Annotated in this window: 45 protein-coding genes; 29 read left to right on the top strand and 16 right to left on the bottom strand. The window is 44.0% G+C overall.

Translation table 11 applies throughout. The features are described from left to right. Positions 1 to 51: 51 nt before the first annotated feature. Positions 52 to 651, bottom strand: coding sequence for a BON domain-containing protein (locus V7R55_RS18025; protein WP_334060625.1), 600 nt, complete (start codon positions 649 to 651; stop codon positions 52 to 54). A 434-nt stretch (positions 652 to 1085) separates the two neighbouring features. On the opposite strand from V7R55_RS18025, the gene V7R55_RS18020 reads away from it, so the two are divergent. Next, positions 1086 to 2069 (top strand): endonuclease/exonuclease/phosphatase family protein, encoded by a 984-nt coding sequence (locus V7R55_RS18020; protein ID WP_334060624.1) that lies wholly within the window; start codon positions 1086 to 1088, stop codon positions 2067 to 2069. A gap of 16 nt (positions 2070 to 2085) precedes the next feature. Here V7R55_RS18020 and V7R55_RS18015 read toward each other — a convergent pair whose 3' ends face one another. Continuing rightward, positions 2086 to 2634 carry a hypothetical protein gene (locus tag V7R55_RS18015; RefSeq protein WP_334060623.1) on the bottom strand — a complete coding sequence of 183 codons (549 nt, stop codon included), beginning with the start codon at positions 2632 to 2634 and terminating at the stop codon, positions 2086 to 2088. A gap of 468 nt (positions 2635 to 3102) precedes the next feature. On the opposite strand from V7R55_RS18015, the gene V7R55_RS18010 reads away from it, so the two are divergent. The 3 genes from V7R55_RS18010 to V7R55_RS18000 are packed head-to-tail and all read left to right on the top strand — an operon-like array spanning position 3103 to position 5414. Then, positions 3103 to 4083: a glycosyltransferase family 2 protein gene (locus V7R55_RS18010; RefSeq protein WP_334060622.1), complete on the top strand. Its 981-nt coding sequence runs from the start codon at positions 3103 to 3105 to the stop codon at positions 4081 to 4083. Between the two features lie 47 nt (positions 4084 to 4130). Next, on the top strand, positions 4131 to 4796 hold the full coding sequence (gene gntA / locus V7R55_RS18005; RefSeq protein WP_334060621.1) for a guanitoxin biosynthesis heme-dependent pre-guanitoxin N-hydroxylase GntA: 666 nt from the start codon (positions 4131 to 4133) through the stop codon (positions 4794 to 4796). 24 nt (positions 4797 to 4820) lie between these two features. Then, on the top strand, positions 4821 to 5414 hold the full coding sequence (locus V7R55_RS18000) for an urea carboxylase-associated family protein (protein WP_334060620.1): 594 nt from the start codon (positions 4821 to 4823) through the stop codon (positions 5412 to 5414). A gap of 34 nt (positions 5415 to 5448) precedes the next feature. Here V7R55_RS18000 and V7R55_RS17995 read toward each other — a convergent pair whose 3' ends face one another. The 3 genes from V7R55_RS17995 to V7R55_RS17985 form a co-directional block, all read right to left on the bottom strand. Next, positions 5449 to 7191: a hypothetical protein gene (locus V7R55_RS17995; RefSeq protein WP_334060619.1), complete on the bottom strand. Its 1743-nt coding sequence runs from the start codon at positions 7189 to 7191 to the stop codon at positions 5449 to 5451. A gap of 65 nt (positions 7192 to 7256) precedes the next feature. Further along, positions 7257 to 9113: an alkaline phosphatase PhoX gene (locus V7R55_RS17990; RefSeq protein WP_334060618.1), complete on the bottom strand. Its 1857-nt coding sequence runs from the start codon at positions 9111 to 9113 to the stop codon at positions 7257 to 7259. Between the two features lie 452 nt (positions 9114 to 9565). Then, on the bottom strand, positions 9566 to 10798 hold the full coding sequence (locus V7R55_RS17985) for a DUF4861 family protein (RefSeq protein ID WP_334060617.1): 1233 nt from the start codon (positions 10796 to 10798) through the stop codon (positions 9566 to 9568). A 175-nt stretch (positions 10799 to 10973) separates the two neighbouring features. Between V7R55_RS17985 and V7R55_RS17980 the strand changes: the two genes are divergently transcribed. The 11 genes from V7R55_RS17980 to V7R55_RS17930 all read left to right on the top strand — a co-directional run bounded on the left by V7R55_RS17980 (position 10974) and on the right by V7R55_RS17930 (position 22837). Next, entirely contained in the window at positions 10974 to 11732 is a 759-nt protein-coding gene (locus tag V7R55_RS17980; RefSeq protein WP_334060616.1) for a glucose 1-dehydrogenase, read from the top strand. A gap of 22 nt (positions 11733 to 11754) precedes the next feature. Further along, positions 11755 to 12600 carry a 5-dehydro-4-deoxy-D-glucuronate isomerase gene (gene kduI, locus V7R55_RS17975; protein ID WP_334060615.1) on the top strand — a complete coding sequence of 282 codons (846 nt, stop codon included), beginning with the start codon at positions 11755 to 11757 and terminating at the stop codon, positions 12598 to 12600. A gap of 30 nt (positions 12601 to 12630) precedes the next feature. Then, positions 12631 to 13614, top strand: coding sequence for a TRAP transporter substrate-binding protein (locus V7R55_RS17970; RefSeq protein WP_334060614.1), 984 nt, complete (start codon positions 12631 to 12633; stop codon positions 13612 to 13614). 2 nt (positions 13615 to 13616) lie between these two features. Then, entirely contained in the window at positions 13617 to 14102 is a 486-nt protein-coding gene (locus V7R55_RS17965) for a TRAP transporter small permease (RefSeq protein ID WP_014998737.1), read from the top strand. Further along, entirely contained in the window at positions 14102 to 15397 is a 1296-nt protein-coding gene (locus V7R55_RS17960) for a TRAP transporter large permease (protein WP_014949873.1), read from the top strand. Before V7R55_RS17965 ends, V7R55_RS17960 begins: the two co-directional genes overlap by 1 nt. A gap of 146 nt (positions 15398 to 15543) precedes the next feature. Continuing rightward, positions 15544 to 16560: a LacI family DNA-binding transcriptional regulator gene (locus V7R55_RS17955; RefSeq protein ID WP_334060613.1), complete on the top strand. Its 1017-nt coding sequence runs from the start codon at positions 15544 to 15546 to the stop codon at positions 16558 to 16560. Between the two features lie 209 nt (positions 16561 to 16769). Beyond that, the gene (locus V7R55_RS17950; RefSeq protein WP_334060612.1) at positions 16770 to 18260 is read left to right on the top strand and encodes a UxaA family hydrolase; all 1491 of its coding nucleotides are present in this window, start codon (positions 16770 to 16772) and stop codon (positions 18258 to 18260) included. Positions 18261 to 18271: 11 nt separating this feature from the next. Further along, on the top strand, positions 18272 to 19687 hold the full coding sequence (gene uxaC / locus V7R55_RS17945) for a glucuronate isomerase (protein ID WP_334060611.1): 1416 nt from the start codon (positions 18272 to 18274) through the stop codon (positions 19685 to 19687). A gap of 2 nt (positions 19688 to 19689) precedes the next feature. Then, positions 19690 to 21231 (top strand): mannitol dehydrogenase family protein, encoded by a 1542-nt coding sequence (locus V7R55_RS17940; protein ID WP_334060610.1) that lies wholly within the window; start codon positions 19690 to 19692, stop codon positions 21229 to 21231. Further along, positions 21231 to 21869, top strand: a complete 639-nt coding sequence (eda, locus tag V7R55_RS17935) for a bifunctional 4-hydroxy-2-oxoglutarate aldolase/2-dehydro-3-deoxy-phosphogluconate aldolase (RefSeq protein ID WP_334060609.1) — start codon at positions 21231 to 21233, stop codon at positions 21867 to 21869. The genes V7R55_RS17940 and eda overlap by 1 nt, the downstream gene beginning before the upstream one ends. Continuing rightward, complete coding sequence (locus tag V7R55_RS17930; RefSeq protein WP_334060608.1) at positions 21866 to 22837, top strand: sugar kinase; 972 nt, start codon at positions 21866 to 21868, stop codon at positions 22835 to 22837. Before eda ends, V7R55_RS17930 begins: the two co-directional genes overlap by 4 nt. Before the next feature lie 139 nt (positions 22838 to 22976). Here the strand turns inward: V7R55_RS17930 and V7R55_RS17925 are convergent, their stop codons facing one another. Continuing rightward, positions 22977 to 23912 (bottom strand): rhamnogalacturonan acetylesterase, encoded by a 936-nt coding sequence (locus tag V7R55_RS17925; RefSeq protein WP_334060607.1) that lies wholly within the window; start codon positions 23910 to 23912, stop codon positions 22977 to 22979. 203 nt (positions 23913 to 24115) lie between these two features. Next, positions 24116 to 26815 (bottom strand): TonB-dependent receptor, encoded by a 2700-nt coding sequence (locus V7R55_RS17920; protein WP_334060606.1) that lies wholly within the window; start codon positions 26813 to 26815, stop codon positions 24116 to 24118. 681 nt (positions 26816 to 27496) lie between these two features. Between V7R55_RS17920 and V7R55_RS17915 the strand changes: the two genes are divergently transcribed. The 4 genes from V7R55_RS17915 to V7R55_RS17900 all read left to right on the top strand — a co-directional run bounded on the left by V7R55_RS17915 (position 27497) and on the right by V7R55_RS17900 (position 33630). Continuing rightward, on the top strand, positions 27497 to 28702 hold the full coding sequence (locus V7R55_RS17915; RefSeq protein WP_334060605.1) for a glycoside hydrolase family 88/105 protein: 1206 nt from the start codon (positions 27497 to 27499) through the stop codon (positions 28700 to 28702). Positions 28703 to 28735: 33 nt separating this feature from the next. After that, positions 28736 to 30202 carry a glycoside hydrolase family 28 protein gene (locus V7R55_RS17910; protein WP_334060604.1) on the top strand — a complete coding sequence of 489 codons (1467 nt, stop codon included), beginning with the start codon at positions 28736 to 28738 and terminating at the stop codon, positions 30200 to 30202. A 13-nt stretch (positions 30203 to 30215) separates the two neighbouring features. Next, complete coding sequence (locus V7R55_RS17905) at positions 30216 to 31418, top strand: pectinesterase family protein (RefSeq protein WP_334060603.1); 1203 nt, start codon at positions 30216 to 30218, stop codon at positions 31416 to 31418. A gap of 88 nt (positions 31419 to 31506) precedes the next feature. Continuing rightward, positions 31507 to 33630, top strand: a complete 2124-nt coding sequence (locus V7R55_RS17900; RefSeq protein ID WP_334060602.1) for a response regulator — start codon at positions 31507 to 31509, stop codon at positions 33628 to 33630. 64 nt (positions 33631 to 33694) lie between these two features. Here the strand turns inward: V7R55_RS17900 and V7R55_RS17895 are convergent, their stop codons facing one another. From V7R55_RS17895 to V7R55_RS17880, 4 genes are all read right to left on the bottom strand, one after another. Next, positions 33695 to 34582: a WYL domain-containing protein gene (locus V7R55_RS17895; RefSeq protein ID WP_334060601.1), complete on the bottom strand. Its 888-nt coding sequence runs from the start codon at positions 34580 to 34582 to the stop codon at positions 33695 to 33697. A 115-nt stretch (positions 34583 to 34697) separates the two neighbouring features. Continuing rightward, positions 34698 to 35291, bottom strand: coding sequence for a PEP-CTERM sorting domain-containing protein (locus V7R55_RS17890; RefSeq protein WP_334060600.1), 594 nt, complete (start codon positions 35289 to 35291; stop codon positions 34698 to 34700). Between the two features lie 16 nt (positions 35292 to 35307). Next, the gene (locus V7R55_RS17885) at positions 35308 to 39324 is read right to left on the bottom strand and encodes an ExeM/NucH family extracellular endonuclease (RefSeq protein ID WP_334060599.1); all 4017 of its coding nucleotides are present in this window, start codon (positions 39322 to 39324) and stop codon (positions 35308 to 35310) included. Between the two features lie 620 nt (positions 39325 to 39944). Then, positions 39945 to 40196 carry a hypothetical protein gene (locus V7R55_RS17880; RefSeq protein ID WP_334060598.1) on the bottom strand — a complete coding sequence of 84 codons (252 nt, stop codon included), beginning with the start codon at positions 40194 to 40196 and terminating at the stop codon, positions 39945 to 39947. A 172-nt stretch (positions 40197 to 40368) separates the two neighbouring features. Between V7R55_RS17880 and V7R55_RS17875 the strand changes: the two genes are divergently transcribed. Then, positions 40369 to 40773: a phosphate ABC transporter substrate-binding protein gene (locus tag V7R55_RS17875; protein ID WP_334060597.1), complete on the top strand. Its 405-nt coding sequence runs from the start codon at positions 40369 to 40371 to the stop codon at positions 40771 to 40773. A 74-nt stretch (positions 40774 to 40847) separates the two neighbouring features. On the opposite strand, the gene V7R55_RS17870 is transcribed toward V7R55_RS17875, so the two are convergent. After that, the gene (locus V7R55_RS17870) at positions 40848 to 41756 is read right to left on the bottom strand and encodes a LysR family transcriptional regulator (protein WP_334060596.1); all 909 of its coding nucleotides are present in this window, start codon (positions 41754 to 41756) and stop codon (positions 40848 to 40850) included. Between the two features lie 109 nt (positions 41757 to 41865). Here V7R55_RS17870 and V7R55_RS17865 point away from each other — a divergent pair, with 109 nt between their 5' ends. The 3 genes from V7R55_RS17865 (at position 41866) to V7R55_RS17855 (ending at position 45107) form a co-directional block, all read left to right on the top strand. Next, positions 41866 to 42732, top strand: a complete 867-nt coding sequence (locus V7R55_RS17865; RefSeq protein ID WP_334060595.1) for a type 1 glutamine amidotransferase domain-containing protein — start codon at positions 41866 to 41868, stop codon at positions 42730 to 42732. A gap of 14 nt (positions 42733 to 42746) precedes the next feature. Then, positions 42747 to 43901: an iron-containing alcohol dehydrogenase gene (locus tag V7R55_RS17860; protein WP_334060594.1), complete on the top strand. Its 1155-nt coding sequence runs from the start codon at positions 42747 to 42749 to the stop codon at positions 43899 to 43901. Between the two features lie 99 nt (positions 43902 to 44000). Next, entirely contained in the window at positions 44001 to 45107 is a 1107-nt protein-coding gene (locus V7R55_RS17855) for an NADH:flavin oxidoreductase/NADH oxidase (protein WP_334060593.1), read from the top strand. A 67-nt stretch (positions 45108 to 45174) separates the two neighbouring features. Here V7R55_RS17855 and V7R55_RS17850 read toward each other — a convergent pair whose 3' ends face one another. Further along, positions 45175 to 45831: an NADPH-dependent FMN reductase gene (locus V7R55_RS17850; protein ID WP_334060592.1), complete on the bottom strand. Its 657-nt coding sequence runs from the start codon at positions 45829 to 45831 to the stop codon at positions 45175 to 45177. 104 nt (positions 45832 to 45935) lie between these two features. Further along, complete coding sequence (locus V7R55_RS17845) at positions 45936 to 46607, bottom strand: nitroreductase (RefSeq protein WP_334060591.1); 672 nt, start codon at positions 46605 to 46607, stop codon at positions 45936 to 45938. A 228-nt stretch (positions 46608 to 46835) separates the two neighbouring features. On the opposite strand from V7R55_RS17845, the gene V7R55_RS17840 reads away from it, so the two are divergent. The 6 genes from V7R55_RS17840 to V7R55_RS17815 all read left to right on the top strand — a co-directional run bounded on the left by V7R55_RS17840 (position 46836) and on the right by V7R55_RS17815 (position 53868). Then, positions 46836 to 48338: a catalase gene (locus V7R55_RS17840; protein ID WP_334060590.1), complete on the top strand. Its 1503-nt coding sequence runs from the start codon at positions 46836 to 46838 to the stop codon at positions 48336 to 48338. A 255-nt stretch (positions 48339 to 48593) separates the two neighbouring features. Continuing rightward, positions 48594 to 50123, top strand: coding sequence for a DUF3369 domain-containing protein (locus tag V7R55_RS17835; RefSeq protein ID WP_334060589.1), 1530 nt, complete (start codon positions 48594 to 48596; stop codon positions 50121 to 50123). After that, positions 50120 to 51466: a sensor histidine kinase gene (locus tag V7R55_RS17830; RefSeq protein WP_334060588.1), complete on the top strand. Its 1347-nt coding sequence runs from the start codon at positions 50120 to 50122 to the stop codon at positions 51464 to 51466. Before V7R55_RS17835 ends, V7R55_RS17830 begins: the two co-directional genes overlap by 4 nt. A 143-nt stretch (positions 51467 to 51609) precedes the next feature. Then, on the top strand, positions 51610 to 52464 hold the full coding sequence (locus V7R55_RS17825) for an alpha/beta fold hydrolase (RefSeq protein ID WP_334060626.1): 855 nt from the start codon (positions 51610 to 51612) through the stop codon (positions 52462 to 52464). Positions 52465 to 52554: 90 nt separating this feature from the next. Beyond that, positions 52555 to 53367 (top strand): AraC family transcriptional regulator, encoded by an 813-nt coding sequence (locus V7R55_RS17820; protein WP_334060587.1) that lies wholly within the window; start codon positions 52555 to 52557, stop codon positions 53365 to 53367. Positions 53368 to 53415: 48 nt separating this feature from the next. Continuing rightward, positions 53416 to 53868 carry a carboxymuconolactone decarboxylase family protein gene (locus tag V7R55_RS17815; RefSeq protein WP_334060586.1) on the top strand — a complete coding sequence of 151 codons (453 nt, stop codon included), beginning with the start codon at positions 53416 to 53418 and terminating at the stop codon, positions 53866 to 53868. A gap of 398 nt (positions 53869 to 54266) precedes the next feature. On the opposite strand, the gene V7R55_RS17810 is transcribed toward V7R55_RS17815, so the two are convergent. Further along, positions 54267 to 55535: a hypothetical protein gene (locus V7R55_RS17810; protein ID WP_334060585.1), complete on the bottom strand. Its 1269-nt coding sequence runs from the start codon at positions 55533 to 55535 to the stop codon at positions 54267 to 54269. Then, positions 55535 to 55784: helix-turn-helix domain-containing protein (locus V7R55_RS17805; RefSeq protein WP_334060584.1), on the bottom strand; the 250-nt coding region annotated here is incomplete at its 5' end. The genes V7R55_RS17810 and V7R55_RS17805, both read right to left, overlap by 1 nt.

Here is a 55784-nt window from a genome sequence, read left to right as displayed (position 1 = left end):
AGAAAAAAGGGGCGAATGCCCCTTTTACAAAATAAACTAAATAAAAAATCTTTAATTCATTGCAGTTTTAGTAACTACACGAAGGTCGCTTTCAACATCTTTCACGTCTGAAGCATTTTTTGCGATTTCTACCGCCAAATCACGCTCAGCGTCAGAGTCAACTTCACCGGTCAACATTACTACACCGTTTTCTACATCAACGTCAATGTCGAAGCCTGAGATATCAGTATCCATCAGAAGACGAGTCTTTATTACTGTTGCGATTTTGGCGTCAGTCAACTCACTTGTACCTTCATCAACGGTATCTTCCACATCGTCAGACATTTCTTTGTGCATGTCGTTGTCAGCAATGACGGTAAGCTTGTTGTCAACAGACGCAACACCATCAATGTTAGCTACCAACTCTTCGGCTAATTTTTTATCAACAGAGTTTTCTACCTTGCCCGTAAGAACAACATTGCCGTCCTTCACGTCGGTATTAATGTCGAATGAATCTAGATTGCCGTTGAACAACAGCGTAGCTTCTGCTTTACCGTCAATCCATGCGTCTTTAGCACCTTTTTCCCACTTGTTGTCTGTGTCCATTTCACCTGCATATGCAGCGGTGGTAAGTGTTGTAGCTACAATCATAGAAATAATTGAACGTTTCATAACATTTCTCCTTTGTCGAAACTCACAACTACAAATGCTAAAACCTTGCCAACATAGTATCTTATTGTTTTATATACATTAATCATCTGTCGTCGAACATCACAATCTCGCGAAGTTTGCAAACTTTGCCTTATTTCGAGAATTTTTTACTTAAGATAAGTAGATAGTGCTTGCCCTTTGGAGAAAGCGTTGCCTGTAATCTGCCACTCAATAATCCTGTTTAAACAACAATAAGGAATTAACTTGGAAAAGATAAGTAGATCCCTGCACGGACACAGACGCTTAATAGAAAGGTAAGGTTAAACTTATTTCAGAAAACTGCCGTAAACATAACTATTGTTTTCACATCATCTACATAACCTCTCACAAGCAAACTAACTTTTTTGCTTTAGGTTATGTGTGTTTTGTCAGTTTTATTCAAGGACCATCTAGGCATGGACACTGCATTCACTGCTGCATCAGTCTTTTTTATCGTCGTAAGCTGGGCTCCACTTCTTCCTTCTTCACATTGGTCGGTAAGAGTATGGGAGTTTCCACGACTTCAAATAGCAGCGATTATTTCTCTATTACTTCTTGGGTACGCTTTTAAAGCAACATATTACGCTCCAGTAAATAGCCTTTCGCTGATTTTGGTAATAGGATTAATTGTTAGTTTGATTTACCAGGTTGTATGGATAATCCCCTACACTCCCCTTTACAAGCGTGAAGTGCAACGGGTGGGTGATGAAGACACTAGCCGTAAACTTAGTGTGCTTTCCAGTAACGTATACATGCCAAACAACGATTTTCGCAAACTCATCGAGCATGTGCGCAGTAAGCACCCCGATTTTCTGGTCACTCTTGAATCCAATGAAAAGTGGCAAAACGGCATAAGCGAAATAGAGTCAGAATATCCTTACCGCAAATTTTGTGCTCTAGAGAATCTTTACGGCATGCATCTTTACAGCAAGATCCCATTTGAAGAAGCTACATTGCGTTTTATGGTAGAAGACGATGTCCCATCTATGAGGGTGAAAATCAATCACCATGGTCAAGATGTACTGCTTTATTTTCTTCATCCAAAACCGCCCAGCCCTACAGAAAATACCTATGCTAAACCTAGGGATATCGAACTTACCGTAGTTGGAGAGGAAATTGCTAAAACAAAAGGTCCAATCATAGTAGCTGGCGATTTGAATGATGTCGCGTGGTCACCCACTACCAGGAAGTTTAAGAAAATAAGTGGCCTGTTGGACCCTAGAGAAGGCCGAGGCTTTTTCAATACATTCCACGCCAAGTACCCGCTAGTAAAGTGGCCGCTAGATCACGTTTTCCACTCTAAACACTTTGAATTAGTAAACATTGAGAAGTTGGAAAGTGTGGGATCTGATCACTATCCTCTTTATACCGAACTGGCATTAATTACCGACAAAGATTGATGCAATTCAATGATGTTTAACGAATCCCACGATGCTTTACACACCACATGAGGCTGTCACAAGCCTCTTCACGCTTTTTGAAGTGTGCCAAGCCAATTAGGCTGTGCTCTCTCGGCCAAACAGCTTGATTCAGGACTTCTTGATCTTGTTCGAGAAGTTGCTCGCTATCTAGCATGATCTCAATAGCTTTTTTATTGGGTTTTATCAGCGTCGGCGTAGCGCCTTTGACCAAATTAGAGCGTACACAAATATACTCTCGCTTTACAGGGTCGCGTACCACGCCGATATAGTTATCGTCGCAAATAATAGCAGGCCAGCCTTCAGTAATCCTGCTCTGCCCGAACATGATAAGTGTAAAAGCAACAAGTACAAAAAGCGTTAAACCGATGAACTGTGTGCTTAAATCTGGTGCGACACTTACGATTACTCCAACCACAGCCGCAAAAAATATCCAGCCACCAAATACCCTACGCATAGCGTTTGGAGAGATGCCTGATATTACATCAACCAACTTTAGCGATTGCTTGTCATAAGTTCGAATAATTACAGAAGATTGTGATTCCACAGCCTTTGTCCACCAAAGAAAAATACGAAAAATAGAAATTAATACGTCACAAGTAAGGCTGAAGATTTACCTACACTCTGAATGAGTAAACATCATTTTTAAAAGTCAAAATTTACTCGAAAGGAAACGTGTTAAGTAATAATTGTAGGAATATGCAAACTATTGAAATGTAATGTTTAACCTACTAGGCAAGCATATCAAAATTTATATCTGGGGCAAAGCTATTACGTATTTAATACGCGTTTACACCTCTCAGCTTTACTGAGTTTGTAAATTTTTCTGCCCACAGTGCACCTCTTGCGCTTCTCTTGGTTAGATCAACAGTAAATCAAATGCATAAAAAAACAAAAACAATATATTTCAGCAACTTACAATTTAGGAATACTCTTTGCTTTGTACAAAAGTATAACGTGCAAGGTGCACCGTTTAAGCTAAAGGCTTTAGAAAGGTTAGCAAAGGAGGTTGAGTATGCGTTCACCAGTAAGTGCAGTAACTATTGTTAAAAGTAGAACCGAGAAGCTTTGCAATTTAATTTCGCAGTTGGAGCAATGCTCACCAACGCCAGATGAACTTGTTATTGTATGGATGGCGCCACCTTCTGATTTGTCCCTCATTCAAAGCGAAAAATTCGATATTGTGCACAAGTTCACTACCCAAGAAGAACTGCCAATTGCGAAAGCGCGAAACAAGGGAATGCTGGCGGCTAAACATGAAAACCTTGTTTACTTAAATGTTGATGCGGTTATTTCACCTACACTTTGTAAAGATGGGCTTTTGGCATTAAAAGACAACACAGTGGTATTTACCTCCGTCGTCTTTTTACCTAATGAACGCTGCAACAAGCCGTATTCAACCATTTCAAAAAACGAACAGCAAATTGGTTATCTAGCAAGTAACGATGAAACGTTACCAAAAGAAGATAACAACGAAATACCTTCAAGAGATCAGGGAAATAATCATGGAAAGTTTAGTGACGATAGTATTTGTTCTACAGTGTTTTTTATTCGTAAGACAGACTTTCAGAAAACCGGCGGCTTCGATGAAGGCTACGCGGGTTTCGGACTAAACGACGAAGACTTTTTCACCAACTGCAGGGCACTCGGCTATTCGTTAGAGCAATTGCCTACGCGCACTTTTGCGCCACAGCGTCCCAATTATCAGTGTCCCGTCAATCACTTATTAGACTTTGTGCATAATGCGCAGCGCTTTCACGATAAATGGGGCTTCTACCCTTGCACTGAAGTACTCACCGCTTATGCAGAAAAGGGTTTCATCGATTCGAACTATGAAGTAAATGGATTGAAGATCATTCAGTTGCCCGAGCATGAAGATGAAAAAAGTAATGCGGATACGAGCGCTTCAACCGTTGCCCCGGCTTCTGCGGGATTTGAATTCACTTCTTTTCATCCGCCAGCTAAAAACCAAGAGCGTTTAAGCCGCACGGCTTAATTTCTGTTAAAGAAATAGGCGGTAATGTTCAAGTAGGGAGATATGGAATGTCTTTACTAAAACCCGATCTAACACACCGTTTTTTATCATTTGTAGGGGAAGGTGACTTCCCCTGTGTAGGCGCTAAATCGGCGCTCACTAAGAAGCAAATACATGTTCTGCAATTTGACAATATCTACTGCGAAAGTAATGAACCTGATATCTTAGCTTCAATTCACAAATTCGTGGATGCATTTTCGCTGAATCGTGATATGTACTCCTCACTAGTAGTGACGTTCGAACAGCCCGATACCATTACCGAAACTGAGTTTGATAAAGTACTCTGGGAAAAGCTTCAACGTCTTCATGAAGTAGACGCATGCTTAAAAAGTTGGGATAGCAAAGTATCAAGCGATCCGCACAGTGCACAATTTAGTTTAAGCCTTGGCGGGAAAGGCTTTTTCGTGATTGGGCTACACCCAAATGCCTCTAGAAAGAGCCGACGTTTTTCTCATCCCGCAATTGTGTTTAATTTACACGAACAGTTTGAACTGCTTCGTAAACAACAGAAGTTTGAAGCATTTAGGGATCATATCAGGAAGCGTGATGCCGCCTATTGCGGCAGTAAAAACCCATTGCTTGCTAACCATGGTGAAAGTTCTGAAGTTTATCAATACAGTGGTAAAAAGCACTCAGAAAGCTGGGAATGCCCCTTTAAACAGATAGAAAATTAATTCTTAAAATATAAAAGGCAAAGTATGAGACAAACTATACAGCCAAGAAGCGGTACTGCATTTACTATCAAGAAAGGTGAACGCCTTAAAGTCATTGACCCTGAAGGGGAACAAGTGGCCGACCTTTATGCCTTTAACGAGCATAATAAGGACGAGTTCATCTCCTCGGGTAGAAGTCTGGATTACAACGAAAGCCTTAAATTTAAAAAAGGCAGTTTGCTTTACTCAAATCAAAGCAACATTATGTTTGAAATTATCGAAGATAAAGTAGAAGACCATGACTTTTTACTAACGCCTTGTAGCGTAGACACCTTCAAACACTTCTACCCCAACGAAGAGCCGGTGCCAGGTTGTCACGGGAACTTAGTTGCCGCTTTCGCTGAATTTGATATTCCAGAGCATCATGTTTGCACAACCTTTAATACATTTATGAATGTCGAGGTAGACAATACAGGTAAAATTGCTGTTTTGCCGCCCAAATCGAAAGCCGGCGATTACACGGTATTTGAAGCTAAAATGGATATGATTGTAGGATTAACGGCTTGTTCTGCCGGTGAGTCTAACAACTTTCGATATAAGCCAATTCAATTTGAAATAATGCCTGCGAACCCGTTGTAGTTCGCAAGCATCACTTTAACAAACTAAGCCAGCACTATTGGAGGTCTGCGATAGTGCTCGGCTTGTCTTGCTGCCAGTTAAGCCGCATATCCCACTTGAAGCGATGCTCAGGTTTTAACGGCGGTTGCGCTGCATCGATATTACTTAAGACATTGGTTGCTTCGGTAAGCGTAGCATCGCGACCAAACAAATAGCTTTGCTCTTTAACTATGGTTAAGTAAGCTTTATTTAGCGCATAAGCGCGCTCTGATGACGGCGTTATAATGTCGTACACCGACTTAGCACGCTGCACTTTTTCTGTATTAACCATCCCTTTATCATCGAACCACTTTGCCAACATTTCTCCGTTTTGACGGAATTCATCACCGCCTCCTACACGCTCCATGTAGGTGAGGTATTCACCTTTTTCTTCGTTGATGTTTGGCACGTCTTCAATGGCACGCAAATCGATATAGCCCCACCCAGCTTCGCCAGGTACTTTACGGGCAAATGAAAATGTCTGGTCAAAGGTTGACCCTACTGTTTTATGACAGCCGTTACAAAAGGCTAGCTCTTGATCGTGCTGCGCACGCAGTTCACCCTGCTCATCTTCGATGAAGCCGTTGATTGTCCAACCAAAGCCGTTGTCTATCCCTTTCTCACCTAAATAGCGTGTTTGGGGCAGCTTTTCAAAATGCTTATCTTTTGCTTCCGCATAATAGGCAGAAGCTAGGCTTTCTCTACTTCTAAACATATGCTTTTTCATGTAGCGTACTTCTTTCATCCGCGGCGCGTTGTAGATATTCCCGTTTTCGTCCACACCAATGTAGCGTACGGTGTGCAAAAACTCGGTGCCTTCAGGGTAAAGCATATGGGCCAAAGGAACCGCACTCGCATCACCCACATAATGTGAGGTGCGAACAATTTCAGTTACAGATGGCGACAATTCACCGTCTTGGTTAACGTCTACATTAATGGCAGTTTCATCTACTGGCGCTACGCTTAGTTTATTAAGCTCCTTTAGCGTCATTTCAACCAAGCTTAGATTCAATGTGTAAACCGTTTTATGGTACTTGCCATTAAGCGTTTGAAAGTTACTTGGAAGCCTAATCATAGCATCGCCCGTCGACCCGTTCGTCGGCCAGAAGGTGCTTGGGAATGGTTTGTAATTGTATGATACCCATCCGCTGCCATCTTTGGCGAAACCGTCTTTGTCAAAAGCCTTATCAGCTTCACTTAAATTCTCGATGCGCATATATTCTGGCATTGCGTTGTTCTGAACTGATGCCGTGTAATTGTCTTGCTCTACGTATTTTTTAATTGTGGCATCACCAATACCCGCTATAAGAGACGTGCGGTCAATAAACAGGTTCTTCCAGCTATTTGTTAGCCCCACATCGGAAAATTCATAGTTACCCTGCAATGTACCATCCCCCATTTGGTTAGGGCGCTTTTCTGTGGAATCGTAACTTTGGTGACATGCATAGCAAGGGTTATTTACGCCTTCGGTTTTGGTGTAGCACTGGGGAGGGATCACCGATTCAGGGTTATACACTTCATTATGCTCAATATACGCAAGAGCGGGAATATCGTCCCCTTCTCGGTATGGGTAGGAATGTGCGCTATCGGCGTTTGTTTGAGCCGGTGAAAGCCCTTTTTCGTCAGCAGTATAAGTACTTACGCTTACACCGGTATTTGATTGATTGCTTAAATTAGCACTTGTGCTTTCAGTGCATCCTGCACTGATAAATAGTGAAAGCAGAATGCCTGCACCTGACATTATTTTTAGTATTTTCATAATCGTCACAACGGAAAAAGGCCGGGCGCGTAAACACCCGGCGTATTTTAAATTAAAAAGAAAACTTATTTATCTGCTGGTTCATACATCCACAGCGTGTTGTTTTCTTGGAAACCGTCTTCACCGATAAGAATACGGCCGTCGTTCATTACAACAACGTTATCTGGCTGAGAAAGCTGCTCAACGTCACAACGCTCTGCGCCTGTTAGGCTTGAACGATACGTACCGCCCATCACTACAGGTTCAATGCGAGAAATGTTATAGCCTTCTTCCAGCTTGGCGCGATAAACACCACCACAATCTTTAACGCGGGCAGAAAGCTGCATATCGCCTTCATCATCGATCATTGTGTTGTCGATATCTGCAATGCCTATGTAGAGGTATGCATTCTCGACAACTTCACCTTCAATGGTATCGACGCCTTCTACTGCTTCTTGCGCGCGTTTTTGGTTAATAGAGATACCTTCCAGTTTTCTCCACTCTGCCGTTGCGCCTTTAAGACGAGCCGCCGCACGACTTTCTAGGAATGCAACACGGTCATCCATTGGCTCACCGGCTGTAACGCTTGAACCGCCCTCTTCTACCGTTGGGTAAGTTGCATCGCCATCTGCCCACGCCTGAACGTCTGCCATTGTGATGTAAGAGCTTTGGCCATCTACGTAATCGTCCGTACCAATACCGTTATACTCGTCAATCCATGCGCGAATAGTCATATTGTCGCCACTAGCTAGCTCTACCCACTCAACAGCAAACCCTGTTGTTGCTGGGTCATTTTGCCCTGCATCTTGAGTTAGCTTAGCGCCGTAAAGCGTACCTGCAGATAAGTCTTCTGCAGTATCAGCAACAAATTTAAACAGCACGCCGCCGGTGTCATCTTGAGAAAGATAAACGGTTTTTCCATCAGGCATTACTGTTGAGTTTTCGTGCTCATAACGACCCATCGTGAAGTGCTTAACAATCACCGGCTCATCAGCCAATGGCTCTGTTACTTCTGCAATGTAGCCATAGTTATAAGGGTTTGGCGCATCTGGCGCTGTCATCTGCCACATACGACCTAAACGCGCATCAGTCGAAACAGCCTCTGGGTTATTCCAACTAGGTGACGTTGTAGTATCAACTGCCGAATTTACCACCCACTCTTCTGAAGTAAGCGGCGTACCCCAAGGTGACATTGAACCAAAGCAGTTTGCCGCCGTTCCCCATACTGGCGAGAAATCCAGCATCATGGCTTCAGTTACTTCCCACATACCAAACTCGTCTTTTTCAACTTTCATGCGGCTCATACCGCCAGGTAGTTCTTCCCAGTTTGAGAACAGGTAGCCTTCGCCTTCGGCGGTTGAAATGAAGCCGTTAAAATCAGGCATGTCATTTTCAAGAACCAACTCTTCGCCATCCAGCGTGTAGATGTGACCTAAGCCTTCTGGTAGGTCAGTACCGAAAGTGTCGCCCGTTTGTCCGAGTACTTGATATTGACCAATGGCAGAAACCACCAGCTCTTTTTCTTCATCTGAGCTTGGTACAGGTGAATTTGGTAATGTTACTGGCAGATTGTTGAAGTTAGCACCTGCAAGCACGCCCACTGTACCAGTATTTATTGGCATGTCGTTAACACTTGTCGTTGCGGCGTTTGTACCTGATGGATGCTGAACGTTGAAGAAAAGGTCGCCTTCATCAGTCAAGAAAATACCAGTAACTTCTGCACCAAGCGGAACCGTTGCAATACGTGTTAGCGTGCCCGCCGTGTCACCTGCTGGTCCTTGTTCACCTACGGGGCCTTGCTCGCCTGCTGGGCCTTGTTCACCGGCTGGGCCTTGAACACCATCTTCGCCGTCATCACCTTCTAGTGAACAGGCAGTCATTCCCAGTGTTACAGCCAATGCTATCGCTGAATACTTAATTCCACGAAGAGTTTCGCTTTTCATTATGGTTCCTTGCTTATACTTGTTTTCGATGTTGAGTGGAGGTAAGCAGATGACTTACCTCAGTAACGGTCTTAGCGGGCGAAAGTCTGGAGGACATTTGTGACATTCCAGTGACAGTGAATTGACACCAAAGTGAAGCTTTATTGACACAAGGGTCAGAGAAAACGCATCTAACAAATGCGAAGATTTGCGAAGGCGCCGGTATCATTGGGATTATTGATTGCTCAATCAAGAAAACCTAAACCATGCAGTCAGTTTATGAATTATTTGTTGCACCGCACTGGTCGGAGCTTTATGCGCGTGAACATCACAGGACATAATTGCTTAATAATTCGATAGAAAAAAATGGCAATAGTGGGTAGTTGAGGAAGGTAATTAGAGAGAAAGACATGTTATGAGCTAACGGGCTACGAATTTCGCCAAGGCCCGCTAGCCTAATCAATAGGTGATACTTAGTCTAAAACGGTAAGCGGTTGATTATATGCTTTTAACTTATTAACCAGATAATCTTCGAACTGTTTTGTTGTTTGTATATCGCTACTGCGCTTGGGCCAAACCGCGAGAATTTTATAGTCTAAAGCGGTTAAAGGTTTAAATAATGCAAGGTGGTCATGTTCACCCTCAAAAATCTTTTCGACCTGATCTAACCGGTAAATAAGAGCCAATCCTAAGTTGTCATTATCTGCCAAGATACTTTGAGCCCCCCAAGTAGCAATCACGCCCCACTCTCCGCGCTCAGCTTTAATCACCTGCATTCCATCATGCGCCACTAAACCCGCGACAATATTATCTGAAGGCTCTGAAATGGAAACACTGATGTGGGTTGTGGGGTCGAACGCATCAATGCGATAGTGCGTGGTAACGTCGATGCTGTCCGCTTTCGCATCAGACGATGACCACCCTTCGTAGCCAACCTCGAACTCAGCCCGCAACTGAGAATTCGATACCAATTGGTACTGCGTACTCTCTACATGCTGAAAATGCACGACTGTCTGCGTTGAGGAGTCTTGGGTTTCTTGTTCTGTTAATCGACCTAGCGCACCCACGCCCAACGATTTACCAACTTTAAGCGCGTCTCCGCCCCACGAAGATAAATTGTGATAGCTATCGTAGCCGTCTTGCCCCACTTCAGGGAGTACCACACTGTCGTTCGCTTTAACGAAGACATCAATAGCGTTGCGCCAATCAAGATAGAGGCGATAACCCATTTGATCAGACTCCCAGCCTGGTCCTTCGTAACGCAAAAAGTAAGAATGATCGGTCAATTGTGGAGGCGATGTGAATGAAGTAACTTCTTCAAAAGAAAAACCTTCAGCACTATACGCTGCATCTTGCCACTGTCCTCCCGTCCTTACGGAAAGTTCAGCATGCGCCCTGTCTTTGAGGTTAACGTTGGCTTGTTGCTCTGGTGGCACAAGTTCTAGCAACGCACTGCTCCCTGGCGCAATGGATACCGCACCTAATAACACCGCTTGACCTTCCCTATTCTCTATCCATTCTGACGGGTATTGTTTTAACTTCCATCCTAAGTATTGCGGGGGCAGAGATACTTCGAAAATTTGATCACCGCTACCACCGTCTGCCGAATTTTTCACCTTTACCGACAAAGCCGACTTTATATCTCCTTGTGAGCAGCTTGCCAACAATGGCATCAGAATTAAACCTATCTTACTAAATCTCTTCACTTTTATGCTCTCCACCGGTTGTTAACACGTTTAACTAATTTACGATATTTTGAAACAATATATTGACAATTGCCACCGGTGGCAATTATTTTATATTTTGTTAACGAGATTTTTCAATTTAGTATGCCGATAAAATTTGGCATGCCAATGAACCATTTAATAAAAGGTAAATTACATGGTCAATTTTAGCCTAGAGGGTAAAACCGCATTAGTGACCGGAGCAAGTCGAGGTATAGGCCAAGCGCTTGCTCTGGCGCTCGCCACTTCTGGCGCATTCGTCATCTGCGCTAGCTCTCGAGCTGGTGGCTGTGACGAAACGCTGCGTAAGATTCAACGTGAAGGCGGTCAAGCAGTAGCACTAGACGCCGATTTAGCTGATGCTGACGCGGTAGTTAAACTTGCTGAAGATGCGTTAAGCTTTAAAGGACACATCGACATCCTGCTGAATAACGGGGGTACTATTTTCAGAGCCCCGGCTACCGACTTCCCTTTTAACGAGTGGAGAAATGTGCTTGCTGTCAACATCGATTCAGCTTTCCTACTTAGCCAAATTATTGGGAAATCGATGGTAGAACGTGAGCAAGGCAAGATCATCAATATTGCATCAATGTTAAGTTATACAGGTGGCATCACTGTTCCTGCTTACACAGCAAGTAAACATGCGATTGCAGGCCTTACGAAAGCGCTGGCAAACGAATGGGGTCAACGCAATGTACAGGTGAATGCAATTGCTCCCGGTTATATCAAAACCGATAACACTCAAGCGTTACAAGACAACAAAAAGCGCAGTGCTGAGATATGTGCCCGCATTCCTGCTAATCGCTGGGGGGAAAGCGAAGATTTAGCCGGTGCGGCAGTATTTCTTGCAAGCCCAGCAAGCAATTATGTAAACGGCCATATCCTAGCAGTCGACGGCGGCTTTCTAGCACGTTAATTCACGAACAAGGAAAACAGCTATGAACGAAAAAATAGATACTCGATATGCGATTGGGCGCAAAGAAGCAAACGCATATAACACTCAAGAATTACGCGATGCGTTTTTAGTCGACACCCTCATGACGACAGGTAAAGTAGTTTGGATTTACACCCATTACGAACGCTTTATGCTCGGAAGTGCCGTACCTACCACAAGTGCCTTAACGCTGGAAACTATTGAAGATCAATTGAAAATGCCTTTCTTTACCGCTCGCCGCGAAGTAGGTGTAATTAATATCGGCGGACCAGGAACCATTACCGTTTCAGGCACCACTTACCATTTGGATAATGAAGAGGCCCTGTACATAGGCCAAGGTAATGAAGAAGTCATTTTCGAGTCAGATAATGCGTCTAATCCTGCCAAGTACTACTTAAATTCAGCGCCAGCTCATCATGCCTACCCATGCAAAAAAATAGGCAGCAAAGATGCAAATGTCCTTCATCTAGGTAGTCAGGAAACCTCTAACAAACGAGATATCAAACAGTTACTTATCAATTCTGTTGTCGATACTTGTCAATTACAGATGGGGTTGACACGTCTTCATACAGGCTCTGTTTGGAACACTATGCCTGCTCATCAGCATGACCGACGCAATGAAGTGTACTTTTACTTTGATATGGACAGCGAAAGCCGAGTATGTCACTTCATGGGCGAACCTCATGAAACTCGCCATATTTTCGTAGCGAATGAAGAAGCAGTGGTATCGCCACCTTGGTCCATTCACTGTGGTGTAGGTACTGGAAGCTATGCATTTATCTGGGGAATGGCGGGTGAGAATTTAGATTACGATGATATGGATAAGTTTCCGCCGTCAGAGTTGCGCTAAGCAGCGTTGTTCTAAATAGGTGTAATGATTATGTTGCGGTATATAAAACTCACTCTATCTGCTACAGCCTTGTTGCTTGCATCGGCGTGTTCTCAAAATGAATTGCAAGGGGAAGTCACCGTATTGCGCTTAGGACATACGTTGGACACTCAACACTCAGTACATAAAGCAATGGAATATCTTGGAGAGCGCCTAGATTACTATTCTGACGGTACAATGAGTGTGGTTATTTACCCGAGCAGCCAGCTCGGAACCGAGCGAGAGATGGTAGAACTGCTGCAGATTGGCTCACTCGCTATGACTAAAGTGTCGGCAAGTCCTCTGGAAGGGTTTGCGCCGGAAATGAAGATTTTTAGCATTCCCTACATCTTCCGCGATAACGAACACTTCTGGCGTGTACTAAACAGCGATTTAGGCGATGAGTTGCTATCTGGTGTTGAAGACTTCCGACTTAAAGGTCTCGGCTATTACGATGCGGGAAGCCGTAGTTTTTACACCAACGATAAACCAATAGAAACACCAAGCGATCTGAACGGGCTCAAAATTCGCGTGTTGAACAGCCCTACTGCTGTAGCAACAGTTCGCGCACTTGGGGGAGCTGCAACCCCCGTTGCCTGGGGAGAATTGTACACTGCGCTTCAGCAAGGCGTTGTAGACGGTGCTGAGAATAATCCACCTAGCTACTACCTTTCTCGTCACTATGAAATTGCCCGTTACTACAGCCTTGACGAGCATACCAGTGTTCCGGACGTCATGCTGGCATCGCTGCCGGTATGGGAAAGTTTGAACGAACAGCAGCAAACGTGGCTAACCAAAGCAATGGAAGACTCCGTTGCATACCAACGTGAACTTTGGAAAACATCTACTCAAGCCTCTTTAGAAAAGGTTAAAGCCGAAGGCGTCACAGTTATTACGCCTGATAAAGCGCCTTTCGTTGAAGCGGTAAAGCCTTTTCACAAGAGCTTTGAAGACACGCCAATTGGCGACTTAATTACGCAAATAAAAGCGATGTAACAATGACAATAATACGCCTCATCGACAAAGCCTTAGCAGGTACCCTTATTGCAGCCATGGTGAGTATTTTACTTACTGTAATTTGGCAAGTGGTCTCGCGTTATGTACTTAAAGACCCAGCATCAATCACCGAAGAATTATCTAGATTCATACTTATTTGGATTGGCATATTAGGTGCTGCCTATGCGTATCGTCAAAATGCGCATTTAGGCTTCAATTTAATTGTTGAACGCCAGTCGCGTAAAGTAAAAAGGTTATTACTCACCTGCGTTGAGATTATCGTCATCATTTTCTGTGTATTAGTGATGGTGTACGGTGGTTCCGAGCTTGTGTCTCTCACCCTAGAATTAGAACAAATCTCGGCGGCTCTGGGTGTAAAAATGGGCCTTATTTATAGTGTGCTGCCCCTGTCTGGTGGCCTTATCATTGCCTATGCACTGGTAAACATTACTACGCTGTGGCGAAACAACAATAAGGAGTCAGCGTAATGGAACTGACCGGTATTATCTTAGTCGTCGCCTTTTTTGTACTCCTTCTTTTAAATGTTCCTATTTCAATCAGTATTGGTGTAGCTACGCTGCTTGCTATGGTAATGAGCATGGACATTGCTCCGGCTACCATTACTATTGCCCAGCGTATGGCAGGTGGCCTTAATAGCTTTGCGCTACTGGCAATTCCTTTCTTCGTGTTATCTGGCCTTATCATGGGACGCGGCGGGATAGCCAAACGATTAATTGAATGTGCAATGGCGCTTATTGGTGCCCTTCCAGGTGGTTTAGCCTTAGTCAACGTTGTTTCCTGCATGCTTTTTGGTGCAATTTCAGGGTCTGCGGTAGCGACTACGTCTGCTATTGGCAGCTTCATGTTGCCCGAAATGAAAAAAGCTGGCTACGAGCCGAATTTTAGCGCAGCGGTCACTGCCGCTGCATCAACTACGGGAATGTTAATTCCACCAAGTAATATCTTAATTGTATACGCAATCGCTAGCGGTGGCGTATCCATCGCCGCCCTCTTTATGGCTGGCTATATTCCAGGCATTATGGTGGGTCTAGCGCTCATGCTGGTGTGCTTTATCTACGCAAAAATGAAGGGATACCCGCTATCGCCGCGACTTCCTATTAAAGTAGTTGTCGAAAAAACTATCGCAGCACTCCCTTCCCTATTCCTCATATTCTTAGTGATTGGCGGCATTGTGGGCGGCGTTTTTACCGCTACCGAAGCTGGAGCCATTGCGGTGGTTTACTCATTGCTGTTAGCTGTGGTGTTTTATAAAGAAGTGGATGCGAAAGCCCTACCTGATATTTTCTTGAAGGCGGCAGAAACGACGGCAATTGTAATGCTGCTTATCGCCGCCTCAACAGCGATGTCTTGGCTATTGTCGTTCGAGAACATTCCGCAAACTTTAAGTAACGCATTGTTGTCGATAAGCGATAACCCATTACTTATTCTTCTCTTAATCAATCTATTGCTTATCGTGGTGGGTGCATTCTTGGATATGACACCTGCCGTACTTATTTTTACGCCCATATTTTTGCCGGTGGCCTTAGAACTTGGAATGAGCGAACTGCAATTCGGCATCATGCTCGTGCTCAACCTCTCTATTGGATTGTGCTCACCGCCCGTCGGCGCCGTACTTTTCATTACCTGTGCCATTGCCAAAACCAAACTTGAGAACATCATTCGACCGCTAATACCCTTATATGTGGCTATGTTTGTTGTTCTTATGCTGGTTACTTATGTCGCATGGTTCAGCGAAGCGCTACCGCGTGCACTAGGATTTTAGTAAGGTAGAATCATCAAGACTGAAAGGTGTGGTCAGGCGGAGTTTGATCACACGAACTTTCACTTTTAAGTATCAAAAACATATTGCCCGTATTTGTGTGGTAATATCGGAAGTAACGACATAATAGCGCGGAAAAACAGAGAATTATGAACAAGCGCCCGACTATCAATGATGTTGCAGCTTTAGCTGGGGTATCTAAACGTACCGTGTCACGCGTCATTAACGGTGCGACCAATGTGGGAAAAGCAACACGTGAGCGCATTGAAGCGGTCATTCAAGAAACGGGGTTTGCCCCTGACAAGCAAGCGCGTGGTTTAAGTACTAGCCGCTCTTACTTGATAGGCCTAATTTACGACAACCCCGATGCTTTGTATATCGACCAAGTGCAAAGAGGCGTGTTAAGCATATGTTCTCAAAAGGGTTATGAGTTAGTTGTACATCCTTGTAATTACAATGCCGAAGGTTTCGTAGAAGACTGCATTAACTTTGTACGTCGTTCAAACATAGACGGTGTCATCATATTGCCACCGGTATCCGAATCTAAGTTATTAGCTGACGCGCTGCAACAAAAGAGCATCAATTATGTGCGAATGGCGTCAGTAGACTTAGATGACCATCAAAATATTGTAGTGAGTGATGATAGAGCGGCGCTGAGCGATTTAGCGCGCTACATGGTGTCACTGGGCCATAAAGATATTGGTATTATCAGCGGTCCTCAACAGTATTATTCATCGAAAGAGCGTTTGGAAGGCTTTGTTGAAACGCTTAACGGTTTAGGTGTCGATGTTCCTAAAAACAGAGTAATTGAGGGTAAAAACAGCTTCGAAAGCGGTATAGAATGCGCGCGTCAATTACTCATCCAGTCGCCACGAGTTAAAGCTATTTTTGCAAATAACGATGAAATGGCAGCAGGCGTATTGAAAGTGGCTCATGAAATGGGAATAACCGTACCTGACGAACTATCCGTCGCGGGGTTCGATGACAACCTACTTGCGGCACGTGTAATCCCTGCCCTTACGACTGTCCAACGTCCCGTTGGCGATATGGCAGCTATCGCAGCGCGTAAAATCATTGCGCACATCGAAGGCAGTGAAGTTAGTGAAACCGAAACCTATCTGGTCAAACCTCACCTAATTATTCGCGATTCAATCAAAAAAGTGTGATTTTTTACAATGAAGTATTGCTAACACTTCTTTTTCGACCTATTATGCCACCGGTGGCATACTTTTAGACAAGAATGTTAAAAATAAAAAATTTGTAAACAGAGCGTAAAAAACAACGTTTTCTAATCTATCGCTCTTTTTAAATACTCAGTGCTTATTTAGCGACGCTTAGCGGTTAAATAAGCCGTGAAGATAAAGCAGGACTTGTAATGGACGTTAAAACACAACTAGTTAAAGTGCATAATAACGATAACGTTGCGGTTGCAACCTGCCCTATCGTGGCTGGTACTTACATCGCTGAATATGACATTACAGTTAGCCAAGACATTCCTGCCGGCCATAAAGTTGCCTTAGTTACCCTGTCAGACGGTGGCGACATCGTAAAATATGGTTTCAGCATTGGTGCTGCAACACGCCAAATTAATGCTGGTGAACATGTTCACAGCCATAACGCCAAGACTAAGTTAAAAGGCACTGAACAATACGTTTACGCGCCGTCAAATACCGCTTCAAAACAAAACCATCTTACTTCTGGGTTACAGTTCATGGGCTACAGAAGAGAAAATGGAAAAGTGGGTATTCGCAATGAAGTATGGATCATCAATACCGTAGGCTGCGTAAATAGAACAGCAGACCGTATTGCCAACGAATGTAACCGTCGTTTCGCTAGCGAGTGCGACGGGTTCCGCGCATTTACCCACCCTTTTGGCTGTTCTCAGCTGGGCGATGATTTAGATGACACGCGCACTATCTTAGCCTCTCTCGCATCTCACCCGAACGCTGGTGCGGTGTTAATTGTAGGCTTGGGTTGCGAAAACAATCAGCTTAAGAGTTTACTGCCTCACGTTGATAAACCGGCAAATCGGGTTCGCTTCTACAACGCACAAGAAGTGGTAGATGAGTTAGAAGAAGGCGTCAATGCGGTTTATGACTTGTTAAAAGTAATGGCTAATGACAAACGTGAGCCCATAGACGCTAGCGAATTAACCTTAGGTATGAAGTGCGGTGGTAGCGACGCTTTTAGCGGTATTACTGCCAATCCAACAGTAGGGCGTGTTACCGATTTAATGTGTAATCTAGGTGGCTCGGTCATTTTAACCGAAACGCCAGAAATGTTCGGTGCCGAACAGCTCTTAATGAATCGCGCTAAAAACAAAGACGTATTCGAGGCGTTTAACTCGCTGATTGATGAGTTTAAGAACTACTTTATCGCCCACAACCAACCTATTTACGAAAACCCGTCTCCAGGCAATAAGGCAGGCGGTTTAACCACGCTAGAGGAAAAGTCTCTCGGCGCGGTTCAAAAAGGTGGAACGTCTACTATTCAGTCTATCTTGCAGTATGGCGAGCCCAAGCAAGATAAAGGCTTAAGTTTATTACAAGCACCTGGTAACGATGCCGTTAGTTCAACGGCGTTGGCAGCATCGGGGGCACATATCGTTTTATTCACCACAGGCCGAGGCACGCCCCTTGGTTTTCCTGTACCCACAGTCAAGATATCGTCAAATTCAGATATCGCTAATAAGAAGCCACATTGGATAGATTTTAACGCTGGACAAGTTCTAGAAGGCGTCTCTATCGATAAGTGTGCCGAAGCGCTACTCCAACATTGCTTGGCAGTGGCATCTGGTCAACAAACCTGCAACGAGAAGAATGGCAGCCATGAGATTGCTATTTGGAAACGTGGCGTCACCCTCTAAAAGAGAGCGTTATGGAATCGATATTATTACATGAAGATAGACTTTTTCCTGCCGATGAAGCAACCCGAAGTGTTGCAAAGGCGCTGTATAAGGAAATTCGAGATCTCCCTATCATAAGTCCACATGGCCATACTGACCCACGTTGGTTTGCACAAAACAATAATTTCACCAATGCAACCGAGTTGTTTATCACCCCTGATCACTATGTGTTCAGAATGCTGTATAGCCAAGGAATTAAATTAACCGATATTGGTGTGCCACGTTGGGACGGCGGCGAAACGGAAAAGGATCCACGTAAAATCTGGAAACTTTTGGCAGATAACTATCATCTATTTGCTGCCACACCATCGCGTTTGTGGTTAGACACTGTATTTCACGATGTATTTGGTTTGCGAGAGATGTTGTGTAGCGACAACGCAACGCATTATTACGACCACATCACTGCGCAGCTTCAAGGGGATGACTTTAAACCCCGTGCACTGATGGACCGCTTCAATATTGAAGTGATTGCTACCACCGAAGGTGCGCTTGATGCCCTTCCCCATCACGCAGCGATTAAAGATACACCGTGGGCAAAGCGGGTTATTACCACCTTTAGACCTGATGATGTAGTCGATGCTTCACGCGAAGATATTGTTTCAAACATTGAGAAACTTGGTGAACTCACCGGTGAAGACACTGCAACCTGGCAGGGCTACCTGAACGCAATTCGCGCGCGACGTGCCGTCTTTAGAGAGCACGGTGCGACAGCAACAGATCACGGACACCCAACGGCAAACACAGCTGATTTAAGTGAAGCTGAGTGTATTGCTTTATTCGATAAAGTAAGAAGTGGAAACAGTAACACTGAAGAGCAAGAGCTATTTAGAGCGCAAATGCTTACCGAATTAGCGGGAATGAGTGTAGAAGACGGCATGGTGATGCAAATTCACCCTGGTTCGTTTAGAAACCACAACAGTCAGCTCTTTGCCCAATTTGGTCGCGATAAAGGCCACGACATTCCAATGCAAACAGATTTTGTTAAAGCGCTTCGCCCATTACTCGGTAAATACGGTAACGAGCCTAACCTCGACATTATTCTATTTACATTAGATGAAACCACGTACAGCCGTGAATTAGCACCACTTGCAGGCCACTACCCTTGCCTGAAACTTGGTCCTTCTTGGTGGTTCCACGATAGCCCTGAAGGCATGTTGCGCTTTAGACATCAAGTGACAGAAACCGCAGGTTTCTTCAATACTGTTGGTTTTAATGACGATACGCGCGCGTTCTTGTCTATTCCTGCACGTCATGATGTTGCCAGACGCATTGATTGTCGCTTCCTTGCACAGCTAGTTGTGGAGCACCGTATCAGTGAAACAGAAGCGGCCAGCATTGCAAGAAAACTCACTTATGATTTTGCTAAACAAGCGTACAAACTGGGGTAATCATGACAAAGCCGTTATCAATTTCAACGCTACCTCTTTTAAGTAACAGCGTTAGTAAACCCACTTACGACCTAGAAGCAACCGGTTGTGGGATTGTTCATATTGGCCCGGGCGCCTTTCACCGTGCGCACCAAGCGTATTACACAGAAAAAGCGCTGGCTTACGGGGGCGACTGGCGTATTCACGGAGTATCGATGCGCAGCGCATCACTTAAAGAAGCGTTAGCTACGCAAGACAACCTGTATGCGTTGTGTATTGTTGATAACGAGCCTGAAACCCACATTATCGGCGCAATTAAAACTCTTTCAACATTAGCACATGATCGTGAAGACATTGTAGCTGCGCTGGTAAACAAGCAAACTAAAATTGTTACGCTTACCGTGACAGAAAAGGGCTATTGTCTTAATGCACAAGGTCATCTAGATACTGACCATCCGGATATTAAAGCTGATTTAGTCACACCAGAAACACCGGTAAGTGCAGTTGGCCTTATCGTGCAAGCGCTGGCACAACGTAAGCAGGCAGGTTATGCCGATATTACTATTATCAGCTGTGACAACGTGTCTGACAACGGTGAAAAGCTTCAAAAAGCGGTGACCGAGTTCGCCAATAAAACTGACGAGTCATTAGGCCAGTGGATAACCGAGAACATCGCCTTCCCCTGCACTATGGTTGACAGTATCACGCCGGCAACTGAAGAAAGCTTTAAAGCCAACGTTGTCGCTGAGTTGGGTTTAACTGACAACTGGCCTATTCAGCGAGAGGCATTTACTCAATGGGTAATTGAAAATAATTTTTCTGGCCCACGACCTGCTTGGGATAAAGTTGGCGTTACTTTTACTCATGATGTGAGCTTCTTTGAAAAAGCTAAGCTTCGCATTCTAAACGGCACACATTCAACACTGGCCTACATAGGGTTATTGCTTGGCAAGGAAACCGTATTCGACGCAATGCGTACCCCAGCCATAAAGGAACTGATTCAAACCATGTTGAAAGAAGAAATTGTTCCGTCTCTATCCAGTGATAACGAGAATGCCGATAGCGGAACACAAGACTTCGATCTGAACGCTTACGCACAAGACATTGTTAAGCGCTATGAGAATAAGCATATTCGCCACCTTTTGTCGCAAATTGCTTGGGATGGGTCACAGAAAATCCCATTTCGAATTCTCGACACAGTACGCGATAACCTAAAAGCAAAACGAAATATTGATTTGCTCTGCAGTGCCGTTGCGGCATGGTGCCTATTTGTAAACAACAAGGCACGTCTAAACGAAACTATCACTGACCCGCTAGATAGTATGTTAAGGGCCACAGCAAAATCGGTAGACTTTCAGGCAATAGAACTTTCTAAAAAATTGCTTTCTCTTGAAACCATGTTCGCCGAACTGTCGGTAAACACCACGTTCAAAGAAAAAGTACTCGAAAAAGTTAATCAGCTACTTGATATTTTATCGCACGAAAACAGCAACGAAGGTCAGCAAGGTTCTGCTCCCACTACGTTAACAGAAAGTTCGCTAGATTCACTAAAAGGAACCGCGTGATGAAAAGTACCTTTTCCATGCTTAAAGGCGCCCCATTACTCCCTATTATTCAGCCTAAATCTGTTGACGAGGGGCTTCACCTAGCAGAAGCAATTGCAAATAGCGGCCTGTGCAACATAGAAGTAGTGAAACGCAGCGACGCAGCATTTGAAGCCCTGTCAGCCATTAGAAAACAGTTTCCTGAACTCGTTGTGGGTATGGGTACATTGTTAAATCGCAACCACGTATTTGAAGCGTTAGATGCAGGTGCGCAATTTTTGATAACGCCCACAAGCTCAGAGACATTGCTAGATACTCTGATTGCGTCTAATGCACCCTTTTTGCCGGGCGTCGCTACGCCTGCCGATATTCTTTTGGCGCACCAAAAAGGCATTCGTGAGATGAAGTTCTTTCCTGCGAGTCTTAGCGGCGGAACACCTTTTCTTAAAGCGATTTCAAGCGTATTTAGCGATGTTTGCTTCTGCCCTACCGGCGGCATTAATGGCGACAACGCGAATGAGTATCTCTCGCTTAGCAATGTTCGAGCAGTAGGCGGTACATGGATGATGCCAAAGGCAGCCATTGAAGCAAAAAATTGGCAAGCTATAACTTTGGCATGTCAACAAAGCCTAACATTGTTTGATGAGGCTGCGGCATGAGCATAGTTGATACCAACCAAAGAATGGTTATTTTTGGCGAGTGCATGGTAGAGCTTCGAAGCACTCAGCGTGAGTCATCAGTTAGTACGCGCGATGAAAACACAGATAATAATCTGATGGCGAAAAGCTTTGCTGGCGACACGTACAACACTGCGGTTTATTTAAAACGCTGCTTGCCTTCATCTTCCATTAGTTACTTAACGGCTATAGGCGCAGACTTTTTAAGCGATGAGCTGCTGCTTAAAATGGGTGAGCACGAAATTAACACTGATTTAGTATTTCGCTCGTCGTCGCGTAACCTTGGCCTGTATATGATCCGCAACGACAACGAAGGTGAAAGAACTTTTGCATATTGGCGTAACCAGTCTGCAGCAACACAGACGCTCAACATTATGAAGGGCGCTGAATTTGCTTGTGATTGGTTTTATTTAAGCGGTATCTCTATTGCCATTTTAGATGACGAACAGCGTGCTACACTATTCGAACTGATCTCGTCCCTCAAGGCCAAAGGCAGTAAGATTGCCTTCGATCCCAACTATCGAGCACGCCTTTGGTCATCTCAAGAAGATGCTAAATACTGGACGGGTAAGGCTTATGCTGAAGCAGACTTAGCGTTCCCTGGCGCAGATGACCATTTAATGCTGTTTGGCCACACTAATGCTGATGAAATATTTAGCTATTTAGCCGACAAACAGATTGAAGAAATCGTTATGAAAAACGGGGCGGTTGGCGTTCATATACTCCGTCAACAAGAACAATGTATTGTGCCTGTTGAGCGTGTTGAACAGGTGGTTGATACAACAGCTGCTGGCGATGCATTTAATGGCGGTTATATGGCCGCTCGACTTGCAGGTAGAAAGCCTGTCGAGAGCGCGAGCTATGGGGCAAAAGTGGCAGCGACTGTGATTACCTACCCCGGTGCCATTATATCAGGCGATGCCTTCACTAATCACATACCGTCGCTATAGTCGGTATGTGGCATTCCTTTTTCTTTTCTATTTCCTGCCATTGTAACCATAAGCAAGCACGCTAATTAAGATAAAGGCGATCCCCCACTAAAGAACGCGGCACGCCCGCAATAACGCGCCACTTCATTTTTATGTGAACTTACAACGTGTCTCGATATACGTATTTTGCCAGTGGGTGCGCTGTCGCTTTTAGCTCTCGCACGAATATTTGCGCCATTTTCGCCGCGCCCACAACGTTCAAGTGAGTGTCGTCCGTTTTGCCTTCAGGGTAGCGCGCATAAAGGTCGGCGGGCACCTTAATGAAGTAATGGTTGCTGTTAGGCTCGCCTACCTGAGCAAGAAAATCGCAAGTTAAAGCGTTCATAGGGATAAATGGCACGTTATTTTGTGCTGCCACTTTCTTCGCAGCATCGGCATACGCCAGCAACGTCCGTTTTAACACACCTTCGTCAGTGAAATGACGCCTGCAAATACTACTTGCGATAATCACTGATGCCCCTTTTGCTTCAACATCCTGAACAAACTGATTTAGGTAAGCTGGATAAGCATTTTCCGGGTCGGCATAGCGAGCGGGATCCGACTGTTTTTGATCGTTATGACCAAACTGAATAGCCACAAAATCACCTTCAGACAGATCGGATAACAGAAGCTGCCAACGTCCCTCATCCACAAAACGCTTTGTGCTTCTGCCGTTAGCCGCGTGGTTTTTAATATTAAGATTGGGCAGCATAAATTCAGGAAGAAGCTGCCCCCACCCGCGTTCTGGGTATGACAACATGGGCTTGTCTGACATGGTTGAATCGCCGACCAGGTGTAGGGTAACTGGCTTTTTGTAGAGTGGAGCTTTTACAGCCTCTTCACTTTCTCTATTAGCAGCGGCTTGGATTGAAGTACTTTGGGAACCCGAACTGGTAAGTGCATAAGCGCTAGATTGCGCCGCGTACCTGATGTGAAGTGTACTCGTGCCTTGCTGGTCTGCCACTGCAAAAGTACTCGATACAACAAAAACGCTTGCAAGACTGTAGCGCAGCGCGGTGAATATTTTGCCTGTGGTGGGTTTACTTGAATTTTTCACACCTTTTCTCCTTTTCAATATTTCTATTGTTGCGATGCAAATTGCTCAAAAAGTGAGGTAGAGGCGTGCTGAACTCTTCCCGGCCTACACTTTTTGCACATAAAAAAGGCCATCATTACGATGGCCAAACACACCCGTCTTCACGGAACACAACATTTAATTATTATCTCAGGCCGGCCAACATAATTGGCCGGCCTGTTTTTTTACATAGTATAACGAGCGCCCAAGAAGAACTGACGGCCCGTGTGGTTGTACTCACGTACCAAGTTCAAAGAGCCATCACCCGTGGTAAACAAGCGCTCGTACTCATCGGTAAGGTTAATGACTTCAAAGGTCAACGTTAGCTCGTCGTTTACGTTATAAAATGACGAGAAATCTACCTGCGTAGGTCCTGTCGTACCGTGCGCAACGTTACCATTGCTGCCAGTAAAGTCTGTCAGGTAATCGTCACGTTTGTTAACTGACACACGCGCACCGTATTGGTCTGTTTCGTAATACACCGTAAAATTGTACGATGTTTCACTCATACCTTCGATGTCGTCAGCGTTAACGTGAGTGTAGTTCGACACGATACCCATGTTTTCGAACAGGCCTGGTAGAAAGCTTAGCGGCTGCTGATAAATTAGCTCATAACCGCTTACACTTCTGTCTTCAGCATTAATTGGACTGCTATGCTCGTATGGAATAGTGCGTGGGTCTAGCGCAATTAAAGGGTCAAACTGTGCATCGTTGTCGATAAAGTCGTAGTAAGCACTGTCGACTAGACGCTCTTCTGATGCGCGAACAATCCAGTTATCAATGTCTTTGTAGAACACTGTTGCTGCTAGTAGCGCTTCGTCATCAAAATACCATTCCACGCCAAAGTCTACGTTATCAGACGTGAATGGATCTAAGAACGGGTTACCTACGCTCACCGAGCCGTTAATATAATCAAAGCTTGGGTTGCCAGGGTTTAAAGAATTTAGGCTTGGGCGCGTCATAGACTGGGTTAAGCCAAGGCGAACAACCACGTCATCGGTCGCTTCTAGTGCTAAGTTAACCGCTGGTAAAAAGTTGTTGTAGTCATTTTCAATTTGTACGGTTTCACCTTGAATAAAGCCCTCGGAGGTAGTAGTTGTTTTCACGTAACGCACACCGTAGTTGGCGCGAAGCAACATGTCGCCAATCTCATAGCTAGTATCCATCTCGATATAAGCAGCAGAGGTTTCCTCACCTACTTGCCAGCTTTGTGCAGAGCGTGGTGTCCATACAACGTCTAGCAATTGGCTATTAATAGCGTCAAAGTCAGCCACAAGGAACGGATCAAGTGGTCCATCAAAACCGCTACCGAAGTCATCTACAGGCATCATTTCGGCAAATCCCACCGCCGAATCTTGGTCTGGGAAGCCATTGATTTGCTCTTCGCTGTAAGTTACAACACGATCGTTATAAGCAAAGCCGGCCTTAATAGTGACTTCGTCTCCAAGATAAGTGGCATCAAACTTAACCGTGTCGTTTTCACGCACCACATCGGTGGCGCGTAAGCGACCGTCGCTTAAATTATAGTTACTTGCATCATTTACATCATAGCCGTAAGTAAGTTGCGGAGCGTTGATATTGTTGCTGAAATCAAAGCCATAGCTCGTTTCTTCAAGTAGCGTCATGTTGTAACGATATTGCTCTGAACGAGCGTCAGATTCTGCAGTACCTGCCATCATATCAAGTTTAAGGTTTTCACCAATAAACCACTCGCCAGAAATCACGAATTGGCTAAAGTCAGTGGTTGATTCTTGTAAGCGGCTTTCTATACGCGATTTGATACCGTCGTAAGTGCCAGCCAGCACCTGTTTGCCGTTTGGATGTACCGTAATAGAGGTAGGGGTAATTTCATCGAATGTACTTCTAAACATATGGAAGAAGTTATACATGGTACGTGTGTTATCAAGCTTAGACACTAAACCGTCTAACGTTAGTGTGAAATTGTCTGTTGCAGCCCACTGAATAGACCCCGTAAAACCAGTACGCTCTTGGTCATTACCGAAGTAATCAGGTCTCGGTAAACGCGGTGTCCACAAACAGTTAACAGGATCAACAGATTCGCCTTGATACTCGCAATCGCCGACATCTGGTGTACCGTTCACAACAGTATCAGACGTGTCGGCAAAGATGCCGCCCCCGTCGCGAACCGGTGTTGTCCAACGAACAGTTCCGAAACCTTCCTGCCTTACTGTGCGCTCAGAAAACGCGGCAGAAAATAATACGCCCACTTTGTCATCAGCAAAACGGTTGCTGATCATAAAGGCTGCACGTGGATCAGTCTCTTCAGTAATGCTGTTATACCCGCCCTGAAGGGATGATACGAATTTAAAACCGTCATAATCGAACGGTTTTGCTGAATAAAGATCAACGGTACCTGCAATACCACCTTCTTCCATTGAAGCTGTAGGAGATTTTTGAATATCTACGCGGTTAAACAACTCAGATGCGAAAATGTTAAAGTCGAAGCCACGTCCGCCGTTAACACCGCCACCTGAGTCTGTACCATCTGTACTTGCTGGTACTTCCATGCCATTTAGTGTTGTGCGGGTAAAAGAAGGGCTCAAACCACGTAAGGTAATTTGGCGACCTTCCCCACCTTCACGAGAAATAGCTACGCCGGGTACACGTTGAATTGACTCAGCAATATTTAGGTCCGGGAATTTACCAATATCTTGCGCAACTATAGATTCTTTGCTGTTAACTGATGTTCGCTTTTCCATCAGTGATTTATTGAGAGACCCACGAAAGCCAGATACCTCGATGACCTCCATATTTTGTGCTTCGGTTTCACTAGTTTGTTCGTCTTTGGCTTCTTGCGCATGAATATGTGCGCCTGACAACGCTAGCGTAACAAGAACAGCGAGTTGCTTTTTCTTTGGTAACATTGTTGTTTCTCCGGTTTTTATATTTATAAGAGACGCGCATACTGACAAAAAGTGAAGATGCTTTTAAAACGTGTGTGAACTATTCAAATTTACACAAATTCAACATTTATCGTATTTAACCATTTCACTCCCTTTTATGCCACCGGATAACATTTTAGTAATTAATACCGTCAACGCTTTACAATTATCCAATAGCACGTCTTGGCTGTTAAGGAAGCGAAAACGCGTCAATGCTAATTCATTCTCTATGGTGGTCTCATGAACCGCCAAAACCTTGAATAAGAAGCGTTGCAGGGTACAGCTATATCTTCTAATTAACGCAAAACTTCTCTTCGGCAATAATGTAAACCTCGAAAACAACACTCAAGCTTTACATTTGATTTACATCCTAACCAGTTATGCTACCGGTGGCAACAGGTTTGTAGAAAAAATTTACAATAAGTAGGAGTTTGGTAGACAATAATTAGAGAGAAAGATACTTCTTGAGTTGACGTAACAAAGAGAAAAAAGAGGCTCAAGCCCAATAAATACAGCTACTTATTAAATTTAAGCCGCTTTATTGACTCGTAAAATAAAAGTTAACAAATGTAGATAATTCCGTTGACATATGAGCAAATAAAAACCATTATGCTACCGGTAGCACAAAGTGTATTTACAATGTTATAAAAATAAGGGTTTGTTATGCTAAAAGGTATTCTACGCGCAGCTTCCGTGGTAGCTTGCACGGCGTTTGTTTCTTCCGCTGCTAATGCAAATGATTGGGTACAAATGCCTCTCGACAACACAAAATCATGGTCTATGAGAATGATAGAGTCTGAGATGGTGCGTTTCCCAGAAGCTTGGCAAATCGATTGGGATGAGAAGCCACAATGGGATTACGTTCACGGTCTCAACCTTCTTGCCATAACAGAAGTCTATCAAGAAACTAAAGATCCCCGTCTCCTGTCTTATGTAAAAGGTTACTACGACATGTTGGTTCAACAAGACGGAAGTATCAAAACCTATGATATCAATAAGTTTAATATTGATATGGTTAACCCTGGTAAAGTGCTGTTTTTCCTCTATGAAGAAACCGGCAACCCTAAATACAAAAAAGCCGCTGACCTACTTAGAACGCAGCTTACTACTCACCCACGTACCGAGCAAGGTGGCTTTTGGCATAAGAAACGCTACCCAGACCAAATGTGGCTTGATGGCCTATACATGGGGGCCCCCTTCTACGCTGAATACATTGTTAAGTACGGCGATATGAAAGAGCTAGACGACGTATTTTTGCAATTTGAACTCATTGAAGAGCACCTTTACGACGAAAAAACAGGCCTCCCCTTACATGGCTGGGACGCATCTAAAAAGCAAAAGTGGGCTGATAAAGAAACAGGTCTTTCTCAACATCACTGGTCACGTTCGCTAGGTTGGTATGCTATGGCAATGGTGGATGTGCTAGAAGTAGTTCCTGCCGAACACCCAAAAACACCGTGGTTACAAGGGCGCTTTAAAGCGTTTATCGACGCTACGCTTACCTATCAACATAATTCAGGCACTTGGTATCAGGTTACTGACTTGGGAAGCCGTGAAGGAAACTACCTTGAAGCATCAGGTACAGCAATGTTGACCTACGCTATGGCTAAAGGTGCAAGCCTTAAGTTTCTTCCTGAGGAATACAAAGCTCATGCAGAAAAAGGGTTTGCTGGACTTCTTGATCAAATGATTTCGGTTAATCCAGAAACTAACGTTATCAGCCTTGAGCAAGTTTGCGCTGTTGCTGGTCTTGGTGGAAATCCATATAGAGATGGTTCATTCGACTACTACATGAGTGAGCCAATCAGAGCAAACGACGCGAAAGGTGTAGGCCCATTCATTCTGGCTGCACATTATTTGAATAAGTAAAAAGCGCTAAATCGTTAATAAAAGGGGTATATGATGGTCCGACCTAACTCACCGAATGCCAGACGTCACTTCTTAAAGTCTGGTCTCGCCACCACTGTAGCAGCTTCAGGGATAGCTGTAGGCGTTCCTACATTCCTATCTGGATGTGCAAATGTGACCGAAACGGGAAGGACTCAACGCCAGTGGGACGCTGAAGCAAACGTTATTAAAGGGATGATAAAGCGCCCCACCTTTGCAAAGCTCGAAGCTAATGTTACCGACTTTTTAAATGAAAATGGCAGTGATTTTAAGCAAGCGTTGCATGACGCTATCTCTCAAATAGCGAGCCAAGGCGGCGGCAAAGTAGTAGTTCCAAAAGGTAATTGGCTATGCAAGGGCCCTATCCACTTACAATCCAATATAAACCTACATGTTGAACTAGGCGCAACGATACAATTCTCTACTAATCCTGATGATTACAAACCCTACGTTTTTACTCGCTGGGAAGGTATGGAGTTAATGGGTTACTCCCCTCTTATTTATGCTTTTGAGCAAAGTAATATCGCAATTACCGGCAAAGGTACGCTTGACGGTAGCGCGGCGAAAGACAACTGGTGGCCGTGGAAAGGTAAGTGGAAAGCTTCAACATGGGGTGACGACCCGGTTGAGAACCAAAAGTATACCCGAGATACACTGCAAGAAATGGTAGAAAACGGGACACCCGTTAGTGACCGCGTTTTTGAAAATAACTACCTGCGCCCTCCGTTTATACAACCTTACCGTTGTGAAAATGTACTTATCGAGGGTGTTACCATCCTGCGCTCTCCATTTTGGTTAGTTAACCCTGTGCTTTGCAAGAACGTCACCGTTAACGACGTGTACTGTAAAAGTTTCGGCCCAAATTCGGACGGGTGCGACCCTGAAAGCTGCACGAACGTTCTTATCTCTAACTGTACATTTGATACAGGGGACGATTGCATCGCCATTAAATCTGGACGCAATGCAGACGGCAGGAGGGTCAATGTTCCCTGCAGTAATATCGTCATAGAACATTGCGAGATGAAGGCTGGCCATGGCGGCGTTGTGATCGGCAGTGAAATATCCGGTGGTGTAGAGAATCTCTATGCTCAGTATTGCACCATGAGTAGCCCCGATTTAGACCGCGGCATTAGAATTAAAACCAACAGTATTCGGGGTGGTCACCTAAAAAATCTAAACTATCGCAATATCGATATTGGGACGGTGAAAGACGCTGTTGTCGTGAATTTCTTCTACGAAGAAGGTGATGCCGGTAACTTCCCTCCTCTACTGGAAGATATCACTATAGAGAACTTAAACGTTGCGTCAGCTAACCGGGCCTTTGTGCTTCGCGGGTATGACCATACGCCTATTTCTGGGTTGACGTTAAATAACATAACGATAAAACGTGCGCTTAAAGATGCCGTTATCGAAAACGTAGCGCACCTTTCAATTAACAATGTGTTTATTAATAGCCAACCATTTAACAAGCATGGGCTGTAGAAGAATAAATACTATGGAATTTAATAAAGCACGTGTCAGTCTTAGTTTAGCCTTTGTGTTGCTGGCGGGTATATTTTTCAGTGGATTAAGCGCGGCAATGCCAGCAACGACGGATGTAGTGGTAGCTAAATCACATGACAGTGACGATGACAGTGACGTAAGTAAGAACGCTTTACCTCATTTTAACTCTGTGTCCCAAGCTGTTGCTTATATCGCGTCTCACGAGCCACAAAAAGATAAAGTATGGACCGTTTTTATTAACGAAGGCATTTATCGAGAGCGTGTCGTCATAAACGTTGATAATGTTCACTTTGTGGGCCAGTCGCAAGAAACAACGACTATCGTTTTCAATCGATATGCAGGTCAAAAAGTCGCAGAGAATTCTGATGAGAAATGGGGAACTCGTCGCACTGCTACTGTGGAGGTTTTAGGTGATAATGTCACTCTGGAAAATATCACTATCACCAATGATTTTGATTATCCCGGTAACGAGGTCAAAGCAAAGGACGACCCTACTCGATTATCAGGTACGCAGGCAGTAGCGCTTAAAACCGACGTGAACTCAGATCGCACTTACCTTAAAAATGTCGCACTTTGGGGGTACCAAGACACCCTCTATTTAAAAGGTGACCGCGCTCTGATTGAAGGCGGAACAATAGCAGGACACATTGACTTCATTTTTGGTGAGGGCACCGCGTTTTTTGAAAGCGTTTCTATTGTTTCCCGTACACGTTATTCTGGCGGTGATAGCGAAGGACTAACAGGCTACATTACCGCCCCAAGCACTCATTTACAGCGTCCTTATGGGTTAACGTTCTATAACTGTAGGCTTGAAAGAGAACACGGCGTTCCAGATGAAAGTGTGGCACTTGGAAGACCTTGGCATCCAACAACCACCTTTTCAGATGGCCGATATGCAAACCCTTACGCTGTAGGCAAAGCCACTTTCATCAATACTTATATGGCAGGTCATATCATCCAAAAGCGCTGGACCACTATGGGTGGAACTGCGCCATCAGGCGCAAAGAGGCCATTTAACCCACACACAGAAGCAAGGTTTTCCGAATACCAATCTTATGGAGAAGGTGCACCTAAAGCAGTCTCCTCACCAGCAATAAACTCTCATTTTCTGAATGATAAAAACGCGGCGTTTTACACCAAAGAGGCGGTATTGCGTGGCTGGGTGCCAAACCATTTTCCAAGTGATGATAAATAGAGTGACTTAAAAAGTAATTTGCTCAGCACATTGCGTAACCACTTGGTATCTATTATCTTTTAGTTATCACTGTGCATCTCTATACCTTATGTCCATACGTTTTCGATATATCGTTGCTTTAGCGCTAACAGCATCGCTAATTACTTTGTCTTTTCTAATTCTTTCAGGATTAATTAAAGAACAAAAGCAAGATGGAGAAATTATTAATATTGCAGGCCAGCAGCGTATGCTATCGCAACGCATAGCGATGCTAGCTGCTTCATCGACATTATGTAAAGACAACCAAGAATTAGGCTACTTAAAACAAGATCTTGCCAAATTCAAACAAAATCATGAGTATCTTGTTTCGTTGGAACATCTGCCTACGCAAACGTTTAACACTTATTTTCAACAAGGACAGCTTGATTCAAAAGTCAAAAACTTTGTCGATAACGCTGAGAGCTTGTTAACGAATACACGTTGCGAAACGTCTCCCCTTATGCCAGTTCAAAACCTTACCTCGCTTCTACATCAGCTAGACAATGTTGTCAGCCAATTTGAACAAGACGCAATTTCACGTGTAGATATGGTTCTTACTATTGAAATGTACCTGTGGCTTGCAGCACTTGTTCTGCTGACTATAGAAGCCGCAATTATTTTCTTTCCTATGGAACGTCAGGTTAAACGTTCTATTGACGCGCTAGAGCACTCCAAAGAATTGGCACAAAATGCGGCAGAAAAAGCAGAGAAAGCCAGTAAAGCAAAATCAGAATTTCTATCAAGTATGAGCCATGAGTTGCGTACGCCAATGAACGGTTTATTTGGCATGATAGAGCTGGCAATAGATAACCCCGAAAAAAGTAACTTGTACTTAAAAAAGGCAAAAACAGCCGGCAGGCAGCTGTTAGTTTTGATCAACGACATATTAGATATATCGAAGATTGAAGCAGGCAAAATCAAAATAGAACAGGCCCCTGTTGATTTGTTACAAGTACTAGACGATGTAGTTTCATTGCAACGGGTTTATTGCCAGCGTAAAGGGCTCGAATTTCACTATTTGAAAGACGCAGATCTTCCCCATGTCATCGAAGGTGATATAACGCGAATAACGCAAATCTTACACAATCTGCTGAGCAACGCGATTAAGTTTACGGCCAAAGGCTCGGTAACGCTAAAAGTGACACACGCTAAACATGAAAATGGCAATCGCCTTAACTTTGATGTTATCGATACAGGCATTGGCATACCTTCTTCTAAGCTGGAAAGCATTTTCAAAAAGTTTGAACAAGCTGACCAATCTACAACACGAGAGTTTGGCGGCACAGGGTTGGGGTTAAGCATCGCAAAGCAGCTAGCTAACCTAATGGATGGCGACATTAATGTGGTCTCATTATCAGGCAAAGGCAGCACCTTTACCTTTACAATGCAGGCAAGAGAAGCACAGCTCCCAGATATCAAAATTGTGCCATGTGTTAACTTGCGTTGTGCAATCATTGACGACCTTCAAACCAGTCGCGAATACTTTGAGCACATCGTTGCGTCTATGTCGATTGAGCCCTGTAGCTATGAAAGTGCGAACGCATTTTTAGATGACAAACCGCTTAGTTTTGATGTCATAATTCTCGATCTTTCTATGCCAGAAATGAGCGGCGTAGATTTACTTCATAAGCTTAAAGGTTTAACACCGTCTAAATTTCCTAAAGTAATATTAATTTCGGCAGAGCTAGAAAGACTGGAAGACGAACACGAAATACTTGAAAGTATTTGGAAGACTCATGCTAAACCAATCAACAGACGTGAACTGGAAAATGATTTAAGTAAGCTGATTGAAGCAAAGCCTATTAGCCGCCAAGAGATACAAGAACTCAACAAAAAGAAACGGGTACTATTGGCCGAAGATAACGAAATTAACGCCGAGATTGTCAAAGCTATATTGCAAACTGAAGGGTACAAATATTTGCATGTTAAGAACGGCCAAGATGCCGTTGAAATAAGTAAACGACACAAGTTCGACCTGATACTTATGGACTGTAACATGCCTATTATGGGTGGTATCGAAGCTTCCACTATTTTGAGAAAAACCTTGGAATCAAACACTCCCATCATAGCTTTAACTGCTAACGCATTTGCCGAGGACAAAGGAGAATGCTTGGCCGCAGGCATGAATGACTTTCTAGCAAAACCGTTAGATAAAGACACCCTGTTACTTACAATTAAGAAATATATTGGATAAGGTGCCCACCAAAACTGCGGGCCAGCTTTATTTGCCCGATAAATTTAACTCAGCCAAGGAGTTGCTACACGGTGTAGGCCTCTTGCTCCCCTATATATCCTGGGGCAATAGCAAGGTTGTCAGTGTCTGCCAAACTTTGTTGGTTTCTAAGCCAAAGCTGATATTCACCAGTGCGCAAGCTTGCGTGTTTTGTGCAGTCAACGTTCCAGCGGCGGAGTAAATACCCTGCCATAGCCGCGCGTACCTCTAATTTGAGTACGCCTTCTTCCATGGCGTAATCGAGCTCTATTGCCGTAGAATATTTGATATTTTTGGGGTGAGGCACAATTTCAAGAGAAATAAGCCTTCCCCACTCTTCATCGTGCTCAATGCATTCGTGAGTTTCAGGCTCAGTTTTAACTGTAACCTTACTGATTCTTGTCAGAACGAAGTCGCGAAAACTTTGTGATTTCCTATCGAAGGCGCGCACATGCCAGCGCTGACCATTATCAACAATACTATGCGGCACAAGTTCTCGTGCGCCACTGCCACTAGACAAAGATGTGTAAATAACGCTCATCGCCTTTTTATTTACTATGGCTTGTACAACTTTCGCTACCACAAAAATATCAGGCACGTTCAGGGAAGATGCACTTTCTACCGGAAAGTGTACATCGCCAATGGCATCAAAACCGTCCGATATATCGTTAGCAAGCTTTATCAAGGTTCGTTTTGCATCGTGTTCAAAAACGGGAACGAAGTTCTCTGTTTGAAAATAACGCTTTTCCCTTGGATCATAGATTAAGTTTTCAGGCGCTAACTCTTTATATAGCGTAAAGTCACGAGAGCCTGCCGATAGCCCTACCTCAAAACGATTTATTAAATCTTGGCGATGAATGGCCCCTTTAAACAAAAGGCAGAAATCGATATACGCCAGTCGTTGGCGTTGAGAAAAAGAAATAGTCTCTAACATGGTGCGCACTTATTGTATTTTTATTCAGTGTGGTTCATTTAAAGCCGCATGTAAATAGTAAAAGACATAAAAAAGCCCAGCACTTGGCTGGGCTTAAACTTTTAGCGTTTAAGGTTTATGATTTCGCACGCTTACGAGCGAAAAACATACCACTTAACGCCAGTAGCGATAGCACAAAGGTACCTGGTGCAGGTACTTGAGCGATTTCAAAGCTTGTGCTTTCAGTAGTATTGCCACTCTGAGGTCTTCCTCCCTGCCCCAATACAATGCTAGTAGGGGTTAACTCAACGAGACCAGCGTTCAGCGCTAGCATGCTAAACGAAAAGAGTTCCACGACATCTTTACCTTGTTGTGCAAATATAGCGCCCTGAAATGTGGGATCGAACGGTGCAAATAAGTTTTCACCTGCATCTATACTTAGCGTATTTCCATCGCTATCAGAAGTTTTCACTTCTGGCCGAACACCTAATGCACCTAAATCCATAATAGACGAAACATCTAGGCTCAAAAATAAGCTATCGAAGTTGAAAAGTGCAATATAGCCATTGAAGTAAGTCTGCACGCCACCTACAGACAGCTTTGAAGCACTTACTGTTGCCGTGATTGTCTCGCCAACGTTATAAGTATCTTTATCTGTTGTAATCGAAATTAAAGCTGCATTTGCATTAAAAGTGGCGGCAGCCATTAATAGTAAAAAGAATTTTTTCATTGCTATTTTCCTAAAATTAAATTGCACAGTTAGCGCGTGTACACATCGCCATTAACGCCTGAATATCGAAGAAGCTAATTTGGCCGTCGCCGTTGAAATCGTAGTTTTCACCCGTTGCTTGCCCTTGTAAAAACAGTTGATAGAAGGCCATGATATCGTTGTAATCCACATCGTTATCACCATCAAAATCTCCAACTGTTACTTCTTCTGGGAAGTTAAGCACTACCACTACTGGATCGTGATCTGACGAGCGATACGCATCAGCGCCGTAGTAATTAGAAAGCTGGGTTTCAGTCTTATAATTTACGTTATAGTCGAACACGCGAGGTTCGTCGGCATTGATATGCCATATTGTTGCGTCTACCACATATTCGGTTAACGAAGGGCTTGATAAAGCGTGATCTATGTAACCTACTTCTCCGCCGAAGCTATAGGAATAAGCGCTGTCGCCATCAAAGAAGTTAACCAAGTTACTGTAGCCAGCCTCTTCAAGCGCGAGGATAGGGTCTTCTTTCGCATAGGCATTCAAATCACCCATTACGATAACGCGGTCAGACAAGACGTCACTGTTTTGCTCAACAAGGGAAATCAGACCTTGTGCAGCTTGGGTACGCTTTTCATTCCAACAACCTTGACCGTCACCTGAGTCTGCGTCGTTGCCTGTAGCACCACCACAATTTTTTGACTTAAAGTGATTTATCGCTAAGGTAAAGGCTTCGCCATTACTGTTTACATTGAAACTTTGCAGTAAAGGTTGACGGTTACCGTCGTCAAATGGTGGTTCAGACGTCGTCACAGGGTTGCCCTGAAGCGAAACTACGGCAGGCTTATAGATTATACCTACAGCAATTTCGTCATCGCCTAGCTGAGACTCTAATGCAACATAGCTGTACTCATCGCTGCCTAGTTCAGCGTTTACGCTATCGACTAATGTCGCAATCGCGGCTTCACTGCTATAACCATCGTTTTCAATTTCAACAAGGCCAAGTACGTCTGCACTCATTGCCACAATGGCAGATACAATTTTCGCTTGCTGACGAGCAAATTCAATTTCTGACTCTGCACCGCGAGAGGTTGGAAAATCGGGACCATTGAAGTAATTGAGTACGTTAAAGCTAGCCACTTTTACATCACCGATAGCATTTAGCTGCGGCTCCGCAATTCGTGGGTTAGTGCGTACGGTTTGAATATCACCAACAGGGATAAGGTTGTAAGCACCAAAAGCGTAATGTAATACACCTTCTAGGGCCTCTACACTGTCTCCCAAACGCAGTGGATTGTTGTGCGATAAACCACCTGCTGGGAAAGGAATGTCATCCAAATTCTGTGATGTAGCTCCGTCCTCAACCAATAAAGTGTTTCGTGCATTGATTTCAGCTAGCGCCAACGCTTCTTCTGAACCCGCTACAAACTGATTAGTAGGAATGAATAAGCGTTCTGACGACACGTTAAACTGACCATAACGCCCAAGATTATAGATATCAGATACTTTAAGGGTTTGTTCAAAACTAATGTGCATGCCCTCTAGTGCCTCTAAATCAGTATCAAGGCTAAATGGCATAGCAACAGGTGTGTAAAGCACATTACTACCTACACCCGTAACCTCGGGTTCTGCAGACAGAGTTAATTGGGTTACACCAAAGCGCTCGCCTACTGTACCTTGCAAACGCACCGCATCACCTGCTTCTGGTAGACCAAATGAACCTGCGTAAACAAACACACCTTCAGATGTTGCCGTATTACCATCTGAATCACTCGCTTCTTCCTGAACAAAGAATCCACTCATAGCAGGCACAACTTTGGTTACAACCGCCTCGACAGTCACGTCGGTACCGACCATTGCTGACTCATCGCCGTCACCTTGAATCGCGCTGATTAGCGTTGCTTCAGCGATAGGGTCGGTCGGGTCATTGGGATCTGTCGGGTCAGTTGGGTCGGTAGGATCCGTTGGTTCGCTTACTGAACCATTATGACCGCCAAAATTACTCAGTGTATCTTTTGGAAAGCTGTCCCATTCATCAGTGGTAAACGCTGGGTTGCGGTTAGGGTTTCCGCCTGTCACAGAACTCTTGCGTACTAACGTGACGTCTTTGCCCCAATTAGTCTTAACGCCAAAAGTACCTAATGCATCTACAACTTCACCGTTGTAGACAAGTTCAAGGTAATCGTCTCCATTGAAGTTCATTACTAAATTGCTGATTTTTGAACCAGCTTTAAGCGAAGCATCCGCACTCCCGTGAGCGAATGTCGCCACGCCGCCTGCAGGAATCTCGCCTTCAAGCACTAGCACTTTGCGGTCTGCATCGGCAGTATCGCCGTTTGAAAGTAAAACTAACTCGTAGCCAGACAAGCTCACAGGTTGAGTCGAGCTATTGAAAAGCTCTATCGCTTTGTTATAGCTACCGCCCTCAATATACTCTGAGATGTAAACACTATTGGTTGACGGTCCTGTGTCACCACCTGTATCTCCGCCAGTATCACCGCCTGTGTCTCCTCCTGTGTTTCCTCCGGTATCACTACCAGTGTCTCCGCCCGAGCTATCACAGCTTTCATTAAAGATAAGTGAAGCAAGTTCAGGCTTATCAATAAACGGGTTACGGTTCCCTTGCAATTCAAACACACGCTCGTTACGGCGACGCTCAAATTCATCAACTGGATCGCTTTCATGCCACTGAAGCAGCACACAAAGCTTGCCAAATGCTGCTTCGTCGGTAGACGTTAAGCGGTTTAACAATACTAAATCTTCTTCGGTATCACCTGCAGTGTTACCGTCGTAGCGCACATCCATATAAAGCATAGAGCGAGCTACGTCGCCTTTCACTGCATCGCGCGGCTCAAAAGAGTCATTATCAACACGGTTTGTTGGTGCCTCTGCAAGTGCGCTATCGCTAAAGTCAAAATCAAGATTACCGCGCGAACTGTTAACAGAGATGTCTGTGGGGCGCAGGTGAAGAATATCGGTGTATGCCGTTAAGCTTGAGCTTGAAAAGCCATGACTTTTTGCCCAAACATGTTCACGGTTCCAATTGTCTGAGTTAGAGCTTTGGCTACCACTTCCGTTGGTAAACTTCCCTTGCGATATCCCTTTGTAAAATAGGATAACATTGTCAGTATTTGAAGGATCTTCATCGGTATAGGTTAGCGCCGTCCAAACCTCAGAGTATGATAGCGTGCGATGACCATTTTCAATGATGTTGTGTGTTGTTTCTTTCAGTGTTTGTGCGCTATCGCCATTAGCAATAGCTGCATCTAGAGCGGCGTAGTAGTTCGATGCTACAAAATCACTCGCTAAATTAATTGCTTCTAAATCTGGGCAATTAAAGCAACTACCGCTTAAGAAAAGAAGTTCGTTTGAAGGCTCGCCCCCGTTATCAGGGTTATCACCGCCGTTGTCTCCTCCATCAGTGGCACCGCTACCGGTCACCGAAATACTGTCTAAATTTAAGTATTCTGTGCCTGCATTATTAGCCATGGCGACTTTCAATACTAACGTGCTTCCGCTACCAATTGTTTCATTTACCGTGGCACTACCGAAGTCGTCTTGTACAGTATTTGATGCGCCTTCGGTAATTGTTATAAGTTCAAAAGCGCCGCCATCTAGTGAGTAAAATACGTCGATATAGTCTGCAGTTTCAAATGTTCCACTTTGAGAAAGTACTGCATTGATGGTGACATCACCCGCATCAGTGATATCAATCGATTCACTCAACCAAACCACTTCACCATCGACATCGCGCGCTTGCATTGCGCCGTTTTCAACGCGAAACCAATCATCAGTTGCAGTTAATGCGCCTGCGGAAACATCAATTGACCAACGTTCAACGCCTTCAAGACTTAGTACTGCTCCGCCAGGATTAGAGCCAGTTGCGCCTTTGTTTTGTAGCTCGGCCGCTTCAAAGTCTTCTAGCCATAGCGTTTCGGCTGAAGCGTTAACTGATACCGCGCCCAGTGACAATGCCCCAGCCAACAACGCGTTGACTACCTTAGCTGAATGCTTCAGCTTATACTTTTGTGTGTTACCCTCATTAACCATTTTGCTTTCCGCTTTTTTGTACAAGGAAGGTATAAATTCTTATACATAGGTATTTACAGCAAGCACTTAACAAAAATAATAATAAAATCGTAACACAGCCAGTATATCAATAACTTAGGGCGTTAAAATAAGTTTATTTATTGATTAACTCTACTGAGCTTCGGTATAGGGTAAGCTGATTTGTAACATTACCAAATTGTTTCAGTTTTGAAACATTTCCATGCTGATATCCAGTGCATGTTACATTTTAGATGCACAAAAAAAGAGCGCCTGTTGAGCACTCTTTAGTTCTACTTTAGATATTAGACACAATGATTTTAAGTTGTTTAATAATGCAATGACTGCAGAAATTGAGAACAGAAATTTTCTTTGAATAGACATGCAACATCTCAGGTTAACAGTTAGGTAAGAACTCATTCCCCTGACTTTTATTCCATGAATTGGTCACTGGCCTTCTCGTACTAGAAGGCTAACCGGCTACTATATACATTTAGGCAAATTCTGTGTAAGAGCAAATTGGTAAAAAGATTAATTTTTCAAAAATGTCAGCAATTACAAAAATAAGAAGCCCTATCTACTCTTTATAACATCTGTATGATGCGCCAGACCCTTTTAAAACGTCACTTCATGTGCACTTTACCACCCACCATCTTGAATGCGGGAGTTCCGCGAATAATCGCATTCCTAGCAAACTGAGTGTTACAGGCGGGACAAATGCCCTCTTCAACAGTATAGTCCTCGACAATTCGCTCTTTAAAACATTTAACTAACGCCCCCTTTCCACCTTTTCGATACTTGAAAAGCTGGAACCTACATTTAGCGCAAAATATTTGCACGGTTCTAACCGGCCCTTTTGCATTGGGTTTTGCCATAACGTTGTTTGTTCTCCTCTTTGTAAATTTCACCTTTTGTTGAAGTGCGACAAATCACAAATCTCAGTTATACTTTACCAAGGGTGATTTGCCCTTTCATATTAATAACTCTGTACCATCGTTTATCAACTTAGCGACAAAGCGTGCAGAGAGACGATTTAAGGTAATATCAATGAAGATAATTGCAGCCCTGTTTCTAATTTTATCGGCACCACTTTACGCGGGAACAGCCGTAATTGTTAATGCTAACAACAGTTCAGGCATAGATATCGACACGGTAAAGAAAATTTACTTGGGCAAAGTAAAAGCCTTTCCAGACGGCAACCGCGCAATTCCTCTGACTTTCGAACAAGGTAATGCCGCAAGAGATGCGTTTAACAACAATATCTTAGGGAAATCGGAGTCACAATATTCTGCATTTTGGTCAAAGCTTGTTTTCACTGGTCGCGGTACGCCACCTGAAATGATTGCGTCTGAAGACGAAATGTTGAAATTAGTTGCGACGAATCCAAATACCATTGGATTTATCGATGAGAGCAAAGTTGACGGCCAAGTAAAGGTTGTTGGCACGTTTTAAATTACTCACCTCTAAAAAGTTTATTTTAGGCACAGCGCGACACACTACTATGCGAGTCGCGCTGCATCCCTAAATTAATCTGGGTAACTGGCTAAATGATTAATATTAGCGAATGCCATTATGACGTCTTTTGCAAAGTCTACTCTAGGATGTCGCAGCGCACCTTTCTTCCATACTAAGTATATTTCGTTTTCAGGCCCGCTCTTTCCAAGCGGAACTAGTTCGCCTTTGGCAATTGCTTCCTTGCAAAGGTAATCAGGCAACACAGAGTAGCCTATTCCTGCTTTAAGAATGCTGCTGATTGCACGAATATCTGGGCATATCGCGGCCACAGGTGACTCACAGGGCGCGTTAAACACTTCTGAAAAGTACCGGCGAATAAGCGGAAGTTGTTCGTCATAGCTTACTACCTTATGTTGATTCAGTAACGACGCCGTGACCTCTTTACCACTAAGTAATTTACCTTGAACCCGGTTCATGACCAAGACCAAACGTTCTTTGTCTAACATCTGATATTCATACATAGCGTCTGTTGGCTCAGATGCGGTGATAGCAAGTTCAGCGATATCATCTTCCAACAATTGATAGGTGTTATTTTTATTTCCCGTATGAATAACCAAATTTACTTTGTCAGCTTGCAGTAAGTTTGCGAGCGCAGGGCCCGCAACAAAACTCAAATATTCCGCAGGCCCTGCTAAGTGTAAGGTGCCGTGATCTGTTGACGCTCGGCTTCGAATAGACGCAACTTTTTGTTCCAATATATCTATGTGGCTGGCTACTTGTAGCGCTAAATCATCAGCGATCGCCGTTGGCTCTACGCCTCTCGCTTTTCGCACAAACAATTCTTTACCGACAATATGTTCCATTGCCTGTATATGTGAAGTTACTGCTGGCTGAGACATATGAAGCCGCGTTGCTGCTCGTGTGATGTTGCCGCTTCGATAGACTTCTACAAAGGTTTTTAACTGTGTTAGGTAAGACATAATTTTCCACCCATCAGATTTTTGATGACTCATCATAATTTATCTGACTTCTGCTTTTAAACCAACAACTCTAAGATGCACGCACTTTCAAATGCGACAGGAAAAGCACATGAAAAAATCATCATCAATTCTATCACTTGCCATCATCGCTGGGTTATCACAGTCGGCGTATGCAGCCGACGCTCAATCATCAAAAGCCAGTAAAGGCGAAGTGCTTGTTTTACTTTCAAGCGAAAATGTAATGCAGCTGGCAGAGGGCAAAACAGAGCCTACAGGTTACTACCTTAACGAGTTTGGCGTGCCAGCAAAGGCATTGGTAGATGCCGGCTACAAGCTAGTATTGGCCACACCAAAAGGTAATGCGCCTGCCGTAGATAAAAAGTCCGTTATTCCACAATACTTTGATGGCGGCGAATCACAAATGCGAGATATTCAAACGTTTGTTGCGTCGATAGATGGTATTAATGACACATTGTCACTAAGCGAAGTTATTGCACAAGGGCTTGATGAGTTTGAGGGTGTATTCATTCCAGGAGGGCACGCGCCACTTATCGACTTAGCCAACAACCCTCAGGTAGGCGAGATTTTGTCTCACTTTCATAATGAAGGAAAACCCACTGCTGCAATCTGTCATGGTCCAATCGCCTTACTTTCTGGGCAATCTAACCCAAAGGCATTCGAACTAGCATTGAAATCAGGTGAGCAAGCCACATCTGATAATTGGATTTATGAAGGCTACAAAATGACAATCTTCTCGACGCCGGAAGAAGAATATTTTGAAAGCACCTTAGATGATGCAACTTTATTATATTACCCAGCAGACGCAATGGCGCAAGCGGGTGGAAGTATGGAATACAAAGAAATGTGGGCGCCAAATGTAGTAGTAGACCGTGAACTTATTACAGGCCAAAACCCATTTTCTGACGAACTGTTAGCTGAAAAGCTTTTACAACAGCTAAACTCACAAACTAATTAAGGACAGGCAACACGATGCTTAATTTTACATTTAAAAATCAAACCGAAATTTTATTCGGCAAAGGTCAACTAAGTGAAGTGTCTTCACGTTTGCCGGAACAAGCAAAAGTCCTCTTCCTGTATGGTGGCGGCTCAATTAAGAAAAATGGTATTTACGATAAAGTAAATGACGCGCTGAAAGGCGCCGACGTTATTGAATTTCAAGGTGTTGAACCAAACCCAGAATTCGAAACATTAATGAAAGCGGTGAATGTGGCCCGTGAAAATGACGTTAACTTCATTCTTGCTGTAGGCGGCGGAAGTGTTATCGACGGCGCAAAATTCGTAGCAGCGGCAGTAAACTTTGAAGGAGACCCATGGGATATATTAATCAAGGGTGCATCTTTCGAAAATCCACTACCGATTGGCGCAGTGCTTACACTGCCTGCCACAGGCTCTGAGAGTAACGGCAACTCGGTAGTAAATAGAAAGGAAACTTCACAGAAGCGCGCGTTTTCATCGGAAACAGTACAGCCAGTATTTGCTGTGCTTGACCCGGAATTCACATATTCACTACCGCCTCGCCAAGTTTCTAACGGCGTAGTTGATGCATTTGTTCACGTAATAGAGCAGTACCTAACTTATCCAGTAAATGCGCCGCTTCAAGACCGTTTTGCAGAAGGTATTTTACAAACCTTAATTCAAGAAGGTCCTAAAGCCCTAGCAACACCTGAAGACTACGACGTACGTGCAAATGTGATGTGGTCAGCAACTATGGCACTTAATGGCCTTATAGGAAAAGGCGTACCACAAGACTGGGGCACGCACATGATAGGCCATGAACTTACCGCACTACATGGTTTAGATCACGCCGCAACTTTAGCTATCGTATTGCCATCATTGATGTTTGTACAGCGCGACAAGAAACAGGAAAAAATACTACAGCTAGGCGAGCGCGTGTTCGGTATTCAAGAAGATGACAAAGAAAAAGCCATCGACTTGACCATTAAGGCTGTACAAGACTTTTTCGAAACCATGCAGGTAAAAACCCGCCTATCAGACTATGACATAGAAAAGTCTGCAATTGATGGGCTTATCGACAATTTAGAGCGCAATGGATTAACAGCGCTTGGTGAGCATGGCGATATCGACCTGGCAAAAGCCCGCGAAATTTTAACCCTCGCAGCATAAGCCTGGTTGCATATGACGCAACGCGCATATGCTTTTTCTACATTTAAGTGCCCAGCATAGCCTGGGTACTTTTTATTCTTATCTTCATTAGAGAGAAATATGACTGCACTATTTGAACAGTTTTCGTTAAAAGATGTAACGCTTCGCAATCGAATTGCCGTGCCTCCTATGTGCCAATATTCGGCAGAAGACGGCTTTACCAATCAGTGGCATGAAGCAAATTATCAGTCGTTCGCTCGTGGTGGCGCAGGGCTTGTAATCGTTGAAGCAACAGCGGTTTCTCCAGAAGGTCGCATTACGCCAAATTGCTTAGGCATTTGGAAAGACGATCACGTTAGCGGCCTTAAAAACATTGCAGAGCGCATTAAAAGCCAGGGCGCAGTTGCAGGTATTCAAATTGCTCATGCAGGACGAAAAGCTAGCGCTAACCGTCCTTGGGAAGGCGACGACCACATTCAGCCAAGTGAAGAAAACGGTTGGCAGCCCATTGGCCCTTCTGCAGAAGCGTTCGGTGCGCACCTTCCGGTAACACCTACCGAAATGACTAAGGCCGACATTGAACGTGTTAAGGCTGACTTTGTTAAAGGCGCCGAGCGTGCGCTTGAAGCTGGGTATGAATGGCTTGAACTACATTTTGCACACGGTTATTTAGCCCAAAGTTTTTTCTCGAAACACGCGAACAAGCGTACAGATGAATACGGTGGTGATGCACAAGGTCGCGGGCGCTTCTTGCTTGAAACACTAAGCGAAGTGCGCAAAGTCTGGCCAGAAAACCTGCCGCTAACCGTGCGGTTTGGCGTTATTGAATACGACGGCGAAGACGAGCAAACGCTAAGCGAATCTATCGAGCTTATAAAACAGTTTAAAGAAATTGGTGCTGATTTTGTAAGTGTTAGCGTGGGCTTCAATACCCCTGAGGCCAATATTCCGTGGGGACCAGCTTTCCTAGCGCCTGTTGCAAAACGCGTGCGAGACGAAGCTGATATCCCTGTTGCAACGGCCTGGGGTGTAGACACGCCACAGCTTGCTAATGAGACAATCGAAAACCAACAGCTTGACGTTGTTATGGTAGGCAGAATGCACCTTACTAACCCGCATTGGACGTACTATGCGGCAAAACAGTTAGGCGTTGAGAAACCATCTTGGGTAATGCCTGCGCCTTACGCTCATTGGCTGGAGCGTTACGCGCCATCAGATGAAAGGTAGCAAGTAGAAATAAAGGCAGCAGAGGCTTAAAGCTATGCTGCCTTTTTAGTTTGTGCTTATTTTGTTCCTAATTAATGTTCCTCTGGGTTGGCGATGCTTTAAAAGCTTTAGAGGTTTCAAACGGATCTTTTTCTTGTCGGTGATTTGACGTAGCTTCAGCCCACCAGAGCATTTGGCTAAGCGCACGACCAAAGTAAGTTCGCCAGTTTTCTTCTTGTTCACTAACAGCTGCCCCGTCTTCATCGAACGCATCTTGCGCATGAGGTACATGGATCATTGCAGAAACAGGCAGGCACCCAAGCTCAGATAAAAAGGTTCGCATCCCAACGGCCGCGCGCATACCGCCCCACTGCCCTGCCGAATAAGTGGCAATCACGCTGGGTTTGAATGAATATAAAGAGCTGCCAAAATGGTTAAGTAAATTCGCCAACGCGGGGCTCATTGAATGGTTGTATTCAGGGCTTACCATTACATACCCATCGGCAGATTCTATTTTTTCAGCCAGCGTTGATAACGCTTCGGGCGCTTTCCCTTGAGCATAAGCAAAATGAGGTTTGAACACTTCACCGGTTTTGTAATCTAAAGGGTCAATCAGTTCAAACTCGTGTTCAGCCATATTATCTTTGGCCCAATTCAATATCGCTTTTGCGACTCGAAAGCCTAACCTTGCTGGTCTAGGGGGCGTACTGTCACGTACGGTGCCGAGAAAAACTAAGAATTTCACTTCGCTCGCTCCTTCGTAAGTGCATCGTTTGGCCCAGCCTAGTGTTTCTTAAAGGAGGACACAACCGTTGCGCTATCGAAAAAGCAAAGCATAAGCTTAACAAGCTAAAACCCGTGATAAGTCACAAACTCTTGGTTGTCAGCGCGAGTTGAACGAACGTCGTTTGCTGGGAAGTCTGGGTCTGGGTAACCAAGCGCGATACAAATCATAATGGCTTCATCATCAGGGATGTTAGCGTATTTATGTACTACGTCAGACTGCATAATACCTTGGCCATTGATAACGCATCCCAGACCTAAATCCCACGCCGCCAGCACTATGCCGTACGCTAAAGATCCTAAGCCAAACTGCGTTATACCTGCAGGCTCCAGAGATTTATCATACGTCAGCACCAAAGAAACCGGTGCATCAAACTGACGAAAACCGCGCATCATCCAATCCATGCGCTTTTCCTTATCCTCGCGCGCTATGCCCATCACATTGAATAACTGTATCGCAACATCAATTTGGCGCTGGCGATGTACACCTTCATAGTCTTCTTTATAGGGAAAATCTCGAACGTGAGGTTTGCCTTCTAATGTATTCTTGGTATTGCCCTCGCGTATCTTATCTAACACGTCACCTGTTACCGCGTGTATTTTCCATGTTTGCGTGTTGTATGAAGATGGCGCCCACTTGGCTGCACTAATTATTTTATCTACTGTTTCTTTAGTAACTGGTTGCTTCGTAAACCCGCGAACACTCTTTCTTGATGCTGCAAACTCTGCAAAATTCATACACTTCCTTAAACACGGTTATCAAACTTGTTAATTTAGAGTAAACATGGGGGAGTCGCCGTTCAATAGGCAGGAAAGTTTATTCAGATTGTTTGTTTTTATAGATATATATAGAAGTTTGTAAACCCTTTCATTTAGCTATGCGTAGCAAAAGCATGTCATGAGTCAATCACGCATGATGTTTATGGAAATTTGGCTTTTTAAGAAGCGAATGAAAGGAGTAATTATATGTCGAAAAAACCGCAGCTAACCACATCAGCAGGCGCCCCCGTAGTAAGTAACGAAACCACTAAAACGGCTGGCGAGCGTGGCCCCGCCCTCTTACAAGATTATCAACTTTTAGAAAAACTCGCGCACCAAAACCGCGAACGAATCCCCGAGCGTGTGGTACACGCCAAAGGCTGGGGGGCACAAGGCACGTTTACAGTTACCCACGACATTTCTGATTACACCTGTGCCGACCTATTCTCAGAAATTGGTAAGCAAACTGAAGTGCTTAGCCGCTGGTCTACGGTAGCAGGCGAGTCTGGGGCAGCTGATACCGAACGTGATGTACGCGGCTTTAGCCTGAAGTTTTACACTGAACAAGGCAACTGGGACATGGTAGGTAACAACACGCCTATCTTTTTCATTCGCGACGGATACAAATTCCCTGACTTTATTCGCACGCAAAAGCGTCACCCAAAAACAAACCTGCGTTCTCCAGAAGCCATGTTTGACTTTTGGGCTGGCCAACCAGAAAGCGTGCACCAGGTAACTATTTTGATGTCAGACCGCGGTATTCCTGTGTCGCCAATGCACATGAATGGCTACGGTAGTCACACTTTTAGCATGTGGAATAAAGAAGGCAAACGCCATTGGGTTAAATTTCACTTCAAAACGCAACAGGGCATCAAGAATTACACTAATGAGACCTCTGAGAAAATCATTGGTAGCACGCGAGAGAAGTATCAAGAGGAACTGTACAATGCCATTGAAGAAGGTAACTTCCCTAAATGGACTATGTATATTCAGGCCATGCCTGAGGAAGAAGCTGGTCAACAAAGTTATAACCCTTTCGACCTAACTAAGGTTTGGCCGCATGATGATTACCCGCTCATAGAGGTCGGTGAGCTGGAAATGAACAAAAATCCCGAAAACTACTTTCAAATGATTGAAAACGCCGCCTTTAGCCCGTCGAATGTTGTTCCCGGTATTGGCTTCAGCCCCGACAAAATGCTTCAAGCACGGATCTTTTCTTATGCCGATGCTCACCGCTACCGTTTAGGCACCCACTACGAAGCGCTTCCTGCCAATGCTCCTAAAAACAGTGAGGTAAACCACTATCACAAAGACGGTGCAATGCGCTTCTTTACCAACGATTTTGGTAACCCTGATGCCTATTATGAGCCGAATCAATACGAAGGCCCCGTTGCTGACTTTTCAGTAAAAGAGCCACCGCTTCGTGTTGACGGAGATGCCGACAGATATCATCAAGATGATGCCGACGTAGATTACGTTCAACCACGCAAACTCTATGAAATGTTCTCTGATGATCAGAAAGAACGTTTATACAAAAATTACGCTGCTGCAATGGGCCCTTGCACTGACAGTGTAAAAGAGCGCTGGTACGCTGTGTTAGAAAAGGTACATCCAGACTATGCAGCAGGTGTGCGTAACGCCGTGGAAAGCCTAGATACTGACGTTAATACCGTACCTATTACTGAAAACACGCCTATTGAAGACAGTTAATAACGCTCGAAGTGATGTAAAAAGCCTATCAAGTTGGTATCTAACATAGATACCAACTTTGTACTAATTCTGAGCATTGAATTTTGACAGTAACGATAAAACTTTTACTCTGCTAAGTTTATTTCCCACGCCAACAACCTAATTTCATAAACAAGCCATCGGCATTCAACTTTAGAACGAAACTCTCTTTACAGGTTTGCGAGAACGGAAATTCTGGCTTACGTTTAAACTACGTAATCGCTCACTACACACTGTATGTCGTTATTCAAAAAGTCTAAAAATGAACAAAACACGCCGCGTTTAGCTCCCTGGAAAATTGCCATTATCGATGATGAGGAAGGCGTCCACGAGGTTACAAAACTCACACTACGCAAATTTAATTTTGAGAAGCGTGGCGTAGAGTTTTTGTCTGCACACAGTGGCGAAGAAGGGTTTGCGCTGTTTAAAGCTAATCCTGATATTGCGCTAGCGTTTGTCGACGTTGTGATGGAAACCGACGATGCAGGTTTAAAGCTGGTAGATGCCGTTCGCAATGAACTCAAAAACCACGTTACCCGACTAATATTGCGAACAGGTCAGCCTGGTCAAGCGCCTGAAGAGGATGTTATCAGACGGTATGACATCAATGACTATAAAGCCAAGACAGAGCTTTCTTCACTCAAGCTTAAATCGTGCGTTTATACGGCTATTCGCTCTTATCGCGATATACAGACCATAGAGCGAGGAAAACGCGGAATGGAAGAGGTATTGAAGTCATCCTCTTCTGTATTGGCAAGCCAGTCTCTAGCTCAATTTGGTACGGCGGTACTTAAACAAACGCTTACACTTCTCAATCTAAATAATTCAGTGCTTTACCTCTCTACACAACACACCGACTTGTATGGCGATACGAGTATGACAGTACTGGGCGCTAGCGGAGACCTCGTTGGCTTGTGTGAACCTGGCATATCAACACGCATACCAGAGGCAATTGAAGAAGAGGTCAAACAAGTATTAACCAACAAAGCGCACTTCCAAAGCGACAAATTATTTATTGGCTATTATCCCACTGGCGAAGACAGCCACAATATCTTGTATGTAAAGCTAGACCAACCGCTAGATGCAATGCAGAGAAAAACGCTGGAAATGTTTGCATCCAACGTGGCAGTTATTTTCCAGAATCTTACTCAGAAAGAAGATATTCAAAAAACGCAGAAAGAACTCATCATGGTGCTTAGCGATGCTATCGAGATGCGAAGCAAAGAAACCGGTGGTCACGTTAGACGCGTTATTCTGATGACCGAGTTTCTTGCAGAAAAACTGCATATGAGTCGAGAGTTCATAGACACGATTCGATACTCCGCGGCCCTTCATGATGTGGGTAAAATCAGCATACCTGAGACCATATTGCATAAGCCGGGAAAACTCGACCCTGATGAGTGGGAAATAATGAAAACCCACGCGCAGAAAGGCTATGACCTGCTTGCCGATTCTGATCGCATCGTTGCAAAAATGGGCGCAATAATTGCCAAGACCCACCACGAGAGATGGGACGGTAAAGGCTACCCCGACGGACTTGCCGGAGATAACATCCCTGTTGAAGGGCGTATTATGGCTATTGTTGACGTGGTTGACGCCCTGCTTTCTAAACGCTGCTACAAGCCTGCATGGAGCGTTGACGAGGTAAAAGCTTACCTTCATGAGAATGCGGGTAAACAATTCGACCCTCTAATCACCCATATAATGCTAGAGCACTTCGATAGAATACTTGAGATCCGTGCCACAGAACCGGACGAAGATGAATGAAAGAAACCTTAGAGTTAATTTTACTACGCGTTAGCCAAAGCCCAGACATCGATAAAGGTGAATTAGACATTGCTTCTAGGCTAATTATCAACTCTGTGTGTGAAGGTTTGGAAATTACTCGAGCGGGTATTTGGTTATATGATGAAAACCAAACCCTTGTGCAATGCACGTTGCTTATAGACAAAGGCAATGATCTTGATAACGAGAGTTTAGTGCTCACGCGAAGAGATTTTCCTCATTACTTTGAAGCACTCGACTCAGGTAGAACAATCGCCGCCCATGACGCGCTAACCGATGTAGCGACGTTTGAGTTTGCTGAAGTGTATCTAACGCCCCTGGGTATAAGCTCTATGCTTGATGTCCCTATTCGCCACCGCGGGAAAATGATAGGGATAATCTGTTGTGAACACCAAGGTCAAGCTCGAGAGTGGCTTGCCGATGAAATGGTCTTTGCGGCTTCGCTTGCCGACCTCTACGGGCGAGCAGTAAGTGCTAACGAACGGGCCGACTATGAGCAACAGCTTATAGAAGCTAACCAAAATCTAGAGCAAAAAGTAAAAGATCGCACTGCCGAGCTTGAGGCTGCCCAAGAAAAGCTTGTTGAATCAGAAAAAATGGCCGCTTTAGGAAATCTGGTAGCAGGCATTGCCCACGAAGTTAATACACCGTTAGGTATTGCGCTTACCTCTGTGAGTAACTGCAAAGAAGAACTAAAAGAGATTTATCGAGATTTCGAAAATGGTGAATTAACAGAAGAGGGTTTCAAGGATTTTGAAGCGATTTGCACTGAAGGGCTCACGTTAGCTGAAACAAGCCTGATGCGGGCCGCGAACTTAGTTCAAGACTTTAAGCGAACTTCAGCCGACCAAACCTCGCTGGAAATTGAAGAAATCGCGCTGGATGAGTATATACCGCGAGTTTGTAACCCATTAAAACCTATGCTTCGCAAAGAGCAAATAGATCTTAGTATAGATGTTACTCCAGATTTAGTGATCACTACCTGCCCTGGCATTATTGCACAGTTGCTTACGAACTTGATATCGAACGCACAGCGTCATGCCTTTGGCCCATCAGTAACCAACGAAACGAATGAAGTTGCTGTAAGCTGTAGCCAAAATGACAACGGTGTTGTAATAAGCGTTCAAGACAACGGGAAAGGCATTCCGGAAGAACTTCATAAGAAAGTGTTTGAGCCTTTTTATACAACAGCTCGTGACAAAGGCGGCACCGGTTTGGGCTTGAATATCTTGTACAATCTTGTGCGCCAAAAATTTAACGGAGAAATTGACTTAATCTCAGCCCCGGGGGAAGGAACTACGGTGACGGTTTGTATACCTGTTTAAAGTTAGTGCTGCTGTAACGCTATCACCCATTTTTCCCTAAACGGTTTTAACAAGCACGGTACGGCTTAAATGTCGCGCTTACGACAGACCAAAAGCTTTACAAAGGGCAAGCTGATTACAAAAAGATAACAAGGCTTTTCGTGATGCAACTTTCACATTGGCGGAATTCTGGCCAATTTATAACCGTTAATGATCAGCAAATTTTCTACACTACCCAAGGTGAAGGGCCTGTTTTGCTGTTGATTCATGGATATCCTACTGCGAGCTTTGACTGGGTTAAATTATGGCCAGCACTTGCTCAGAAATTTCAATGCGTAACACTTGATATGCTGGGGTTTGGCTTTAGCACCAAAGCGCCCAAAAAATACAGAATAAAAGAACAAGCCGCGGTGATAGAAGCCTTGATGGAGCATCTTCAAATTACCCATGCTCACGTTCTATCTCACGATTACGGTGATACCGTTGCGCAGGAATTAATGGCCCGTCAGTTAGACGGCAACCTCTCATTTCGTATGGAGTCGCTGCATTTGCTAAATGGCGGCCTTTTTCCTGAGGCCCATCAAGCATTACCCATTCAAAAGCTGCTGCTTTCCCCTATTGGCGGGCTGCTCATTCCTTTTTTGAGCAAAAACGCCATTCGAAAAAGCATGTACAACATCTTTGGTCCAAATACGCCCCCTTCAGACCAAGACATCAATGATTTCTGGGCGCTTATTAATGAGAACAATGGCCACAAATACATGCATTTGCTTTTGGACTATATGAAACAGCGCAAGCAATACAGAAAGCGTTGGGTAAGTGCCCTTCAAAATGCTGATGTTCCGGTTCGGCTAACCGCTGGCATGGCTGATCCTATTTCTGGCGCACATATGGTGACTAGATATAAAGAACTCATACCCAAGCCTGACACAGTAGAACTTGCTGATATCGGGCACTACCCACAGATTGAGAGTGCTGAATTGGTTTTAGCGTCTGTTCGGGAATTTTTGAAAAAGTAATTTTATACTTACAATTTTATGCTTGATGCGAAAAGCGACAACGGTAAGATGATGACTCTCTGAACCGTTTGGCGCTTATTTAAGACGATTATGTACACTTTGAGCATAAACAATATCATTCCCGCCGCAAGCTTTAAGCGAATTGATATTGCGTTCGTAACGCCAATAAACGCTATCAGTAGATTTGTGCAATGTATCTGGATCATTGATCGTCCAAAAGGGTCTTCCACTACACCAACAGAAAAATTTTATCCCGATGCCGGGGCGAGTTTGACCTTCTACATCGACCACTCAGCATGCAAAGCGAAACTGTTCTATCACACAAAAGTTTGTGCCATGCCTTGGAAACTGTCCGGTAGGCAAATCAGCATAAGATTTAAGCCCGGTGCATTAAAACACCTTTTCGGAATTACGCTCGACGATAGTAAAAACCAGCAAATCGAATTCGTTGAAGTTTTAGCAAAAGAGCGTGAGTCTTATTTAAGATTACAAGAAAGTCTTGTAGGAGAATCTATAGATAACCAGTGTTCAGCCGTACAAAACTGGCTAGCACATATCATTGAAAACAGTGATACTCGCTCACAGAAATGGGAGCACATGCTTTATCAGTCAGTAAATTTACTGGTACCCCCGCAAAGTCTTGCTGACCAATTTGGCGTAAGCAGAAGAACACTTGAGCGCCAATTCAGAGCTAATTTTGGCTTCTCGCCAAACAAACTCCACCAATTCGCTCAAATACGTCAAGCACGCTCTCTTCTTGGGAGTACTTCCCATCAACTAAGCGAAGTTGCTTTAGCATGTGGTTATTTCGATCAAGCACACTTTACACATGCCTTTAGCACCTTCGCATTAGAAACACCTCATCAATATAGAACGCGAAAGTTGTCGCAAATTTACAATTAGGCCAATCACCAAATGTTTATAGTACTCCCTAAATGAAAGGAGAACATTATGAACAATCGCATAAAACAATCTGAATTCTACTCTGAATACCCTCACATTCTTGAACATCTACAAGGTTTAGTTAACCCCGCCGCCGAAAGTGCTCTAAGCCATAAACTTCTGCATTTAGTAAGGCTGCGCGCGTCACAAATTAATCAATGCGGCTTCTGCCAACATATACATGCCGATGAAGCAAGAAAATCTAATGAAAACCAGGCAAGGCTGGATGTGCTGTCAGCGTGGAAAGAACTGGATTGCTTTGATAACAAGGAACGCGTCGCATTAGAGTGGACCGAAGCATTAACGCTTATTCACTCATCAACCATCACAGAGGAGCTTTATAGCACTGTAGAAAATGCGTTTGGAAAACAAGGATTGATAGAATTGACGTCAGTTATACTTCAAATCAACAGCTGGAATCGCATTTCAGTAAGCCTTCAATTTCAACCGGATATCAGTTAATGATTTTATATATACTAATATCGTGTGGGCAAAGGCCTAATTAACATTGAACTGTATAAGAGTACGAAAAGAGTACGCTTAAAAATAGGAAGGCTTTAGAAAGTAATGTAAGTTATTGGATGGGGTGGAATAAGTTGGTCGGTGTGAGAGGATTTGAACCTCCGACCCCTGACACCCCATTTGTTGTAGCGGATATCAAATAAAACATGCAAATAACTTTTAAATCAACAACTTAAAATCACAACCAAACCTAAATAACAACTCAAAATCCGTAAAACCCCAAAAAACAGCAAACATCGTAAAAACAGTAACTTACAAAACTAAAAGCACTGTATTTTGTGACACCTATTTTTTAAATTAGGGACATAAAAAAACCGCCGTTTCGGCGGTTTTTAGTATTAAAGTGTAATCGTGGATGGAGGTACTCGTTTGAATTTTTCATGGCCTTCCTTGTAGCGCTGGGTCATCCCTAAATCTGAATGTGCTGCACGATTCATCGTAATTTCTTCGTCCCTAGCCTGCTTATCATGGAGATAAATTGCAAGAGAACGAATGCCGTGAAACCCTGGACGATCTCTTCTATCTTCGATGTCCGAATACAACTGTAACGAATCCCGTAATTTCGAAAACTCTTTGCTCAAATAGCTAGGCTTCAGTTGCCATGGGTGATTAAAATCATCGGAGTAATTAACTTTGTGGTAACGTTTTTGACGGTGAACAATGTAAGGGCAGCTTGGCTCCTTACCCTTAACGAAAGCCTCACCTAAATCTTGCACCGAAACCTTAATCGTAGCCATCATTTCGTCAGTAATCGGAATCTCAACTCTCGAAGCAGCAGTGTGTTGGTTCTTCTCGCGAGAAATCCACATCATGCCATGGACTAAAAGTTCTTGCGGAGTATCTTCGCTAGGCTCTAAATAGGTTTCTGTTTCAGTGCAATACACCTTAGGACTAGAAAAATAGTGACAGTCTGAATATTTTAGGTTCACAATCTCATTAACCGCGTGACACGTTTGAAGTGAGAGCATTATTGCTGTTTTAAGAAAAGGTTCAGCTTCATCAGCCATCATCATGATCGCATACTTTGAGATACGAACTGGCGCTTTTAATTTAGCTTTTTTAGACTTTTTCTTAATTTTTTTGTCATTCGCGCAGTTTCGTTCCATGTAGCTCAAGTCCGTAAACTCGGCAAACACAGTTCTTAAAAAATGAATTTTTCTATTTCGAACGTTAACTGACGCATCTGCGTGATACTCATTAAGATACTCGTTCACATCTTCTAGTGTGATATCTTTAGTGTAGTAGTTTGCGAAAAATTCGATAAAACGAGAACAATCTCTCTCAAACGTTTCCAGTGTATTTTTAGATTTACCTTCGTTCTCTTCATCAAGATTTTCTTTGATCTTCGGCCATATCTTATATACCGATACATTGTACTTATCTGAGCGATGCTTCAAAGATTCTGCACTGTTTCGGTTTTTTTCATTAAACTCGACAACAGACGCCTGAATATCGGAAAGTTTATATTCAATAGGAAAGTAAGTGTCCTTTCCTTTTGCATTGCGATAAAAGTAACGGGTTTTGCCTCGCAATGGGCGTGAATAAAGTCCTAACGGCAAATCTGTATTTTCAATTTTTCGTTTACGTCCCACTATCACCAAATCCATCAGTTAGCCCCCATGAGGATATTGAAACACTCATCCTTAGGAGATTGGTATGTCATTGACTCATGCGTATCATCAACATGAACTAGCCAGATGCCACCACGCTTTGCACCTTTCAGTTCTCCATTTTTTATCCAGTTTATAACCGTTTGAGATGAAACGGGATCGTCGGCCAGATATTCATTGATGTACTTAGCAACACGAATTTTTCTCATTAAGAACGTTACCTTTTTCGTTGAACTGAGGTCATGT

The sequence above is a fragment of the Alteromonas sp. S005 genome, from assembly GCF_036864475.1.
Lineage (GTDB): Bacteria > Pseudomonadota > Gammaproteobacteria > Enterobacterales > Alteromonadaceae > Alteromonas.
The sequence above is the reverse complement of the archived record's forward strand: the minus strand, read 5'-3'. Positions and strand labels throughout refer to the sequence as shown.

Excerpts from the sequence above, each read along its gene's own strand:
- V7R55_RS18025 (WP_334060625.1), bottom strand. The coding sequence starts at position 651 with ATGAAACGTTCAATTATTTCTATGATTGTAGCTACAACACTTACCACC.
- V7R55_RS18020 (WP_334060624.1), top strand. The coding sequence starts at position 1,086 with ATGGACACTGCATTCACTGCTGCATCAGTCTTTTTTATCGTCGTAAGC.
- V7R55_RS18010 (WP_334060622.1), top strand. The coding sequence starts at position 3,103 with ATGCGTTCACCAGTAAGTGCAGTAACTATTGTTAAAAGTAGAACCGAG.
- gntA (WP_334060621.1), top strand. The coding sequence starts at position 4,131 with ATGTCTTTACTAAAACCCGATCTAACACACCGTTTTTTATCATTTGTA.
- V7R55_RS18000 (WP_334060620.1), top strand. The coding sequence starts at position 4,821 with ATGAGACAAACTATACAGCCAAGAAGCGGTACTGCATTTACTATCAAG.
- V7R55_RS17995 (WP_334060619.1), bottom strand. The coding sequence starts at position 7,191 with ATGAAAATACTAAAAATAATGTCAGGTGCAGGCATTCTGCTTTCACTA.
- V7R55_RS17990 (WP_334060618.1), bottom strand. The coding sequence starts at position 9,113 with ATGAAAAGCGAAACTCTTCGTGGAATTAAGTATTCAGCGATAGCATTG.
- V7R55_RS17980 (WP_334060616.1), top strand. The coding sequence starts at position 10,974 with ATGGTCAATTTTAGCCTAGAGGGTAAAACCGCATTAGTGACCGGAGCA.
- kduI (WP_334060615.1), top strand. The coding sequence starts at position 11,755 with ATGAACGAAAAAATAGATACTCGATATGCGATTGGGCGCAAAGAAGCA.
- V7R55_RS17970 (WP_334060614.1), top strand. The coding sequence starts at position 12,631 with ATGTTGCGGTATATAAAACTCACTCTATCTGCTACAGCCTTGTTGCTT.
- V7R55_RS17965 (WP_014998737.1), top strand. The coding sequence starts at position 13,617 with ATGACAATAATACGCCTCATCGACAAAGCCTTAGCAGGTACCCTTATT.
- V7R55_RS17960 (WP_014949873.1), top strand. The coding sequence starts at position 14,102 with ATGGAACTGACCGGTATTATCTTAGTCGTCGCCTTTTTTGTACTCCTT.
- V7R55_RS17955 (WP_334060613.1), top strand. The coding sequence starts at position 15,544 with ATGAACAAGCGCCCGACTATCAATGATGTTGCAGCTTTAGCTGGGGTA.
- V7R55_RS17950 (WP_334060612.1), top strand. The coding sequence starts at position 16,770 with ATGGACGTTAAAACACAACTAGTTAAAGTGCATAATAACGATAACGTT.
- uxaC (WP_334060611.1), top strand. The coding sequence starts at position 18,272 with ATGGAATCGATATTATTACATGAAGATAGACTTTTTCCTGCCGATGAA.
- V7R55_RS17940 (WP_334060610.1), top strand. The coding sequence starts at position 19,690 with ATGACAAAGCCGTTATCAATTTCAACGCTACCTCTTTTAAGTAACAGC.
- eda (WP_334060609.1), top strand. The coding sequence starts at position 21,231 with ATGAAAAGTACCTTTTCCATGCTTAAAGGCGCCCCATTACTCCCTATT.
- V7R55_RS17930 (WP_334060608.1), top strand. The coding sequence starts at position 21,866 with ATGAGCATAGTTGATACCAACCAAAGAATGGTTATTTTTGGCGAGTGC.
- V7R55_RS17920 (WP_334060606.1), bottom strand. The coding sequence starts at position 26,815 with ATGTTACCAAAGAAAAAGCAACTCGCTGTTCTTGTTACGCTAGCGTTG.
- V7R55_RS17915 (WP_334060605.1), top strand. The coding sequence starts at position 27,497 with ATGCTAAAAGGTATTCTACGCGCAGCTTCCGTGGTAGCTTGCACGGCG.
- V7R55_RS17910 (WP_334060604.1), top strand. The coding sequence starts at position 28,736 with ATGGTCCGACCTAACTCACCGAATGCCAGACGTCACTTCTTAAAGTCT.
- V7R55_RS17905 (WP_334060603.1), top strand. The coding sequence starts at position 30,216 with ATGGAATTTAATAAAGCACGTGTCAGTCTTAGTTTAGCCTTTGTGTTG.
- V7R55_RS17900 (WP_334060602.1), top strand. The coding sequence starts at position 31,507 with ATGTCCATACGTTTTCGATATATCGTTGCTTTAGCGCTAACAGCATCG.
- V7R55_RS17895 (WP_334060601.1), bottom strand. The coding sequence starts at position 34,582 with ATGTTAGAGACTATTTCTTTTTCTCAACGCCAACGACTGGCGTATATC.
- V7R55_RS17890 (WP_334060600.1), bottom strand. The coding sequence starts at position 35,291 with ATGAAAAAATTCTTTTTACTATTAATGGCTGCCGCCACTTTTAATGCA.
- V7R55_RS17885 (WP_334060599.1), bottom strand. The coding sequence starts at position 39,324 with ATGGTTAATGAGGGTAACACACAAAAGTATAAGCTGAAGCATTCAGCT.
- V7R55_RS17880 (WP_334060598.1), bottom strand. The coding sequence starts at position 40,196 with ATGGCAAAACCCAATGCAAAAGGGCCGGTTAGAACCGTGCAAATATTT.
- V7R55_RS17875 (WP_334060597.1), top strand. The coding sequence starts at position 40,369 with ATGAAGATAATTGCAGCCCTGTTTCTAATTTTATCGGCACCACTTTAC.
- V7R55_RS17870 (WP_334060596.1), bottom strand. The coding sequence starts at position 41,756 with ATGTCTTACCTAACACAGTTAAAAACCTTTGTAGAAGTCTATCGAAGC.
- V7R55_RS17865 (WP_334060595.1), top strand. The coding sequence starts at position 41,866 with ATGAAAAAATCATCATCAATTCTATCACTTGCCATCATCGCTGGGTTA.
- V7R55_RS17860 (WP_334060594.1), top strand. The coding sequence starts at position 42,747 with ATGCTTAATTTTACATTTAAAAATCAAACCGAAATTTTATTCGGCAAA.
- V7R55_RS17855 (WP_334060593.1), top strand. The coding sequence starts at position 44,001 with ATGACTGCACTATTTGAACAGTTTTCGTTAAAAGATGTAACGCTTCGC.
- V7R55_RS17845 (WP_334060591.1), bottom strand. The coding sequence starts at position 46,607 with ATGAATTTTGCAGAGTTTGCAGCATCAAGAAAGAGTGTTCGCGGGTTT.
- V7R55_RS17840 (WP_334060590.1), top strand. The coding sequence starts at position 46,836 with ATGTCGAAAAAACCGCAGCTAACCACATCAGCAGGCGCCCCCGTAGTA.
- V7R55_RS17835 (WP_334060589.1), top strand. The coding sequence starts at position 48,594 with ATGTCGTTATTCAAAAAGTCTAAAAATGAACAAAACACGCCGCGTTTA.
- V7R55_RS17830 (WP_334060588.1), top strand. The coding sequence starts at position 50,120 with ATGAAAGAAACCTTAGAGTTAATTTTACTACGCGTTAGCCAAAGCCCA.
- V7R55_RS17825 (WP_334060626.1), top strand. The coding sequence starts at position 51,610 with ATGCAACTTTCACATTGGCGGAATTCTGGCCAATTTATAACCGTTAAT.
- V7R55_RS17820 (WP_334060587.1), top strand. The coding sequence starts at position 52,555 with ATGTACACTTTGAGCATAAACAATATCATTCCCGCCGCAAGCTTTAAG.
- V7R55_RS17815 (WP_334060586.1), top strand. The coding sequence starts at position 53,416 with ATGAACAATCGCATAAAACAATCTGAATTCTACTCTGAATACCCTCAC.
- V7R55_RS17810 (WP_334060585.1), bottom strand. The coding sequence starts at position 55,535 with ATGGATTTGGTGATAGTGGGACGTAAACGAAAAATTGAAAATACAGAT.